Raw genomic sequence first — 57671 nt, forward strand, 5'->3', positions numbered from 1 at the left:
GGAAACTTCAAGGGTGTATTCAACGGCGATCGGATCTTCAACATCCAGTACACCGCTGATCTGGCGGCTGACAATGGCGCAATCGTCCACCAGCACGCCACCCTCTTTATCGATATAAACGCGCAACATCGAGTGACGACCCTGAGCCGAAAACTCGATACCCCAGCATTCATAGCCCAGGGCCACGACCACCGGGGCCAGCAAGGCCTGCAACTCTTCTAGCTTGCTCGACACCTGAACCCCCTAGTGCATGATATGTGCATGCTTTGCAAAATAAAAAAATGGGCATAACGCCCATCCTTGAAACGCCGTCGAACAGCGGCGCTGGAAGTATCCAGCTAACAAAAAGCCCCTTAAAAGGGGCTCCTGAAACTGGTTGCGGGGGCCGGATTTGAACCGACGACCTTCGGGTTATGAGCCCGACGAGCTACCAGACTGCTCCACCCCGCGACAAAGCTGGGGCGGAAGTATACGACCGATCCCTTTTAGGGTCAATGTAACCTTCCACCTGCAAGAAAGCCCGCAACAGCGGGCTCTCCTGACTAATTGGTACCGAGAAGGGGACTCGAACCCCTACACCCTATGGGCACAACCACCTCAAGGTTGCGTGTCTACCAATTCCACCACCTCGGCAATACTACGTTGAAACTCTTCTTACTTCTGCTCTTGAGCTGGAGGCACGTCAGTCGCTGGAGTAGCCGACTTTTGCTCTTGAAGCACCGGGACATCGTCAGAAGCCGGTTGTTGCTTAGGTACTTCCAACACTGCTGGATCTGGCAAACCTGCTTGAGTCAGCTGATGAGCTTTCTCTTTAGCAAAGTAACCTAACCCCAAGCTGGTTATGAAGAAACCGGCGGCAAGTATAGCAGTAAACTTACTAAGAAAGGTAGAGGAACCTTGGCTTCCGAACACAGTATTTGAAGCACCTGCTCCGAAAGACGCGCCAGCGTCCGCACCCTTACCCTGCTGCAGCAAAACCAGAGCAACTACGCCCAATGCACCCAGCAGATGAAAAACGACTACGACTGTTTCCAGCATTTTTTCAGTTTCCCGCGGCGCGACAGATCGCACCGAACTCATCTGCATTCAGGGAAGCTCCACCAATGAGCCCCCCATCGATATCCGGCATGCCGAACAGTTCGACCGCATTGGCCGCCTTCACGCTGCCGCCGTATAGAAGCCGCACACCTCGTGCCACTTCAGAATTCTCTGCCGCCAACTGCTCGCGAATGGCTTTGTGCACATCCTGAGCCTGTTGCGGCGTTGCAGTCAGTCCAGTACCAATGGCCCAGACAGGCTCGTAAGCAATGACTGCCTTGGCGAAAGCACCTACACCCAGCTCCTCGATGATGCTGCCCAGCTGACGCCCGACAACCTCAAGAGTTTTTCCGGCTTCACGCTGCTCCAGGGTCTCCCCTACACACAACACCGGAATCAAGCCACATGCCTGCGCCGCCGCGAACTTGCGATTCAGCATCCCGTCTCGCTCGCCCATGATCTGGCGGCGTTCGGAGTGCCCGACAAGCACAAGGGAACAACCTGCATCCACCAGTTGACTCGGCGCAATCTCACCGGTCAACGCACCTTGCATGGCTTCCACCGCAGAATTCTGCGCGCCGACCGAAATCGACTTGCCTTTCAAGCCATCAATCACTTGATTGATATGCAAGCAAGGCGGGAACACCGCGACATCAACACCGCTTGGCAAGGCCAGATGACGAAGGCCGTTGATCAGCTCAGCGACGCTGGCGCGGGTACCGTGCATCTTCCAGTTACCAGCTACCATAGGGCGACGCATGCTGTACCTCGTCGGTCAAAGTGGGCGCAGATGTTACCCAACACAATCATGGCTTGCAAGCCGAATCAGGCAGAAACTTCAGTTACCAGTTTTGCCAGTTCTTCGGCGTAGCCGCGAACCTGAGCCTCGTCTTCACCTTCGACCATTACACGCACCAGAGGCTCTGTCCCGGACTTGCGCAAAAGCACACGACCACGACCTGCCATCGCCTGAGTTACGCGCGCGCTGGCCTCCTTGACGGCAGGATGCTCCAGCGGGCTTTCGCCGCCACCGAAACGCACGTTGATCAAAACCTGTGGGCATTTGCGCAACGCTTGCCGGGTTTGTGCCAGACCTTCATTGCGCTTTTTGAGCGCCATCAACACTTGCAAGGCCGCGATGATCGCGTCGCCCGTGGTGGTGTGATTGAAGCAGACCACATGCCCGGAGTTTTCCCCGCCGATCAGCCAGTTGCGCTCCTGCAGTTCGGCGATCACGTAGCGATCACCGACATTGGCACGTACGAAAGGAATCGAAAGATCCGCCAAGGCCAGTTCAAGACCAAGATTGCTCATCAAGGTACCGACGACGCCGCCTTGCAACTTGCCGCGCTCATGCAGATCGCGGGCAATGATAAACAGCAAATCATCACCATCAACGATGGCGCCGGTGTGATCGACCATCAATACGCGGTCGCCATCACCATCAAAGGCGATACCCAGGTCGGCATGCTCGGCCAGCACCGCAGCCTGCAAAGGCCCCATGTGCGTGGAACCGCAGTTGTCGTTGATATTCAGCCCATTTGGCTGAGCAGACAGTACGACAACGTCAGCACCCAGTTCGCGGAACACACTTGGCGCAACTTTATAGGTCGCACCGTGCGCGCAGTCGATGACGATTTTCAGGCCGGAGAAGCTGGTACCGGTTGGCACGCTGCTTTTGCAAAATTCGATGTAGCGACCGGACGCATCGTTTATGCGCGAAACCTTGCCGATCTTGCTCGATTCAACCACGGTCATTGGCGTATCGAGCAGCTCTTCGATCATCAACTCCAACTCATCCGGCAGCTTGGTGCCTTTGCCGGAGAAAAACTTGATACCGTTGTCGTCATGAGGATTGTGCGAGGCGCTGATCACGATTCCGGCTTCAGCCTGGAAAGTGCGCGACAGATACGCAATTGCCGGTGTCGGCATCGGACCAAGCAGCATCACATCTGCACCCGCCGATGTCAGCCCGGCCTCAAGCGCAGACTCGAACATATAACCTGAGATCCGCGTGTCTTTGCCGACGAGCACCTTGCAGGCGCCCATCTTGCGGAATGCCATCCCCGCCGCCCAGCCGAGCTTGAGCATGAAGTCCGGAGTGATCGGGTATTCACCAACGCGACCGCGAATGCCGTCGGTACCAAAATATTTCTTGCTCATAACTGCTCCATCATTCTTATTCGGCTGATTCTACGGCCGCGATCATCCGCACCACATCAACTGTTTCCGCCACATCGTGAACCCGCAATATACGCGCGCCCTTGACCGATGCCAGCGCCGCCAGCGCCAGACCACCATGCAGACGCTCGCCCACGGGACGGTTCAATGCGTGACCAATCATACTCTTGCGGGAAACACCTACCAGCAGCGGTCGACCCAGCGCATGCAGGGCCTCCATATGTTTAAACAAACTAAGATTGTGCTGCAGGGTTTTGGCGAAACCGAAACCAGGGTCGAGAATGATGCGCTCGGCAGGAATACCCGCCAGCGCACATTGTTCCATGCGCTGGGCAAGGAATTCGCTAACCTCGCGAGTGACATCCTGATACTGCGGATTGTCCTGCATATCGCCAGGCTCACCCAGCATGTGCATAAGACAGACCGGCAAACCGGTTGCCGCCGCGGCGTCCAACGCCCCGTCGCGCCTGAGCGCGCGTACGTCATTGATCAATCCGGCACCCAGCCGCGCACTTTCGCGCATGACGGCGGGGGTCGACGTATCGACCGAGATAATGACATCCAGCTCGCGATTGATCAGCTCCACGATCGGCGCCACCCGCTCAAGCTCCTCCAGCGACGAAACCGCTCGTGCACCTGGCCGGGTCGACTCGCCACCGACATCGATCAGTGTCGCACCGGCCAGCACCATGGCTTCGGCGTGGCGCAAAGCTACGTCGAGCTGACTGTAGCGGCCACCATCGGAGAAGGAATCAGGAGTGACATTGAGAATACCCATGACATGCGTCTGGGCCAAATCAAGAACCCGGTTGCCGCAAGGCAACCGGGTCAGGGACTGAACAGAAGTCATTTCAAGCCTTAAACGTCAGCAGCCGGACCGCCAATCGGTTTCTCCGGACGCTCGTCCTGCACGACGGGCGGCGGAGGCGTACCGGTGCCACCCGACCAGTCGCGAGGCTCGCGTGGCGTACGACCAGCCATGATGTCGTCGATCTGTTCAGCATCGATCGTTTCGTACTTCATCAGCGCGTCCGCCATGGCGTCGAGCTTGTCACGGTTGTCCGTGAGGATCTGCTTGGCCGTGCCGTAGCACTGATCAATGATGCTACGCACCTCGGAGTCGATCAGCTTGGCTGTCTCACCCGAGAAGCTGGCAGCCTGACCGCCACCGCCGCGACCGAGGAATACTTCACCCTCTTCTTCGGCATACATCAACGGACCGAGCTTTTCCGACAGACCCCATTTGGTCACCATGTTCCTTGCAATCTGGCTGGCACGCATGATGTCGTTGGAGGCGCCGGTGGTGACACCGTCAAAACCAAGGGTCATCTCTTCAGCGATACGGCCACCGTACAGCGAGCAGATCTGACTGATCAGTGCGCGCTTGGACAGGCTGTAACGATCTTCTTCCGGCAGGAACATGGTCACACCCAGCGCACGACCGCGCGGGATGATCGAAACTTTGTACACCGGATCATGCTCTGGCACGACCCGACCCACGATGGCGTGGCCCGCTTCATGATAAGCAGTGTTCTGCTTTTCCTTCTCGGACATGACCATGGACTTGCGCTCTGCGCCCATCATGATCTTGTCTTTGGCCAGCTCGAACTCTTTCATCTCGACGATGCGCTTGCCGGTGCGCGCGGCAAACAGCGAAGCTTCGTTGACCAGGTTCGCCAGGTCAGCGCCGGAGAAGCCCGGAGTACCGCGAGCGATGACGGCCGGAGCAACGTCGTCGCCCATTGGCACTTTACGCATGTGAACCTTGAGGATCTGTTCGCGACCGCGAATGTCTGGCAAGCCAACCACAACCTGACGGTCGAAACGGCCCGGACGCAGCAGCGCTGGGTCGAGTACGTCTGGACGGTTGGTCGCGGCAATCACGATGATGCCGTCATTCATTTCGAAGCCGTCCATCTCAACCAGCAACTGGTTGAGGGTCTGCTCACGCTCGTCGTGACCGCCGCCCATGCCAGCGCCACGATGACGGCCGACAGCGTCGATTTCGTCGATGAAGATGATGCACGGTGCGTGCTTCTTGGCTTGCTCGAACATGTCGCGAACACGGCTTGCGCCGACGCCGACAAACATTTCGACAAAGTCGGAACCGGAAATGGTGAAGAACGGCACCTTGGCTTCGCCGGCGATCGCCTTGGCCAGCAAGGTTTTACCGGTACCCGGAGGACCGACCATCAATACGCCGCGAGGAATGCGACCGCCCAGGCGCTGGAACTTGCCCGGATCACGGAGGAATTCGACCAGCTCGCCGACTTCTTCCTTGGCTTCGTCGCAACCTGCAACGTCAGCCAAAGTGGTTTTGACCTGATCTTCGGAGAGCAGGCGCGCCTTGCTCTTGCCGAAGCTCATTGGCCCGCCCTTACCACCGGCACCGCCCTGCATCTGGCGCATGAAGAACATGAACACCGCGATGATCACCAGGATCGGAAAGCTGGCAACCAGGAGCTGAGTCCAGATGCTTTGCTGTTCAGGCTGTTTGCCTTCAACCACAACGTGGTTGTCGACCAGATCGCCGATCAGGCCATTATCCTGAATTGCCGGACGAATGGTCTTGAAGCTGTCGCCATCGGTGCGCTTGCCGGTAATGACATAGCCATCTACGGCTACGCGCTCGACCTTGCCATCCTTGACTTGCTGGATGAAGTCGGAATAGTTGAGGGTCTGCGGCTCGTTAGGGCTGGAGAAGTTGTTCATCACCGTCACCAGGACAGCCGCGATGATCAACCACAGGATCAGATTCTTTGCCATATCGTTCAATTAACTACCCTCTGAAGCAAGCTCCGCTACTGGCGCGCGCTTCGCATGATATTCACCGGCCTAACTTACTACATTACCTACAACTCTGGCAGGCGCCGTCTGTAACCCTTTGTGAAACACTTTCTACACAATATTCGCTTATGCAGGCAGAGCGAAATATGAAAAACCTATCGCCCTGCCGAAAAAACTCGTTTTACTCATTACCGCCGCGGTAACCCCAAGCCAGCATGTACTGCTCGCGAGAGCTGCCGCGAGAAGAGTCGGGCTTGATCATCTGAATCTTGTCGAATTTCTTTCGAGCATCCTTCAGGTAAGCATCGAAGCCTTCGCCCTGAAAAATCTTGATGACAAAATTACCACCCGGCTTGAGTATCCGATCCGCCAGATCCAGGGCCAGTTCACAAAGAAACATGGCTTTGGGCATGTCGACTTCGGGCGTACCACTCATATTGGGGGCCATATCGGAAATCACAAGGTCGACCTGCGAATTACCGACAGCCTCAAGAATCTGCGCGAGCACTTCGTCCTGGGTAAAGTCACCCTGGATGAAATTGACATCGGGAATGCTGTCCATCTCGAGGATGTCCGAGGCGATCAGACGCCCCTGCCCACCGATCAGCCGACTGGTAACCTGCGACCAGCCACCCGGCGCCGCGCCGAGATCGACCACGCTCATGCCCGGACGGATCAGTTTGTATTTCTCCTGGATCTCCAGAAGCTTGTAGCTTGCACGCGAGCGGTAGCCATCCTTCTGCGCCTGCTTCACATAAGGATCGTTGACATGTCTTTTCAGCCAACCAAGGCTTGTCTTGGAACGCGCCATTGGGCACCTCAATGATTAGGGTCGTGATTAGTTGGGCGGATCCACGAGCCGTCGGGTAAAATGGCCGCCATTTTACAGAATCCAGACGAAAGGGTCAGATTATGCCGCTCACTCCAGAGCAGAAGAAACAGTACAAATCCATTGGCCACCATCTGAAACCAGTACTGACTGTGGCTGACAACGGTTTGACTGAAGGTGTGCTAGCCGAACTCGAACGCGCATTGGCGGATCACGAGCTGATCAAGATCAAGCTCAACATCCTCGATCGCGAGTCGCGCCTGGCGCACATCGCCGAGCTGTGCAAAGTCGGCAAAGCGGACCTGGTTCAGGTCATCGGCAAGATGGCACTGGTCTACCGCAAGAACTTCAGTGCCAACAAGCAGCTGTCGAACGTTCATCGCTTCAAGTGATGACCAGAGTCAGGGGTGTGCTTCGCGCACCCTGCCACTCCATCCCGGCACCGGCTGCATCACCAGCACCAGCCCGGAAAACCCCAGCACCAGATAACTGAATACCTGCCAGCGCTGCGCATCCGGCCAGCCGACACGCACGGCGATATACATCGCGCACGCGTACAACGCCATCAACAGCACCTGCCCGCGAAAATCCCGCCAGAGACTGGAAAGGCCTTCAGCCTGTACCAGCACCAAAGCCTGAAACAATACGCATGCGGCGGCAAACCCTACCACCAGCACCTCAAATGCGTTGGCGACTTCGTCGATCAACAGCGGCGCCAGGCCAATCTGGCCCAACGCCGGCTGCAAACCAAGATGAATCAGCCAAAGACCGCCGACCCACAACATCTGGGTCAGTTGCCAAAGCATGGCGCCCGCATGGAGCGGGCGCCGTCTTTCAGATGTGGCGAACTTCAACAATCTCATACTCGATAACGCCACTTGGCGTTTTCACGGCAACCACGTCGCCTTCTTCCTTGCCGATCAAGGCACGGGCCAAAGGCGAGCCAACCGAAATCTTGCCGAGTTTGAAATCAGCCTCATCCTCACCCACGATGTGGTAAGTGACGCTTTCATCCGTTTCGACGTTGGCGATTTCGACAGTGGTACCGAAGATCACCTTGCCGGTGTGCGGGATGGTAGTGACGTCGATGATGACCTGGTTCTGAATCCGGCCTTCGATATCACGAATCCGCGCCTCGACCATGCCCTGCTGTTCGCGGGCAGCATGGTATTCGGCGTTTTCTTTCAAGTCGCCCAACTCGCGGGCCGTACCGATGTCCTGGCTGAGCTTCGGACGGACGACCTTGGTCAGGTGAGCGTGTTCTTCTTCCAGGGCTTTGGCGCCCTGGACAGTCATTGGATATTTGATCATGCCTTCAATCCTGCGTGTAGATCCTGCAAGCGGCGCACGGTCTTTTCCGGACCGAACTTCAGCGCTTCACAGATAGCTTCGCCAGCAGCAATGGTAGTGGTGCAGTAGATCTTGTGCTGCAAGGCGTTACGACGAATGGAGTAAGAGTCGGCGATCGACTGACGCCCCTCGGTGGTGTTGATGATCAGCGTGACTTCGTCATTCTTGATCATGTCGACCACGTGCGGACGGCCCTCGGTCACCTTGTTCACGCGGCGCACTTTCAGGCCTGCGGCTTCGATCAGCTTGGCAGTACCGGCAGTGGCAACCACTTCGAAGCCCAAGTTGATCAGATCACGGGCCACGCCTGCAACCAGTGGCTTGTCGTCATCGCGAACGCTGATGAATGCGGTGCCGCCGGTCGGCAGCACTTCGCTGGCACCCATCTGGGCTTTGGCGAACGCTTCACCGAAGGTGTCGCCGACACCCATCACTTCACCGGTGGACTTCATCTCTGGGCCGAGGATCGGGTCAACGCCAGGGAATTTGGCGAACGGGAACACCGCCTCTTTCACGCTGTAGAAGTTCGGGATGATTTCTTTGGTGAAGCCGATTTCTTTCAGGGTTTTACCCGCCATCACGCGGGCAGCGATCATGGCCAGGGAAACACCGATGCACTTGGAAACGAACGGCACGGTACGCGAGGCGCGCGGGTTGACTTCGATGACGTAGATGTCTTCGCCCTGCAAAGCCAGTTGCACGTTCATCAGGCCCACAACGCCCAACTCCAGAGCCATTTTCTTCACCTGTTCGCGCATCTCGTCCTGAATGTGCGCCGGCAGCGAGTACGGCGGCAGCGAGCACGCCGAGTCACCGGAGTGAACACCCGCCTGTTCGATGTGCTGCATGATCGCGCCGATCACGACGTCCTTGCCGTCGCAAACCGCATCCACGTCCATTTCGATGGCGCAGTTGAGGAAGTGATCGAGCAGCACCGGGCTGTCGTTGGACACTTGCACCGCGTCACGCAGGTAACGCTTGAGCTCATCTTCCTTGTAAACGATTTCCATCGCGCGGCCGCCCAGTACATAGGACGGGCGCACCACCAGCGGATAACCGATCTTGGCCGCAGCGCGAACCGCTTCGTCTTCGCTGCGCACGGTGGCGTTTGGCGGCTGACGCAGGTTCAGGCGCTCAACCATTTGCTGGAAACGCTCACGGTCTTCAGCGCGGTCAATGGCGTCAGGGCTGGTACCGATGATCGGCACGCCGGCCGCTTCCAGAGCGCGAGCCAGTTTCAACGGAGTCTGGCCGCCGTACTGGACGATCACGCCTTTCGGCTTCTCGACGCGGCAGATTTCCAGCACGTCTTCCAGGGTAACCGGCTCGAAGTACAAGCGGTCGGAAGTGTCGTAGTCGGTGGACACGGTTTCCGGGTTGCAGTTGACCATGATGGTTTCGTAGCCGTCTTCGCGCAGTGCGAGGGCCGCGTGTACGCAGCAGTAGTCGAACTCGATGCCCTGGCCGATACGGTTAGGACCGCCGCCCAGAATCATGATCTTGTCGCGGCCCGACGGCGCGGCTTCGCACTCTTCCTCATAGGTCGAGTAGAGGTAAGCGGTGTCGGTGGCGAACTCGGCGGCGCAGGTGTCAACGCGCTTGTAGACCGGGAACACTTCCAGCTTCTGGCGGTGAGTTCGCAGGTTCTTCTCGGTCACACCCAGCAGCTTGGCCAGACGCTGGTCGGAAAAACCTTTGCGCTTGAGCTTGAACATCAGGTCGCGGTCGATAGAGGACAGACCGAGCGTCTTGACCTTCTCTTCGTCCTTGATCAGGTCTTCCATCTGCACCAGGAACCATGGATCGATCATGGTCATGCCGAAAATGTCTTCAACGCTCATGCCGGCGCGCATTGCGTCCGCCACGTACCAGATGCGCTCGGCGCCCGGCACGGTCAGTTCGCGCTTGAGCACGCTCATGCTTTCCGGGTTGCTCAGGTCAACCTTCTCGTCCAGACCGCACACGCCGACTTCCAGACCGCGCAGGGCTTTCTGCAGGGATTCCTGGAAGGTCCGGCCGATGGCCATGACTTCACCCACCGACTTCATTTGCGTGGTCAGGCGCGCGTCAGCCTTGGCGAATTTCTCGAAGGCAAAGCGTGGCAGCTTGGTGACGACATAGTCGATCGACGGTTCGAAGGACGCCGGGGTCTTGCCGCCAGTGATGTCGTTCGACAGCTCATCGAGGGTGTAGCCCACTGCGAGTTTGGCGGCGACTTTGGCGATCGGGAAACCGGTGGCTTTCGAGGCCAGAGCCGAGGAACGCGAAACACGCGGGTTCATTTCGATCACGACCATGCGGCCAGTGTTCGGGCAGATACCGAACTGCACGTTGGAACCGCCGGTCTCGACGCCGATCTCGCGCAGTACCGCCAGGGAGGCGTTACGCAAGATCTGGTATTCCTTGTCGGTCAGCGTCTGTGCCGGAGCAACAGTGATCGAGTCGCCGGTGTGCACGCCCATCGGGTCGAAGTTTTCGATCGAGCAGACGATGATGCAGTTGTCCTTTTTGTCGCGGACAACTTCCATTTCATATTCTTTCCAGCCGATCAGCGATTCGTCGATCAGCAGCTCTTTGGTCGGCGACAGGTCCAGACCACGGGCGCAGATTTCTTCGAATTCTTCACGGTTGTACGCGATACCGCCACCGGTGCCACCCATGGTGAAGGACGGGCGGATGATGCACGGGAAACCCAGAGTTTCGAGAACCGCGTTGGCCTCTTCCATGCTGTGGGCGATGCCGGAACGCGGGCACGCCAGGCCGATGGATTTCATCGCCTTGTCGAAGCGCGAACGGTCTTCAGCCTTGTCGATGGTGTCGGCGTTGGCGCCGATCATTTCCACGCCAAATTTCTCGAGAACGCCTTCGCGCTCCAGATCCAGCGCGCAGTTCAGTGCAGTCTGGCCACCCATGGTCGGCAGCAGCGCGTCCGGACGCTCTTTTTCGATGATCTTGGCAACGGTCTGCCATTTGATCGGCTCGATGTAGGTCGCGTCGGCCATCGACGGGTCGGTCATAATGGTGGCCGGGTTGGAGTTCACCAGGATGACGCGGTAACCCTCTTCGCGCAGGGCTTTGCAGGCCTGGGCGCCGGAGTAGTCGAATTCGCAGGCCTGGCCGATAACGATCGGGCCAGCGCCGAGAATCAGGATGCTTTTAATGTCTGTACGTTTTGGCATGGTTTGTCACTCAAATCCGCAGGTCAGTCGGCAAGCCGTCTTGATCGATTTCTGAAGTCCCGAAGGGGCCGCCGGTATCGGGGCCGCCTTCGAGTGCTTCTCTCTACAGTCTCAAGGCGAACGCTTAGCGTCGCTTGGCCATCTCGTTGATGAAGCGGTCGAACAGTGGCGCGACATCGTTCGGGCCCGGGCTCGCTTCAGGGTGACCCTGGAAGCTGAACGCGCTTTTGTCGGTGCGTTCGATGCCTTGCAGGGTGCCGTCGAACAGCGATTTGTGAATCGCACGGACGTTGGCGGGCAGGGTTTCTTCGTCAACCGCGAAACCGTGGTTCTGACTGGTGATCATCACGACACCGGTGTCCAGATCCTGCACCGGGTGGTTGGCGCCGTGGTGGCCGTGCCCCATTTTCACAGTCTTGGCGCCGGAGGCCAGAGCCAGCAACTGGTGGCCGAGGCAGATGCCGAACACCGGAGTTTCGGTTTCCAGCACTTCCTTGATTGCCTGGATCGCGTAGTCGCACGGCTCCGGATCGCCAGGGCCGTTGGACAGGAACACGCCGTCCGGCTTGAGAGCCAGCACATCAGCGGCTGGAGTCTGCGCAGGCACCACGGTCACGCGGCAGCCGCGCTCGACCAGCATGCGCAGGATGTTGAGCTTGACGCCATAGTCGAAGGCAACCACGTGATACGGGAGTTCGGACGCGTCGATGGTCGCGTGGCTGTCGGTTTTCAGATCCCAGACGGTCGAGCGCCATTCATACTGAGTCTTGGTGCTGACGACTTTCGCCAGATCCATGCCCTTCAGGCCCGGGAAGCCTTGCGCCGCGGCGATGGCCGCTTCTTCGGAGATGTTGTCGCCGGCCATGATGCAGCCGTTCTGAGCACCTTTCTCACGCAGGATGCGGGTCAGGCGACGGGTGTCGATACCGGCGATTGCCACAACATTGTTGGCTTTCAGGTAATCGGACAGGGACATCGTGTTACGCCAGTTGCTCGCTACCAGCGGCAGGTCACGGATGACCAGACCGGCAGACCAGACGCGATCGGACTCGGCATCTTCCGGCGTGGTGCCGGTGTTGCCGATGTGCGGGTAAGTCAGGGTCACGATCTGTTGGGCGTAGGAAGGATCGGTAAGGATTTCCTGATAGCCGGTCATTGCGGTGTTGAACACCACCTCACCAACGGTCTGACCGTCGGCTCCAATGGCTTCGCCGCGAAAAATGCTGCCATCAGCAAGGGCGAGTATGGCTGGCTTAGTCAAGAAGACCTCCCGTAAATAACGCATGAAAGGGCAATCGCAGGTTGTAAAAAAGCGGAGTGACGTATGGACACGTCACCCCGCTTCTTCACTGAAATTATTCTGCGCGCTTTTAGTGGACACACTAAAGCTGTAGCTTACAGAAAAGGGCGTTTTTGGTCCACCGCTAAAGAGCCTTAAAGGCCGGAGAATGCGACAGGTCGTCGCCAAGCGGTAAAACCCGGTGCAAACAGGGCGTTTGCACCGGGGTTCAGCAACGTCTCAACGCAGGTCGAGCACGTCCTGCATGTCATAAAGGCCCGGCTCGCGACCATCCAGCCACAGCGCCGCACGCACCGCGCCCTTGGCGAAAGTCATACGGCTCGAAGCCTTGTGGGTGATCTCGACACGCTCGCCATCGGCGGCAAACAGCACGGTGTGATCGCCAACGATGTCGCCGGCACGCACGGTGGCGAAACCAATGGTTTCCCGCTCACGTGCACCGGTCTGGCCTTCGCGACCGTAGACCGCGACTTTCTTCAGATCACGACCCAGCGCATCGGCAATCACTTCGCCCATGCGCACGGCCGTGCCTGACGGTGCATCGACCTTGTGACGGTGGTGGGCTTCCATGATTTCGATATCGACGTCATCGCCCAGCACTCGCGCAGCGGTGTCGAGCAATTTCAGGCAGAGGTTGACGCCGACGCTGAAGTTGGCGGCAAAGACGATCGGAATGTCCTTGCCCGCCTCGGCCAGCAACTGCTTCTCTTCAACACTGAAACCGGTCGTGCCGATGATCATCGCCTTGCCGTGTTTACGGCAGAAGGCGAGATTCTTCAGGGTCACGGTCGGGTGGGTGAAGTCGATGAGCACATCGAACTCTTCAACCACACGATCCAGATCACCGGACAGCGGCACGCCGATACGGCCCAGCGCTGCCAGCTCACCGGCATCGGCGCCGACCAACGTGCTGTCGGGACGATCGACCGCTGCCGTCAGGCCAGCGCCTGGCGTTTGCTGCACTGCTTCAATCAGGGTCTTGCCCATGCGCCCGGCGGCGCCCATCACTGCAATACGTCGCATGCCGACTCCTTACAAATCGCCGAAGAAACGCTTCACACCGTCGAACCAACCGGTGGTTTTTGGCGAATGGCTGTTGTCATCGGCCAGGGAGCTGCGGAATTCTTCCAACAGTTCACGCTGACGACGATTGAGATTAACCGGCGTCTCGACCGCTACACGGCACATCAAATCGCCCGCGCCGCCGCCACGCACCGGGGCAACACCCTTGCCGCGCACGCGGAACTGCTTGCCAGTTTGCGTGCCTTCGGGGATTTTCAGTTTGACGCGACCGTCGAGGGTCGGAATCTCCAGCTCGCCACCCAGCGCTGCGTCGACGAAGCTGATCGGCACTTCGCAGAACAGATGCTTGCCGTCACGCTGGAAGATGTCGTGTTCGCGCACATTGATCACAACGTACAGGTCGCCAGTCGGCCCGCCCTGGGTCCCCGCCTCGCCTTCGCCGGACAGACGGATGCGGTCGCCGGTATCCACACCCGCCGGCACTTTCACCGACAGGGTTTTGTACTCTTCGACGCGACCGTCGCCGTGGCACGATTCGCACGGATCGGAAATGATCTTGCCCTGGCCATGGCAGCGCGGGCAGGTCTGTTGAACCGAGAAGAAACCCTGCTGCATGCGCACCTGGCCGATGCCGCCGCACGTCGGGCACGTCGAAGGCGAAGAGCCTTTCTTGGCACCGGAACCGTCGCAAGGCTGGCAGTTGACCAGTGTCGGAACGCGGATATTCACCGACGTGCCGCGCACCGCTTCTTCCAGATTCAGCTCCAGGGTGTAGCGCAGATCGCTGCCACGCTGAGCGCCGCCACGGGAACCGCCGCGACCACCACCGAAGAAATCACTGAAGACATCACCAAAGATGTCCGAGAAGTTCTGGCCGCCGAAACCGGCACCGCCGCCGCCCATGCTCGGGTCAACGCCGGCATGACCATACTGGTCGTATGCCGCACGCTTGCTGGCGTCGGACAAGACTTCATAGGCCTCGTTGGCCTCTTTGAACATCTCTTCCGAGGCTTTGTCGCCGGGATTACGGTCAGGGTGGTGCTTCATTGCCAGGCGGCGATAGGCCTTTTTCAGGTCCGCTTCGCTCGTGCCCCGCTCGACACCCAATACTTCGTAATAATCACGCTTTGCCATAAGTTCTTTGCACTCTTAAGGACGTTCGGCAAACCCCTCCTGAGCCTCGCCAAACTCGTTGAGCCCCCATGAAGGCCCGGACCCAACTCACGTCAATTCAACGATCCTGGTCTAGATTGATGCGGTAATTTCAGCGCGAAAAGCAGGAGCATTTTCGGCCATACCGCCAGCACGCGAGCGCTGTCGCATGCTGTAAAAATTCGCGTATTCCAGATACGCCAACGCGGGAGCAAGCTCCCGCGCGGCGACATCCTACCAGTCACCGCCGCAAGGCAGTCAACCGGGCGACCAACAACTTACTTGTGGTCTTTGACTTCTTCGAACTCTGCATCGACAACGTCGTCAGCCTTTTCGGCCGACTCGCCTTGCGGGGCTGCGCCATCAGCTGGCTGAGCCTGTTCGGCGTACATCTTCTGAGCAACCGGTGCGGAGACCTTCGACAGCTCTTCGACCTTCGCTTCGATGGCAGCCTTGTCGTCGCCTTTGACAGCGGCTTCCAGGGCAACCACAGCAGCTTCGATCGCGGTTTTCTCTTCGGCGGTGACTTTGTCGCCCGCGTCAGCAACCATTTTGCGAGTCGAGTGAACCAGTGCATCACCCTGGTTACGGGCAGCGGCCAGCTCTTCAAACTTGCGGTCTTCCTCGGCATTCGCCTCGGCGTCACGCACCATGCGCTCGATTTCTTCGTCGGACAGACCGGAGTTGGCCTTGATCACGATCGACTGAGTCTTGCCGGTCGCCTTGTCTTTCGCGCCGACGTGCAGGATGCCGTTGGCGTCGATGTCGAAGGTCACTTCGATCTGCGGCACACCACGTGGAGCAGGTGGAATGTCGGCCAGGTCGAACTTGCCCAGGGATTTGTTCTGAGCGGCTTGCTTGCGCTCACCCTGCAGGACGTGAATGGTCACGGCGCCCTGGTTGTCGTCGGCGGTCGAGAACACTTGCGATTTCTTGGTAGGAATCGTGGTGTTTTTCTCGATCAGCGCAGTCATCACGCCACCCATGGTTTCGATACCCAGGGTCAGCGGGCTGACGTCGAGCAGCAGAACGTCTTTCACGTCACCGGCCAGAACAGCGCCTTGAATCGCGGCACCCATGGCAACAGCTTCGTCAGGGTTGACGTCTTTACGTGCTTCTTTACCGAAGAAATCGGTCACCAGCTTCTGCACCAGCGGCATACGGGTCTGACCACCGACCAGGATCACGTCGTTGATCGCGCTGACGTCGATACCGGCGTCTTTCATGGCAATGCGGCAAGGTTCGATGGTGCGCTGAACCAGGTCTTCAACCAGTGCTTCGAGCTTGGCACGCGAGATTTTCACGTTCAGGTGCTTAGGACCGGTGGCATCTGCAGTGATGTACGGCAGGTTGACGTCGGTCGACTGAGCGGACGACAGCTCGATCTTGGCTTTCTCAGCGGCTTCTTTCAGACGCTGCATGGCCAGCGGATCACCTTTGAGGTTCATGCCGCTTTCTTTCTTGAATTCGTCAACGAGGTAGTCGATCAGACGAATGTCAAAGTCCTCACCGCCGAGGAAGGTGTCACCGTTGGTGGCCAACACTTCGAACTGGTGCTCGCCATCGACTTCGGCGATCTCGATCACGGACACGTCGAAGGTACCGCCACCCAGGTCATAAACGATCACGGTGTGATCGCCCTTGGCCTTGTCCATACCGTAAGCCAGAGCGGCTGCGGTTGGTTCGTTGATGATACGTTTTACGTCCAGACCGGCGATGCGGCCGGCGTCTTTGGTGGCCTGACGCTGGCTGTCGTTGAAGTAGGCCGGAACGGTGATCACCGCTTCGGTCACTGCCTCGCCGAGGTAGTCTTCGGCGGTCTTCTTCATCTTCTTCAGAATTTCAGCCGAGATTTGTGGCGGTGCCATTTTCTGGCCGTTCACTTCTACCCAGGCGTCATTGTTGTCAGCCTTGACGATCTTGTAAGGGACCATCTGGATGTCTTTCTGCACAACTTCTTCGTCGAAGCGACGACCGATCAGACGCTTTACCGCGTACAGAGTGTTGTGCGGGTTGGTCACAGCCTGACGCTTGGCCGACTGACCTACCAGGATTTCGCCATCGTTGGCGTAAGCGATGATCGACGGCGTGGTGCGCGCGCCTTCAGCGTTTTCAATAACTTTTGCCTTGCCGTTTTCCAGCACGGAGACGCAGGAGTTGGTAGTCCCCAGGTCGATACCGATAATTTTGCCCATGTTCACTCTCCCGAAACTTTGGATTTGGATGCCGCAGCAGTGGTGGCTGACTGCGGTAGCACTTAAACGCTTGACTTCTAAATGGGGGCCTTGCGGCTAATTTCAAGCCTGCTCGTCAATAGAAGGCGAAACTGGCGCAGGCGCCTTGCTGACCACGACCATTGCCGGGCGCAGCAGACGACCATTGAGCTGATAGCCCTTCTGGAACACCTTCAGAACGCTGTTCGGTTCGACGTCAGCACTTTCCTGCATGGCCATCGCCTGATGAAGAACGGCGTTGAACGGTTCGCCATGGGGATCGATCGCTTCAAGCTGATAACGCTTGAGGGTGTCGTTGAACATTTTCAGTGTCAGCTCGATGCCTTCGCGCATTGGACGAATGCTTTCGTCGTCCGGGTTCGACAGCTCGAGACCGCGCTCCAGGCTGTCGACGATCGGCAGCAGGTCGCCGGCAAATTTCTCAAGGGCAAACTTGTGCGCCTTCTCGACGTCCTGCTCGGCACGACGACGGACGTTCTGCAGATCGGCAGCAACACGCAGAGACTGATCCTGCGCGGCGGCCAATTGCTCTTCGAGCACTTGCACACGGGTCGCCAGGTCATCACCCGAACTCTCGGGCGCCTGATTGGCTTCTGGGTTTTGCGTATCTACTGTCTGTTCGTCAGCCATAGAATTCTCCTTTCAATATCGTCCGCGAGGTTGGACTCGCGCTTCTGCCCCGATATATGGGGCCGCAAAAACAGGCTTCAAGGGCTCTCATGCATTAACCCTACAAAAAAGTGCTGCTTTGTCATTCCACAACGCACTAAGCCTTCCGTCGCACCGCGCAAATCGAGCTAAGCGAAGGCATTGTCAGGCCGAAACAAAACACTGTATAAATAACCAGACCTAAAACCTGGGAGCGGCCTTTATGCTGGTGCACCTGTCCGTACACAACTACGCCATCGTTGAACATCTCGATCTCGAACTCGATCGCGGGATGAGCGTGATCACAGGGGAAACCGGCGCCGGCAAGTCGATCATGCTCGACGCGCTGGGCCTGACTCTCGGTGATCGCGCCGACAGCGGCGTGGTCCGCCCCGGCGCCGACAAGGCCGACATCCTTGCCACCTTCGATCTGGTCGATATTCCCGAAGCCAGCGCCTGGCTGGCCGAACGCGACCTGGATATCGACGGCCCGTGCATCCTGCGCCGCGTCATCACCTCGGAAGGACGCTCTCGCGGCTATATCAACGGCACGCCCTGCCCACTTGGCGATCTCAAAGCACTCGGCGAACTGCTGATCGATATTCATAGCCAGCACGAACATCAATCGCTGCTGAAGACCGACACACATCGACGCTTGCTCGACGAGTACGCCGGCGCGACCGATCTGGCTCGCCAGGTACAGCTTGCCGCGCAGCGCTGGCGCCAGACCCGCCAGGAACTGGAGCGCCTTTCCAATTCCGGCGATGAACAACGCGCCCGCCACCAACTGCTCAGCTATCAACTCGAAGAACTGGAAAACCTCGGTCTCGGCGAGAACGAACTGGAACAGCTGGAGCAGGAACACAAGAACCTGACCAACGCCGAAACCTTGCTCGGCATTTGCCGGCAAGTGGTCGAACAGTGCAGCGAAAGCGATTCCGGCAACGTGCTGAATGCGCTGACCGCAAGCCTCAATCGGCTTTCCAGCGTGAACAACTCGGTCGGCGCATTGGGCGAAGCGAGCAGCCTGCTCACCAGCGCACAGATTCAGGTGGAAGAGGCAGTAGGCGAGCTCAATCGCTTCCTCGACAACTTCGATGCCGACCCCGCTCGCCTGCAATACCTGGAAGAGCGCCTCGACGCGATTTACACCCTGGCGCGCAAACACCGAATTCAGCCGACCGAAGTCGGCGAGATGCAGCAAAAGCTGCTGGATGAAATCGAAACACTGAACGCCAATGACGAATCCATCGAGCGTCTGGGCGATGAGCTGGCTTCCTACGCCCGCCACTATCAAGAGAAAGCGCGCGAGCTCAGCGACCTGCGCCATCAGGCGGCCGGCAGCCTCGCCAGCGCGGTGGAGCAGGAAATTCAGCGTTTGGGCATGCCCGGTGGCCGCTTCACCATCGAATTAAAAGCCAATGGCAGCGACGAATTGTTGCCGAATGGGCTGGAACAGGTCGAATTGCTGGTCAGCGCCAACCCCGGTCAACCGCTCAAGGCACTGGCCAAGGTCGCATCCGGCGGCGAGCTGTCGCGGATCAGCCTGGCGATCCAGGTCATCACAGCGCAGACTTCCCGCGTTCCGACGCTGGTGTTTGACGAAGTGGACGTGGGTATCGGCGGCCCGACGGCTGAAATCGTCGGCCAGTTACTCCGTCGCCTCGGTGAGCGCGGCCAGGTGTTGACCGTGACGCACTTGCCGCAAGTGGCAGCGCAGGGGCATCAGCACCTGTTCGTGCACAAGGTCCGGGATGAAGAGGCAACGCACACCGCTGTCGCGAAGCTGAGCAAGAACGAACGCATAGAAGAAGTCGCGCGCATGCTCGGCGGCATCGACCTGACCAAGGAATCCCTGGCCCACGCGAAAAAAATGGTGGTAACCGCCAAGGCTTGACGGACAGCAGAAAGCACGAAGGCGACCCTTGGGTCGCCTTCGCTCGTTTCGCGAACGTGAAATTTGCGCGACTGCTTACTTTTTCTTGCGTACGTAAAGCACCAGGTTGTGATCGACCATCTCGAAGCCATGCTTCTCGACGATAGATTTCTGAAGTTTTTCGATTTCTTCGTCGAAGAATTCGATGACTTCACCCGACTCCACGTTGACCATATGGTCGTGGTGGCCACCGTCGGCCAATTCAAATACCGCGTGGCCGCCGTCGAAGTTGTGGCGGACCACGAGGCCGGCCGCTTCGAACTGGGTCAGTACACGGTAAACCGTGGCCAGACCGACGTCCTCACCAGCTTCCATCAACGCCTTGTAGACGTCCTCGGCACTCATGTGGCGCTGCTCGGTAGAGTCGAGCATTTGCAGGATCTTGACCCGTGGCAGGGTCACTTTGAGGCCGGCTTTGCGTAGTTCGCTATTTTCAACCATGGTCAGCTTTCTCGCGATGCTGCTTCGCAGCTTCTCTTAATGCGGGTATGATCGGCGTTTACGTTGTCCCAGCCAAGATAGTGGAAGTCGCCCACCGATGCAAAACACCAAGCTCTTGCTAACCAGTTTCACCTTTGTGGGACTGCTCGCACTCGCCGGTTGTTCATTCCCCGGGGTTTACAAAATCGACATCCAGCAGGGCAATGTCGTCACGCAGGACATGATAGACCAGTTACGCCCGGGAATGACCCGGCCGCAAGTACGGTTTATCATGGGCAACCCTCTGCTTGCCGACACGTTCCATGCCGATCGCTGGGATTATCTGTACAGCCTGCAACCGGGTGGCGGTGAACGCCAACAGGAACGCATCAGCGTTATCTTCAATTCCAACGACCAGCTTGTCAGCCTGTCCGGTGACTTCATGCCGGGCGTGAGCCGTGACGAAGCCATTCTCGGCAAGGACAGTGGCACGAACGTGACCTCTCCAGCTGAAAACGTCGAGAAGCCAGAAGCGGAAAAGCCGGCCAAGCCAGGCTCCCTGCTGGATCAGATCCAGAAGGACGTCGATGGCGTGGAGACCGTACCGGTTCCAACTCCAGAACCGCTGGACACCTCGCCGCAGTAAATGGTGGGGCAATAAAAAACCCGGACATACCGGGTTTTTTATTGCCTGCCGTTTGAGCCTGATCAAAGATTTCGAGCTTTGGCCTCCGCCGCCTTGGCCGCACGCAAGCGTCGAACCTCTTTGGGATCCGCCAGCAACGGCCGGTAAATTTCGATCCGGTCCCCCGCCTGAACGGCGCGTGAATCCGCATCGGCAACCACTTTGCCAAATATCCCCAGCGGGCATTCCGCCGGATTCAGTTCAGGAAACTCTGCCGCAATTCCCGATGCCTGCACCGCCGCCCGAACGGTAACACCCTCAGCCACAGTGATCGCCCGCAATACTTGCCGATCGACCGCCGCATACACGACCTCTATCTCGATCACAGGCTCAACCATGCATCTGCTTGGCGCGCTGGCAAAAGGCATCTACCAGCGTGTTGGCCGCCTGATTGAACAGCGGCCCCAACGTAGCCCTGACCAGCGGCCCGGCGTAATCGAACGACAGATCCAGGCTGATCTTGCAGGCCTTTTCATTCAAGGCCTTGAACACCCAGACACCGTGCAGCTGATTGAACGGCCCCTCTTCAAGGTCCATCTCGATCGACTGCCCTGGTACCAATGTATTGCGCGTGACGAAATGCTGACTGAGGCCGCCCTTGGCCACGCCGACACTGGCGCGCATATGCTCTGGGGAGCTCTCCAGCACTTCGGCCGACGAGCACCACGGCAGAAACTCCGGGTAACGCGCGACGTCGTTGACCAGGTCGTAGAGAAACTGCGCCGGGTACGGCAGGAGCGCGGATCGTTGGATATGTGTCGTCATGTAAGCGTTACTTCCAGAGCTGAGCGGCAAAGACTACAAGAATGCCGATAGGCGCGACGTAGCGCATCAAGAACAGGGACAAGGCAAACAAAGCGGGGCTGCGGATAGACAATTCATCACGCACCGCTTCACGCCCCATCACCCATCCGGCGAACAACACGAAACACAAGCCACCGAGGGGCAACATGATCCGCGAGGTGAAGAAGTCGATCACACCGAAGAAGTCGAGACCGCTCTGCGCACCCCACTGGTAGAGGCTGAATACCCCGCCTTCGTTCACGAAAAACTTGGCCTCCTTCCAGATATTAAAGGAGAACACCGTGCCCAGGCCAACGAACCAGCAGGTGAACGCCAGCCAGAAAGTCACCCACACGCGACTGATTTTCGTGCGCTCGACCAGATAAGCCACCATCGGCTCGAGCAGGGAAATCGCCGAACTCCAGGCGGCCACCGCCACCAGTACAAAAAACACGACCCCCATCAACTGACCAAAAACCACATTACCAAAGGCAAATGGCAGGCTGACGAACATCAGGCCCGGGCCTTCGCTCGGGTTCAGGCCAGCGGCGAATACGATCGGAAACAGCGCCAGACCGGCTACCAGAGAAACAAAAGTATCGAGCAGCGCAACACCGACCACAGTACTCGACAGCGAGGTGTTTTTCGGCATATAGGCGCCGTAGATCATAATCGAACCGACGCCGACGCTCAGCGAAAAGAACGCGTGCCCCATCGCCGGCAACAACCCGTCGAGGACTTTTTCCGGGTGGAAGTCGAACATGAAATGCACGCCTTCCATGAAATGCCCGGTGGTCATGCTGTAACCCAGCAGCACCAGAATCATCACGAACAGCAACGGCATCATGATCCGCAGGCTTCGCTCAAGCCCGGCGACCACGCCTTTGGCAATCACGAATGCCGACAGCAGCATGAAAATCGTATGCCAAAGTGTCAGGCGCCAGGGATTGGAAATGACATTGCCGAAATAGGCACCGACTTGGTCCGCCGTCGCGCCCTGGAAATCGCCACGGCCCATGTCGACGATATAGTCCAGCGACCAGCCGCCGACCACGCTATAGAAAGACAGGATCAACAAGGCCGTGATCATCCCGGCAAACGCGCCCCACGACCATTTGGCGCTATGCCCCGCCTCCAGCGCCAGCACCTTCAAGGCGTTTGCCGGACTTTGCCGGGCGCGCCGGCCGATCAGGGTTTCGGCGAGCATGACCGGGACACCGATGAGCGCGATGCACGCCAGAAACATCAGCACAAAGGCACCGCCGCCGTAGACCCCGACCATGTAGGGGAATTTCCAGATACTACCCAGTCCCACGGCCGAACCGGTCGCGGCGAGTATGAATACCCAGCGGCTAGCCCAACTGCCGTGGACAGAAACCTTGTCTGTCGACATCGTTTATCACGCCCAAGCGTTAGAAAAAGAGGCCGCATTGTCCGGGATTCACTCAACCTGCTCAAGCGCGCAGCAACACCGTAGCCGACAGCCCAACAACTCCATATAATGCCGCCCCTATGGCTAAACAGAAGAAACACCCAACAGGGACCATCGCGCAGAACAAAAAGGCGCGACACGATTACTTCATCGAGCACAAGTTCGAGGCTGGTCTGGTCCTGGCCGGCTGGGAAGTAAAAAGTCTGCGGGCGAGCAAGCTGCAACTGGTCGACAGTTACGTGCTGCTCAAGGATGGCGAGGCCTGGTTGCTCGGCAGCCACATCACGCCGTTGATGACCGCCAGCACCCACGTCATCGCCGACCCGGTGCGCACGCGCAAACTGCTGCTCAACCGCCGCGAGCTGGAGAAACTCGCCGCCGCCGTGCAGCAAAAGGGTTACGCCTGCGTCTGCCTGTCCTGGTACTGGAGCAAGCACATGGTCAAGTGCGAGATCGCTCTGGGCAAGGGCAAGAAGGAATACGACAAGCGTGACACCGAGCGTGAGCGCGATGCCGGCCGCGAATTGCAGCGCGCGGTGCGCAACAAGGGCAAGGAAGACTGATCTTCCCCCTTTAGCGCCAATTCGCGAGCAGGCTCGCTCCCACCTTGGAATGTATTTCAAATGTGGGAGCGAGCCTGCTCGCGAAAGCTATTTCAGCATCAACACAAACACACCTGATCACATCCCCTTGCGCCGCTCCGCCCGAGCCATGCGCTGAACTTCCTGCCGCACCTCTTCCAGCACCTCCTGCACATACAGAATGTGCCGACTGGAGACTTCCCGCGCTTGCTCCGCGCGCCCTTCGATAATCGCCAGATACAATTCCCGGTGCTGTGAAATCAGCATGTCGCGGGTTTCCGTGCGCTGCTTGTACATGCCGCCAATGTTGGTCACGACGTTGCGCTTGAGCAGATCGAACAACCCACGGATGGTGTGCAGCAAGACCGCGTTGTGGCTGGCCTCGGCAATCGCTAGATGAAATTTCGCATCCGCAGCGCCCTCTTCCGCCCGACTGACTTCGTCGTGGCGCGAGTAGCAATCCTGTAGCTCATCGAACGCTGCGGTCAGCCGCTCGCGATCCACATCGGTGGCGCGCAATGCTGCGTAATAGGCGCACGAAGCCTCCAGGGTATGGCGAAACTCCAGCAAATCGCGCTGCGCTTCGGGATTGCTCTCAAGCAACTGCAGCAGCGGATCACTGAACGTCGAGCCGAGGCCCTCCACCACATAATTGCCGCCACCCTGACGACTGACCAGCAAGCCTTTGGCTGCCAGTTTCTGAATCGCTTCGCGCAACGACGGGCGTGATACGCCAAATTGTTCGGCCAGCGTGCGCTCCGCCGGAAGCCGCTCACCCGACTTCAGCGTGCCCTCCAGGATCATCCCCTCGAGGCGCTCGACAATATCGTCAGACAAACGGCGCTGACGTATCTGATCAAAGCCCATAACTCATTTCTCCACGATCCCGACGGCTCGCCGGGCTGTCTATTCTGGCCTATCCGCGCGCCGCCGACACCTGCCAGACGATAACGCCCTAAACCGGATCAGATGCAATCTGCACCGCTCATGCGACGAAAGTTTCAGGGCGACAAATTGACACACCGACACCAAGGCTTTTACCCTAGCCAACAGCGATTGTAAATTGGTCTTACCAATTATCCAAATACGCTGACAGTGCCTGACCAACAACAATTAGGGGCCACCCCACTATGCAAACCTGGCAACAGCTCTACAGCCCGCTCGGCAGTCTCGGCGTCTCCGCCCTCGCGGCCGTCATTCCTATCGTGTTCTTTTTCCTCGCCCTGGCGGTGTTCCGCCTCAAAGGCCACGTGGCCGGCAGCATCACCCTCGCCCTGTCGATTGCCGTGGCGATTTTTGCTTTTCAGATGCCTGTGGACATGGCTTTTGCCGCTGCCGGCTATGGCTTCGCCTACGGTCTGTGGCCAATTGCCTGGATCATTGTCGCCGCGGTATTCCTCTATAAACTGACGGTCAAAAGCGGTCAGTTCGAGGTCATCCGCAGCTCGGTGCTGTCGATCACTGACGACCAGCGCTTGCAGGTGCTGCTGATCGGCTTCTGCTTCGGCGCATTCCTGGAAGGTGCCGCCGGTTTCGGCGCGCCGGTGGCGATTACTGCCGCGCTCCTTGTAGGACTGGGCTTCAACCCGCTGTACGCCGCCGGCCTGTGCCTGATCGCCAACACCGCGCCGGTTGCCTTCGGTGCACTGGGAATTCCGATCATCGTCGCAGGCCAGGTCACCGGCATCGACGCCTTCAAGATCGGCGCGATGACCGGTCGCCAATTGCCATTGCTGTCGCTGTTCGTGCCGTTCTGGCTGGTGTTCATGATGGATGGCCTGCGCGGCGTGCGCGAAACTTGGCCGGCAGCACTGGTGGCGGGCCTGAGCTTCGCCATCACTCAGTACCTCACCTCGAACTTCATCGGCCCGGAACTGCCCGACATCACCTCGGCACTGGCCAGCCTGATTTCCCTCACCCTGTTCCTGAAAGTCTGGCAGCCAAGACGCGCCGCCGGCCAACACATCGTGGGCGCGGTGTCCGCCTCGGTGGTCAGCGCCAGCGTCGGCGGTTTCGGCCAGAAGCGCACAACCGTGGTTTCGCCTTACAGCCTCGGGGAAATTTTCAAGGCCTGGTCGCCGTTCCTGATTCTCACCGTGCTGGTGACGATCTGGACGCTGAAGCCTTTCAAGGCGATGTTCGCTGCGGGCGGTTCGATGTACAGCTGGGTGTTCAACTTCGCGATTCCGCACCTTGACCAACTGGTGATCAAGACTGCACCGATCGTGGCCAATCCGACCGCCATCCCAGCGGTGTTCAAACTCGATCCGATTTCCGCGACCGGCACGGCGATTTTCTTCTCCGCGCTGATTTCAATGCTGGTGCTGAAGATCAGCTTCAAAACTGGTCTTACCACTTTTAAAGAGACCTTCTACGAGTTGCGCTGGCCTATTCTGTCGATTGGCATGGTGCTGGCGTTCGCCTTCGTCACGAACTATTCCGGCATGTCTTCGACCATGGCCCTGGTGCTGGCCGGCACTGGCGCAGCGTTCCCGTTCTTTTCGCCGTTTCTCGGCTGGCTCGGTGTATTCCTCACCGGCTCCGATACTTCGTCCAACGCATTGTTCAGTTCGCTGCAAGCGACCACTGCGCACCAGATCGGCGTCAGTGACACGCTGCTGGTCGCCGCGAACACCAGCGGCGGCGTCACCGGCAAGATGATTTCGCCGCAATCGATCGCCGTGGCCTGCGCCGCGACCGGCCTGGTGGGCAAGGAATCGGATCTGTTCCGCTTCACGCTCAAGCACAGCCTATTCTTTGCAACGATCGTCGGTTTGATCACGCTGGCTCAGGCCTACTGGTTCACCGGCATGCTGGTGCACTGATCCTGCAAAACATACGGAAATAACCGACGCCGGTTCGTGAAACCGGCGTCAGCAATTCACCACCGGGTCTGTAAGGCTGCTGAAAGCAAGGCTCTCTATATTCAGCAGCCGCAGCAGACGGATAACCGGGACCACCCGGAGACACGCCTGATGAGCGAGCTTTTTTACAACGCCGTGCCGAACGCGACCCGCGTGGCACCGCCCCTGCCCGAACCTCGGCAATACCCCAGCGAGAAACCGTCGCGGGTCTACCTGTTCGGCACGTGTGTGGTCGACCTGTTCTACCCCGAGGCCGGGATGGACGCGATCCATTTGCTGGAGCGCGAAGGGATTCGGGTCGAGTACCCGCAGGGGCAGAGTTGCTGCGGCCAGCCCGCCTACACCTCGGGTTACACCGAGCAGGCACGGACGGTAGCGCGTTCGCAACTGGCGCTGTTCGCCGGGGATTATCCGGTCGTGGTGCCGTCGGGTTCCTGCGCCGGCATGCTGCGCGAGCATTACGCCGACTTGTTCAAGGACGAGCCGCAGACGTTGAAACAGGTCCGGGCCCTCGCGGCTCGCACCTATGAACTGGCCGAATTCCTGCTGTTTGTCTGCAAGGTGCAGCTCAAGGACAGCGGTGAACCGGTCAAAGTCGCGCTGCACACCTCGTGTTCGGCGCGTCGCGAGATGAACACCCACCTGCACGGGCGCGAGTTGCTGGCGCAGTTGAGCAATGTGGAACGGGTCAACCATGACCACGAAAGCGAATGCTGTGGCTTTGGCGGGACATTCAGCGTCCGTATGCCAGACATTTCCGGGGCGATGGTGGCTGACAAGACCCGCGCGCTGAAGGAATCCGGCGCGCACAAGGTACTGAGTGCCGACTGTGGCTGTTTGATAAACATCAACGGTGCGCTGGAAAAACAGAAGGAAGCGTTGCGCGGCCAACACCTGGCCAGCTTCCTCTGGCAGCGGACCGGAGGTGCGAAATGAGCACCTCAGTGATAATTCCTACGGTTGCCGTAGAAGAAGACTTTCGCACCCGGGCGCACAAAGCCTTGGGTGATCAGCAGTTGCGAAACAACTTCCGCACTGCGATGGATTCACTGATGACCAAGCGGGCAGCGGCTTTCAGCGATGCCCACGAAAGAGAACACTTGCGCGCACTGGGCAACTCGATCAAGGCCCGCGCGCTCTCCAAGTTGCCCGACCTGCTCGAGCAACTGGAACAGAACCTGACCCGCAACGGTGTGACAGTGCACTGGGCGGAAACGGTGGACGAGGCCAATGGCATCGTCCTCTCGATCATCCGCGCTCACGAGGCGCGGCAAGTGATCAAGGGCAAATCGATGGTCAGCGAAGAGATGGAGATGAACCATTTCCTCGAGGCTCGGGACATTGAATGTCTGGAGTCCGACATGGGGGAGTACATCGTCCAGCTCGACCACGAGAAGCCTTCACACATCATTATGCCGGCGATCCACAAGAATGCCGGTCAGGTCGCGTCCTTGTTCCACGACAAACTTGGCGTGGAATACACCAAGGACGTTGACCAACTCATTCAGATCGGTCGCAGGGTCCTGCGGCAGAAATTCTTCGAAGCGGACATCGGCGTCTCCGGCGTCAACTTCGCCGTGGCCGAAACCGGCACCCTGCTGCTGGTGGAAAACGAAGGCAACGGCCGCATGACCACCACCGTGCCGCCCGTGCACATCGCCGTCACCGGCATCGAAAAAGTCGTGGAAAACCTGCGTGACGTGGTGCCGCTGCTGTCCCTCCTCACCCGCTCGGCGCTGGGCATTCCGATCACCACCTACGTCAATATGATTTCCGGCCCGCGCAAAGACCACGAACTCGATGGGCCGCAGGAAGTGCATTTGGTGTTGCTCGACAACGGACGCAGCCAGGCTTTCGCCGACAGCGAATTGCGCCAGACGCTGAATTGCATCCGCTGCGGCGCCTGCATGAATCATTGTCCGGTCTACACCCGCGTCGGTGGCCACACGTATGGCGAAGGCTATCCAGGCCCGATCGGCAAAATCATCACCCCGCACATGGTCGGCCTGGCGAAAGTGCCCGATCACCCGAGCGCGTCTTCGCTGTGCGGTGCCTGCGGTGAAGTTTGTCCGGTAAAAATTCCCATCCCGGCCATCCTGCGGCGTCTGCGCGAAGAGAACGTCAAGGCTCCCGACAGCCCACATCAAGTGATGCGCGGCCAGGGCAGTAAATATTCGCGCAAGGAACGCTTCATCTGGAACGCCTGGGCGAAGCTCAACAGCTCGCCAACGCTGTATCGGCTGTTCGCCTTTTTCGCCACACGCCTGCGTGCGCTGACGCCAAGTAACGTTGGCCCATGGACGCAAAACCACAGCGCACCGAAACCCGCCGCGCGCTCGTTGCATGACATGGCCCGCGAGCATCTGGCCAAACAGGGAGAGCGTCGATGAGCGCCAAACAAAATATCCTCGGCAAACTACGGAAAAGCCTGACAGGCACCACGCCGATTGCCGACGACTTCGACGTCGATCTGGTGACCCAGCCCTACACCTACAGCGCCGAACAACGCATCCCGCAATTGCGCAAACTGATGGAAGCGGTGCACACCGAAATCCACCTGACCTCAGGCGCAGAATGGCCGATGCTGCTTGCCCAATTGTTGCGAGATCGTCAGTTGCCGAGTCTGTTGATCGCACCGACCACGCCTCATGGGCAACGCATCGCACAGCACTGGGCGAACAATCCCGGTCTGCCGGCGCTGAAATCCTACGACCGCCCGATGGAAGAATGGAAAGCCGAACTGTTCAACGACACCCCGGCCAGCCTCACCGGCACCCTCGGCGCCATCGCCGCCACCGGCAGCCTGATTATCTGGCCCACCCGCGAAGAACCGCGTTTGATGAGCCTGGTGCCACCGGTGCATTTCGCCCTGCTCAAGGCCAGCGAAATCCGCGACAACTTCTATCAGGTGCAGCAGGAATTTGAATGGGCGCAAGGCATGCCGACCAACGCGCTGCTGGTCTCCGGCCCGTCGAAAACCGCCGATATCGAACAGGTTCTTGCCTATGGCGCTCACGGCCCGAAAGATCTGGTGGTCCTGATTCTGGAGGATCAATGAGTCTTCCTGTCGCTTTCCTGCGCGATGCCGAGCAACTGATCCCGGCCAACCGGCGCTTTGACGATCCGCTGTCGACCCTGGCCTTCGGTACCGACGCCAGTTTCTATCGTCTCATTCCGAAACTGGTGATCCGCGTCGAGTCCGAAGATGAAGTGGTGGCACTGCTGAAACTGGCCCAGCGCGACAACGTGCCGGTGACCTTCCGCGCTGCTGGCACCAGCCTGTCCGGGCAGGCGATCAGCGACTCCGTGTTGATTGTGCTGGGGGATAACTGGAACGCCCGCGAGATTCGCGGCCAAGGCATGCAAATCCGCCTGCAACCGGGGGTAATCGGCGCGCAGGCCAACGCCTGGCTGGCACCGTTCGGCCGCAAGATCGGCCCCGACCCGGCTTCAATCAACGCCTGCAAAATTGGCGGCATTGTCGCCAACAACGCCAGCGGCATGTGCTGCGGCACCGCGCAAAACACTTACCACACGCTGGCCGGGATTCGTCTGGTGCTGGCCGATGGCACGCGACTCGATACCGAAGACCCCGCCAGCGTCGCGGCCTTTCGCGCCAGCCACGGCGATCTGCTCGAACGTCTGGCGACATTGGGCCGCGAGACCCGCGCCAATGCCGAACTGGCCGCGCGAATTCGCCACAAATACCGTCTGAAAAATACCACCGGCCTGTCGCTCAATGCCTTGGTGGATTTCGACGAGCCGGTGGATATCTTGAGCCACCTGCTGGTCGGCTCCGAAGGCACGCTCGGCTTTATCAGCGCGGTGACTTACAACACCGTGATCGATCATCCGAACAAGGCGTCGGCGCTGATCGTTTTCCCGGATGTGGAAACCTGCTGCAACGCGGTCACCGTGCTGAAAACCCAACCAGTCTCGGCGGTGGAGTTGCTGGATCGACGCAGTTTGCGCTCGGTGCAGGACAAACCGGGGATGCCCGCTTTCGTACAACAACTGTCGAATAATGCGTGCGCGCTGCTCATCGAATCCCGCGCTGCGTCATCGACCTTGTTACAGGAACAACTGGCGCAAGTCATGGCGTCGCTCAGCGGATTCCCGGTGGAGAAGCAAGTGGACTTCACTGAGGACCCTGTGGAAAACGCCCGACTCTGGGCCATCCGCAAGGACACCTTCCCCGCCGTCGGCGCCGTGCGTAAAACCGGCACGACGGTGATCATCGAAGACGTCACTTTTCCCGTTGAACAACTGGCCATCGGCGTCAATCGCCTGATTGAGCTGTTCGACAAACATGCCTACGACGAAGCGATCCTTTTCGGACACGCGCTGGAAGGCAATCTGCACTTCGTCTTCACCCAAGGCTTCAACAGCCCGGAAGAAGTCGCACGCTATCAAGCGTTCATGGACGACGTCGCACAGTTGGTTGCGGTTGAATTCGGCGGTTCCTTGAAAGCCGAACACGGCACGGGGCGCAACATGGCGCCGTTCGTGGAACTTGAATGGGGCAGCGACGCTTACCAGTTGATGTGGCAGCTCAAACGCTTGCTCGACCCGAGCGGCATTCTCAACCCGGACGTGGTGCTCAGTGAGGATAAGCAAATCCACCTCAAACACCTGAAACCGCTGCCTGCGGCCGACGAGATTGTGGATAAGTGCATCGAATGCGGTTTCTGCGAACCGGTGTGCCCGTCAAAGGGCCTGACCCTGAGCCCGCGCCAGCGCATCGTGATCTGGCGCGATATTCAGTCGAAAAAACGCGCTGGCATCGACACCACTGAACTGGAAAACGCCTTCGACTATCAAGGCATCGACACCTGCGCCGCGACCGGTTTGTGTGCACAACGTTGCCCTGTAGGCATCAACACCGGCGAGCTGGTTAAAAAGCTGCGCGGCCGACACGCCACGCACCAGAAAACCGCAGACTGGATTGAAGGAAATTTCGCCAAGACCCTGCAAGGCGCGCGCCTCGCCCTGCATGTCGCCAACGGTGCACGAATGATGCTCGGGGCACCGCGCCTGACGAAGCTGTCGGCGACCCTGACGCGCTTGTCCAAAGGCCAGGTGCCGCAGTGGACCAACGCCATGCCCCAACCGGAAAAGGCCATTCGTTTCAGTCCGAGCCTGTCGGACGAGCGTCCGCGCGTGGTTTATCTGGCCGCTTGCGTGTCGCGGGTCATGGGCCCGGCGGCGGGCGACAAAGAACAAATGTCGCTGTACGACAAAACCCGTGGCCTGCTGGAAAAGGCCGGTTACCAGGTAGTCTTTCCCGACAACCAGGACAACCTCTGCTGCGGTCAGCCGTTCGCCTCCAAGGGTTACGCCGAGCAAGCCGAGCACAAGCGCCAGGAACTGATCAGCGCCCTGCTCCACGCCAGTCGCGGCGGGCTCGATCCGATCTACTGCGACACCAGCCCGTGTACGTTGCGGCTGGTTCAGGACATCGGCGAAACGCGACTGGATCTGTACGATCCGGTGCGCTTCATTCGTACGCATCTGATGGATCGCCTCGATTTCACACCACAGGACGCGCCGATTGCCGTGCACGTGACGTGCAGCACTCAGCATTTGGGCGAAAGCCAGGCGTTGATCGATCTGGCGCGCAGATGCAGCAAAACCGTGGTGATTCCAGAGGGGATTCATTGCTGCGGATTTGCCGGCGACAAGGGCTTTACCACCCCGGAGCTGAACAGCCATTCACTGCGCACGCTCAAAGAGGCAGTGCAGCATTGCAGCGAAGGGGTTTCCACCAGCCGCACGTGCGAAATCGGCCTGACCCAGCACGGCGGGATCGACTATCACGGCCTGGTCTATCTAGTGGATCGGGTGACACGCGCGAAAACGGCCTGAAGAAAAAATAGAACCCTTGAGCGAGACGGTAGTCCACAGATCAGGCCCCGACCAATCGGGGCTTTTCCTCCATTCGGTGGCTCGCCCTGCGGTCAGCGAAGCCTGGATCCCTCAGTTCAAGGAGATACACATGAAGCGTTCTGTACTGTTAGGTCTGTTCGTTACTGCCTCGATGATGGCCTCCACTTCGTTCGCCGCTGACAAGCCTGCTGACTTGTGTGATGCCAACATACAAACCATCAACAACGCCAAGACTGACCTCCAGTCGTCGCCGGAACTCGCCGGTCGGGTCGAAGCCAGCGTAAGCAGGGCACAGGCCTTGAAGGCACAAGGCAAGATCGACGATTGCGTGGCGGAAACCCAGCAGACCATCCTGGAAATCCGCAAAACTTCCGACGGAACGAACAAGTGATCAGTAACCCGGCCAACCTGCGGGTTGGCCTCGTCGGCTGATTGGCGTACACTGTGCACGCTTGTTGCCCGAACAGATTTACCGGGCAATGAGTTCGGGGCCGTTTAGGATTCGACGCCGGTTGCGAAACTTTAGGTGCATGCCGACTTGGTAACAGAAGTCGTAAATCCACTGTTGCAACTACTTATAGTTGCCAATGACGAAAACTACGGCCAGGAATTCGCTCTCGCTGCGTAAGCAGCCTTAGCCCTGAGCTTCTGGTACCTTCGGGTCCAGCAATCACCAGGGGATGTCTGTAAACCCAAAGTGATTGTCATATAGAACAGAATCGCCGTGCAGTACGTTGTGGACGAAGCGGCTAAAACTTACACAACTCGCCCAAAGCACCCTGCCCGTCGGGTCGCTGAGGGTTAACTTAATAGACACGGCTACGCATGTAGTACCGACAGCGGAGTACTGGCGGACGGGGGTTCAAATCCCCCCGGCTCCACCACTTCATCATCTAAAGACGTCCACGGACGTCTTTTTTTGTGCCTGAAATCCAGCAAACACGCGGCTTCCAGCGCTTTTGCGGTTTTTTGAGATTTTTTGAGTTCCAGCCATTCGGGTATTCCAAACGGTATTCCAGGCCATCCGGTGCTAATCTTTGGAATACCAAATCAGAGCCTGAGGAAAAATCTCATGCCTGCTCAAACCCTCCGCCTCTCCGATCGGCAGCTCAAGGGAGTCAAACCCGCGTCCAAGGATTATGTCCTCACCGACGGTGACGGCTTACAGCTCCGTGTACGCAGCAATGGCTCTCTGCTGTGGAATTTCAATTACCGTGAACCGGTGACCAAGAACCGTATCAACATGGGCTTGGGCACCTACCCCGAACTGTCACTGGCAAACGCCCGAAAGATGGCGGTCGAAGCACGCGAGCTGCTCGCCCAAGGCATCGATCCGAAGGTGCAGCGCGATACGCTGAGCGAGGCCAAGCGCGCAGAAACGGAACACACCTTCGAGAACGTGGCCACCGCCTGGTTCGAGCTTAAGAAAGACTCGGTCACGCCGGCCTACGCCGAGGACATTTGGCGGTCGCTCACGCTGCATTTATTTCCAGACCTGAAAACAACGTAACGCTATACACGACACCCTCTCGAGAAATGGTATGACTACAGAGCTGACGGAAGAAGAGATGCGTCGGGCGCTATTCGGTGAGCCAGAGCCCCCCGCATCAATAATCGACAACCACGGGCAAGACACTGCAACGGAAATCGTGGTCGCGGAGCCGACAAAGGTAGTGAAGAAAAAGAAACTATCAAAAGCCTTTACTCCCAGGTTGAGAGTCACACTAAGGGTGGGGAATGAATTCGAAGGCAAGATGCACGAGATCATACATGAAGCCGATACGCTCAGTTCCCTGGTTGCAGAGCAAGAAGCTACAAAGATAGCCAAGAAAAAATTCAGGTTTGGGGAAGTTATTTCGGTTAAGTCAATGTAAGCGGGCACGTTAACTTCTTAAGCCCTTTAATCTCAGCGGCACCCGGTCGACTAGTCCGTGTGAAGTGAGACCTTAAACTCGACTACGTAGCCAGTCACAGGCTTCAAAGCTAACTGTCAATCCAACGCTTCAAGGCATAACTAAACACCAGCCATCACCTACAGGCCTCGATTTGCGACGGGCAGAAACCGGCCGAATTCGATAAGTCAGTGTCTCCGAAAAAAGGGGCGATTCAGCATTAGTATCATGGTCATACTAAAATTAAGAAGACCTCATAATTCCATCTCGTAAACTAGAAGCGTGCGCGGCAATGAAAGGTGGGGGGAGCGCATTTCCTATCATTAACGCGATTGACTCTTTTCCATGCGAAATATCGAATCGATAGTCAATCGGGAAGCCTTGGAGAACTGCTGCCTCACGTAAAGTGATAGTGCGGTTCAGTGACGGGTGTAAAAATCTACCTTTCGATGGGTTGAAGCAACCACTCGTGATAGTTGGTGAGACCTCGTCCCAAGACATGCGCCCGTAAACATCAAAAAAGCCGTTGGCCTTTTTATGGCATTCTAATTGGAACTCGATAGGCAGATCTTTACGGCTTCCTCCATTCTTTGGAATCCTCTTGATGATATCCATCACCTTTTCCGAGCGGCGCTCTGGAATGGCGTGCAGCAGATCTTTAGTATTCGACCTGGCGCCGATGCCTGATATGGCTTGTCGAACCGTCACACGTTGCGAGTTTTTCTCGGCAATAGCCGGCTGATGCACTCGTGACGCCAGAAGAATCAGCCGTTTGCGGCGCTGTGGAACGCTATAGTCGGCGGCGTCCAGAACTTGAACAACGTAGGAATAGCCAAGCTCTGCAATCGAACTGCAGAGGTCGTTAAAGCGAGAGTCTGCAGCAAGCGCTGGGACGTTCTCCATCATGATGCTTTTTGGAAGCATTTCTTTAACGAAGCGCAGGAAATCGTTCACCAAATCATTGCGAGCGTCGAAGACCGAAGCTCCTTTGTTTTTTGTTCGTAATCGAGAGAAACCTTGGCATGGCGGGCATCCAGCTAGTAGATCGAGCTGCCCTTTTTCAAGACCTGTAGCTGACATGACCTCAGAGACGTCAAGCTTGCGTATATCCTCGGAGAACAGCTTTACCTCCGGATGATTCAGTGAGTACGTCGCTTGAGCTTTACCATCTATTTCCACCGCTCCGAGCACATGAAAGCCCGCTTGATGCAAGCCAACGCTCAAACCTCCGCAACCGCTGAATAGGTCAAGCGCAGTGAGTCTCCGATTTTCAGTGGTAGCTAGCGTCATAAATTCACAGTATTACGTGGTTCAAGGTCAAGGTAAGGACGGTTGAGAGGCCTACGCAGCAGCGTCTAGCCAACGTCTCAAGGTGGTTCGTATTACCGTCAGGTCGGCATTATCATCCGGCAGCTGCCCTAATAGATACCTTGCAACGCCAATTGAGCCCTCAGGGGACTGATTAATGCCAATTTTTTTGCGAAGTACGCGCTTGAACTCGTCGGAGCTGCTGAGTCCTCGTCGCTCATCATCATTCAGTATTATCGCGTCAGGGCATTTTTGGGGCAAGAACGCCAAACGCTCACGGATCCAGCGTAGATAATCCAGATGTTTTTGTATTTTATCCGCCGCCTTTCCTGACGCGTCATTCCCTCCATTGAGTGCAAAATTTGGTTTGGAGCCTACTTCCTCTTTTATTATTCCCTCTAGTTGCGCATAGTCATTCGGTGAGAGGGCATCTGGATCCGTAAAAGTTGCAACTTTCTGCTGGTCACCATCGAGTAAAACGTAACAGTCAGTTTCTGCTGTCATATGCGTCGGAATCTGATTTGCAAGAATTCCTTGAGCACCTCCTGGTGCTACAACAATTTCGAGAGCACTTCGTTCGCCAGCATCGAACCCCTCTACGGCACGCTCTACGGTCGCCTTAGCTAAGATATCTTCTACATATATGCGCTTTTTATTCGGCGCGGGCTTTCCTAAACGGTTGAGAGCTATAAAAGGAGAGCACTCATTTAATATGCGAGACTTACCCTCTCCATTGTCCTCGAAAACCTTAATAGCAGTATTGGGCAATCCTTGAAGGAATTCCATTGAGTGCGTGGAAATTACTATCTGTAGATGCTTTTTCTTTATCTGCGTTAAAAGAAAGAGTAACAACTCACGTTGAGCCCCAGGATGGAGAGATGTCTCAGGCTCATCGAGCAAAACCAAAGCATACTTCGGTGCCTTAATAATGCTTACTACCAAACTTACTATCGCGACTTCTCCGCTACCTGCAAATGCCTCGGAGTATTTAAATCCTCGGTCGAATATGACGCTCACATCCCCACCTTTCTGCTCTGGATACAGCGAATGCTTGATGTATTGAGCAGAGATGTATGTGCGACCGAGGATCTGCGAAACATGTTTCAGCTCTTCTGGTAAGAGCTGGCGGTTTTCAAATACACGCTCTGGCCCACCACCAAGCAACCAACTTGAAGCTTGCCGATCCACAACGCTTTTCAGCCTTTTAGCGCCGGTTCGCATCTCCGCGTGTTTAGCTGCGAGCTGATCACTATCTTTACCAAAATTAAACGTTCTATCGAAGGCGCCAATAACAACCTTCATGTTTTTGTAAACCACAGTGCGCTCGACAGCGTTCCATCGGTCTTTGTCTTTTCGAGCATATAGCTCTTTAGGAATTACCTGCATGCTGTCGCCTTTGGTTGCTTTTGTAGGCTCCCAATACTCATAGTCCCTTAGGCGGCTATACACCCTTGCTTTACGTGTTTCTACCGATCCATTGAAAGAGGTATTCCAATGTCCATATATATATCTTGGTGGGTCTTTAACTATGGTTTTAATAGGGTCGAGTGCAGTTGCGAACCAAAACTTTGCAGTACTTTCTCCTTCTGGCATGCCGTGCAGAGCATGTAATATTGAGCTTTTGCCAATTCCGTTAGCACCTACTAGTGCTGTAAAAGGGAAAGAAAAGTCAATTCTTGCATTGCGCTCTAGGCCCTTGAAGTTTGGAAATCTTGCATGTGTTATATAGTTGAGAAGAGGCACTCCAGGAGAAAATTTTTTAAGCTCAGCTACAATTTTTTTTATGGAGTCTTCCGTCATTGGAGGCTTTCTCTCGAACCTGTGTATTTTTAATTTCTAGTAATTTTAGTGATCAGCATTTCTTGTGTCAATTGGTGAGGCTGCTTTCGCCCTCTTACCAATACCCTCCTAAATTGCGTAGAATACGCCACCCAATTTAAGAGGTTTTTTAAATACCCGATTAAGATACTGTGATGTCGTATATGCGAGCTTCTCCCACTCCGGCAGAAAAACGCGCCTCATCGAATTTTGTTGGACTCAAATACCATGCCTGTGCGACCTTTCGCCGAGCGCTAAGGATCGCTGCTGCAACAGCTTGGATTTTCGACCCCGTTAAGCCTATTTCTATGTTTGCCCCAGCTGTACCGTATATATCAAGATAGCGGGCATCTAGATACTCCATCATCTCTTTTAGATCGTGACCTGGAACTCTTGTGACTTTAGAGTTTTGGAAGTTCTGGCAAACGAACTCAGCCGCATAGTTGGCGACTCTTGCTCGCGGTTCGTCACCCGTTGGAGCTATAACCTCGACATAATCAAATTCACGCTGATCGAGAAGGGATGAAAGTCGTTCGTGTTTAGCGGAAGCAAATGCTAAAAGAGCTCTACTTCTGGATAAGTCGACATCTTCGTCTAGCAGTTTCACATCTTTATACGGTCCTTCTTCACCTTTTAATACTTGGCCGAGACTTTCGAGTAATGCGATTGGGTCTTTAGCTTTCTCGGCGGTAAAGATACTTTCTAGATCGGCTTGTAGCGGATAATGCTGTTCAGCGGACATATGGCAGACTAGTACCCTTCCCTTTTCCTGAAGTTCACGCCTTATCGCGGAAAAAATTAATGGTTTTGATAGCCCAGATATATCGATCAGCGCTAGACCAGAAAACCGTGGTAAAGCTAGCATAGCTGTTCGGTATTCAGTTTCGGAAACTTCTAGTCCGGCGGCCTCCCAAGCGCTTTTTATCGCGGCCGCGTGGCCTGCATGGTCGTATCGAATCGTATGTACAAGTCCACTTTTAACATTTGCCGCTAACAACTCATTTGATGCGAGGGTACGATCCTCGAAACCCAGCCCCACCAAAGTCCCGCCTATCTCCATCCCGGAAAGAGCCGATACATCGATCGCTGCTACATTCACATCTATCGGCTTGGCCGCAAATCCGCCTGATGGCGGCATATTTGGTTCATTTTGGCCCAATTCGACTCCCTCTTGAAAAAGGCTAGCTTGATAATTCGATTCTGCTGGGGTTGACTCGACGACAGGTTGAATAGAAACAGGCGATGTAGTCGCTCTGTCTAGCCCACTGTCTACTTCATTCTTAATTTGATTACGTAATAGAATGTCTTTATCAGGGTTTTCGAGCCAGTCCCCAAGATCTTCTCCGGAAAGTTCAAAACGGTCTCTATCAGCAAGGCCAATAAAGGCAGCCAAACCATAAATTTTTCTATAGCTAAGCTTAAATTGCTGCATCGGATTTGAATCTTTCGTTTTGGAACGAGGGGCGCCGCCGGCATAAACGAATACGCCAGCGTCTATTAACTCCCTAAGTTGATCGATTTGCTGTCTAAGGCTTTCTTGATTATCCGTGGTGACTCGAACATATAACGATGAGTACTGGCGTAATCTTGGTGTCGCCTGGTTGTTCTTAACTGCTTCTCTATAAGATCGCGTCAACAGATCATGCGCCGCTTGCGCAAATGCCAAAGCATGATTTTTATAATAGCCGCCACGTCTATTGAGGTCGTACAGACGCCGCGAGCTTATGGCTTGGAAGCAATCTGCTTGTAAGGCCTCCGATATAGGAAGTGTCATTCGCGTTCTATTAGTTGATGCACGTTTGATAATCTCTTCATAGAGCTTAATGACATCCCCTATGTCTCCTACACATACGCTTGTTAAACACGAAAGTCCTCGATATGCTTGTTTTTTCTCTTTGGAAGTAGAACTTGACGAGGCAATCTCTTTGGCGACCTGTTCGAGTGGAACGTCACCTAATAAGTCTCTAGGGCTATACTTAGGATGTGATATATGAAAGTTCGCCCGCTGCTGCAATATTTTCTCGACAAAATCTTCTCCGCGGCCTTTGCCGCTAGAATTAATTGTGTCGTAAACGTCTGCACCAAGATCAAATACCGCTAAATCTCGATCTACCCTGATAGGATGAATGCGACCTGGAGAACGAAGACCTAGCTCGATCGTTTGCCATTCTGAAGTAAATTTAAACGCGCACGCCGGACTTTGAAATAGCAATGCTGACAATATCTCGTCAATGCGCTCCAGCTCAAGATAGCGTGTTGACACGTCATCTAATAAGAAGAATATAGAAGAGTTGGCTGTTACTGTAGCGCAACTTTTAAACTGCTCCGCCAAGTGCTGGAAAACATCTGCTGGTGACTGTTTCACCAAAAAGTCAGTGCTACCCCTAGATGTCATTACTGCGATTCGTTCAAGCCGCCGTTCCAAGTCATCAATTGAAGATGCCTCTTTTAATGAATCAGCACCCTCTAAAAAGTCAGCTACAGCGGATGATAGCTTGGTATGTGCATTCGGCAGGACGATTTGTGCACTTAAGTCACGCAGGTGCATCAATGCCCTTGCTGCTTGGAGTGCGTAGTATACAAAAAGTCTTGTCAGCCGATGCTCTAATTTGGCTGTTGACTGTCTAAGATCCAGTAGGCGCTGAGCCGATACAAAAAGCCCAAAAAATCCATCTTCCTTGATTCTTTCTATGGCTTTTGTTGCGTCTTCATTCTTCCCAACGGATGCTCGGGCATGAATGTCCAATGCCCTGAGAAGCATTGTTTTACCGCAACCACGCATACCCGTTATTATCTGAGGCCCCGGTTTGGTAACCTCTGATAACCATCGCCCTTCTGGATCAACCAATAGTTGCGGAACATCCCACGATACAAGAGTTTGCGCATTATAGTGATCGCCGAATCCTTTCAGTTTGAATGGTGCGCTCCATGGCTTCCATGGTTGTGCAGCGCGAGAGAAGGCATCTTCTATCTGACTTATCAGATCATTCGGATTAGGTTGGCGTAAATTTTGAGCGTCGGACAGTAAGCTGTGGATTATCCCTTGAAGTGCTAACGCAGTACGATAATCACGATCTTCTAATTCCGTAGGATTAACCAATAGTTTATGTAATAGGCCGTCGACATGCTCTGCAATAAAGAGCAAGTCCCCGTGACGACCATTACCACTTTTGCTCGCGTCCGATATACTTCCAAGGTCTATCGCTTTTACTCTAATGGAGTCGTCTATTGCATTCTGCCTACGTGCTGTAGGAGCGAGTTCTTCGACAATTAAATTTTCTGCGTGAAGATCGTTATGGTTTAGCTCGTTAGTCTCGAATTCCGCCCTGATCCGTAGTAGGTCTATCGCGATCTGACAAATCGTTGCCGCGGTGGGTATTTTGGCTCCATCCAAGTAATCTCGAAGCAGGTCGCCATTAACAAAATCCAATACTGTTACGTGACATAGTAGTTTTGTGCCATCGGAAAAAACTATTTCCTCGTCAAATCTATCATCAATCCCAACTACGTGTTCGGCAGCTTCAGCGAGACGCGCATGAAGCTGCGTTTCCTCATCAAAAGAAGTTTTGTTGAAAAAAGTATAAAAATCTACCGGTGCGATTTTAAGTACAAATTTTCGTTTGAATGGACCTCTTTCTGCGACGAATGCTGCACCGTAGAACCCTCTTCCAAGGTCGCGAGTCACCACGTAATCACGGATCTGAGATGGACGAGAGCTCAGAGGGAAGCCATATGGGCGGTTACAATGCTTGCATAGGTCTTCCAGCTTTTTTTCTGAGTAATCTTTCTCAGGGCAAAAGAAACAACAATACTTACTCATCCAGCGCTACTCCTTCACCGCTGATACCAAAAGGCATCGATGATGTTTTGCAAATCCCTAATCTCAGCTCTTGGATTATGGCTTGCGTATTTTATTGGTCAGCAATACGGATTGTTGCCAACGCTTGTCCTTTTTTAACCCACTCGCCGGGTCTTTTTATCAAAATAACGCCAGAGGGATCTGGGAAGAGATTTTCTTTATTCTCGACGCGTGCTTGAAAGGCAATTAGAGCTTTTCTAATTCGATCTAATGAAATGGTGAAAAAACCATCCTCTTCTGCCGTAATCTGTTGGGCATGTAAGAAGCGAGTCTCAGCTATTTTTGTTTTGAACGACTTAACTGATCCGCCTTGAGCTTTGATATTATCAAAGAAGCGCGTTTCGAGTTCGGAGCTTCCGACGTTCGCTATTTTTTCGTGGAGGGAGGAAGGCGCTGCCGACATAGCTAACAACTTACATTGTTCAACATGTTCTGACAGCCAAATAGAACTTGAACCTTGAAACACTTCTGACAAGGCCAACAATGCTTCACTTCGGCCTATATAAGGTTGATAGGGGAATCGTGCATCAGTCAATACAGGAAAAGCTTTAATATTACATAACTGAGCAGCGTTAATGAAAAGATTGGCGTTCTCTTTCGCTGTAGTCCATGACGACCCAAAATTTCCGTGAGGCGCAACCCTGACGTCTAAGCCTGCTCTTACAACTCCTACTGCGATTTTTTTTGCAAGCAGACTTGCAACGACCAATGTCGGAACTTGTAGCGCTCCATAGAGTTTTCGTAGCGAAAACAATCTAGCATCGAGTGGAGCGTACCTGCCGGCATCCAAAAAATGGGCATAGCCATTCTTGTCCATTACATCGTGCAGTTCTTCGGTCGTGAGCTCAGTCTTATAACCACTGATTTGTGCCAAGCAGTCGACACCTCCCGCTGGGCGCCCTGGCACCGCTAATTTCGGCACGAGAAGACCTGCTGCTCGTAAGTACAGGGGGCATAGAAGGGTACTGAGGGATGACGGGCCTCCGGTTGACGCGACATCAGCGGTCTGTTGGAGGCGAGAGCAGAACGTTAATCCGGAACTGGATAGCGTTTTGGCTAGCTGTGCTGCGACCTCAACGTCCGAAAAAGCATCGTGTTTGATTTCCAGCAGAAATCGTGTGATCTCATCGTCGGTGGACCTAATGTTTATCATCAGTGCCCTACATCCATGTTCAGTTTCGGTGATCGTAACGAAGGACACGGGACTAGATATTCTGCGAAGCCGTGTCTACGGGTATCCGGATACTGCCGTTTTGTAGGGTCAACGACAATGCCTAGATCTTAGTAAAGGGCAAAAAATTCTCTTTTTTACCTTCATTGATGTAGTGGGAAGATGTCCCGAGGCCGAATTTGTACCGATGTCTTTACAGTCCGTCTGAAGGCTGTCAACAGTGTTGGCAAGTCTTTCTAACCGGCAGTTTGTCGATGATCCTTCTGGTTATCGCCGTGACGGGATTTGTCGGGACCATTCTAATCAGCGCTTTCCCGAAAACCATCATGTACTGCGCTTGGCCTGCGTTCCACTCTTGATGGCCGTCATTGCATTTTCCTTGATCGTCCTTGACGGCGGAATCTTGGCAGCTTTAGTACTGCTTGGACTGAGGGACCTGATTGCGACGGCGCAACCTATGGGGCGGTGGTCGTGGTTGGCCAAGGCTTTGCCCAACAATGCTGAAACTGGTGGCGGTCCGATGGTGGCAGTCATTAGCTATCCATTGCGTTGAGTTCTACCCTCAGCGGACTGCTTTTCGACGGGATCGGCTATCGCATAAGATTTCTCAAAAGTTTTATCCTGCTGGTACTCGCCGCAGTGACGACCTTTTGCACATAGCAAAACCGGTTTAATAGAAAATTTGAGCAACGTGGGCAACTGCATGCAACTTGTCAGAGGCATTTGATCGAAAGCCCGCCATTGGCCGGTTTCTACCATTCACCACCTGCAGCCTCTTATCAAGACTAACCTGCGTTCTAAGAGCGGCAGGAAGATCGCCCCAGACCGTAGATGAGAAGCAAGGCCGAAAATCGATTGCCAGCGACGTGCCAGAGCATAGATATGCTCGTTGGGTATTCCAACTGGTATTCCAATGAGAATAAATAAATATATTTAGCGATAATAAACAAGAGGATAGGAGTTCAGTTCAGATTACCCCGGCCCACCAACTCTCAACAACAAAGCCCGCCAAGTGCGGACTTCGTCACATCCGCCCCTCGGAAAACCGCAACACCCGATTCCCTAACCACACCCCTCATACCCATCGACAACCGGCGGGCCACCAAGCACCACCCAACACCGCCCCAAAAAACCCCAAAGATAGCCAAACCACATCCACCCATTTACCATCCCGCGGCTGGCTGGATGCCTCGCAGAGAAAACCGGTTCGCACGTGGAATACTCAACCTGCACAAGGAAGGCGACAAAACATGAGTTTCATCGAAACAATTCAATCCAAGGAAGTCGATATCTACATATCGCTTTTCTTCACCATCCTCGGCCTGGTGCTGGGGGCGATTCTGGACCGGATATTGAAGGGTGATTCACCACAATCCGCCAATCAGCCGGGCCATTCTGTAAACCTGACCTTCAACACGGTGGTAAATCCACCGCCGGGCGTGAACGCCGCTAGTACAAGCCAGGATATGACTCCGTTCATCTGCATGCTGATGGTGGTTGCCGGGCTCATTTATCTGTTTTTCAGGGTTGAAATACTCAACCTGCTTTCCTGGATCACGCTGTTCACTATTTCACTGTGGGCTGGAGGAACGCTGCATAGCCTTTACCGGGGCTTCTTCGCGGGCAGTCAGTGGGTCGTTGCGCTGTTTTGTTCCTTGGCATTCTGTGTGGCCGCCACCTTCCTCACCGACGAAGCCTTTACGCCGACTCTGGCGCCGCAGGACTTTCAATACAGCCAGCAGATCATCAACGAGCAGGGCCTGACCGGCATAAAACAGCACTTTGGCGTGCAAGGCATGCAGTGGTTTTTTCCGCACTTGGCAGGCGTAATGCTGTTTATCTATGCCAGCCTTCGCATGATGCTTTTTTCAACCTACTTCATCGTTGCGGGTGCTCATGCCAATAACAATGGCACTCACGAACCCTGGCTTTCCAGAAAAACCCGCAAGTACGCCAATCTGCGAAAAAACATCATCTTCATGCCGATATTGCTGGTTCTTGCGTACCTGCTCGCCTCGGGTCTTGCGTTCGACTGGTTCATCCACACGATGCCAAATCAGGTCAATGCGTTGATGAATACGGTGCTGTATGGGCGCTGATAATTCATTACCTGCTGAAGAAAGACTGTCGAGACGCCTGTTAAACAGGTTAAATCGAGATGAATTTTTCTTCACTGCGCCCTGCCCGGCCAGCCTGTAAAGTCCACTCGCTCATTCAAGAAACTACGGTTCGCCCGCGCTCCTAGCGGGCTTTTTTTCGTCTGCGATCCAGCGCACCTTGCCGCCCCCTACCAATTGCGCGACTCTGCCAGCAGATCCGTCGCCAAGGAGCGCTCGATGCCGTTGTTATCCCTGCCCTGCCCGCGCCTGACATTGGCCATCCTCGCTCCCGATCAGGCCGAACTCGAGAGTGCGTTCTACCAGCGCAACCGGCGCCATCTCGCGCCTTGGTCGCCGATCCGCACGACCGATTACTTTTCCACCGATAACATCCGCCGCCGCCTTGAGATTCAGGCCAGCGCCTTCGAAGCGGGCCTGGCGATGCATTTCGCGTTGTTGACGCCGGACGGGCAGCAGATGATTGGCGCGTGCAATTTCAGCGGGATTATTCGCGGGGCGTTTCAGGCGTGTTATCTGGGTTATCACATTGACGAAGCCCATCAGGGCCAAGGCTTGATGCAGGAGGCGCTGGAGGCCGGGATTGGTTACATGTTCGATACGCAGAATCTGCACCGGATCATGGCCAATTACATTCCCGGCAATGAGCGCAGCGCGCGCTTGCTTGAGCGTTTGGGCTTTGAGCACGAGGGGTATGCGAAGGCGTATCTGAGCATTGCCGGGCGCTGGCAGGACCATGTGCTGACGGCGCTGGTCAATTCTGGATTCGAGGCGCCGGAGAAACGTTGGTCGCGGCGCCTCGGCTGAGGTAGTACCAAATCCACCCGACAAAAACCTTTCAGCTCTCGGATTTGCGGCCGATACAGACCTGCTAACACCCCTGCTGGCTCAAAAAAACAACAATCTTCCAGCCTAACTGACGACCAAGAAACCCAACGTTTCTGGAGGATTTGCATGAATAGCTGGTTCGGTAACATCAGCGTAAACCTGAAACTCGGCCTGGGCTTCGGCCTCGTGCTGGCCCTGACCTGCATTCTGGCGCTGACTGGCTGGACCAGCCTCGGCGGCCTGATCGACCGCAGCAACTGGATGAGCGACATCACTCAGCTCAACGCCGGCCTGACCAAACTGCGCGTGGTGCGCCTGCAATACATGCTGACCAACGGCGACGAAACCGCCGCGCAGAATGTGCAGACCACCCTTGAAAGCTTCGCCGCTCAGCAGCAGGCGCTGATCAGCAAATTCAAAAGCCCGGAAAACGTCAAACTGCTCAAGCAACAGGCAGCGACCATTGCCGAGTACCAGACGTCGCTGAACAAAATGCGCAACGCCTACCGCACCGGCAACAGCGCTCGCGACACCATGAGCGCCAACGCCCAGACCGCGTACAACCTGATCGAATCGATCAGCCAGCGCGTGCAGCAACAGGACTTGAGCGATCAGCGCTTCGAACAGTTCCAGGCCATCACTGCCGCCAAGGAAGCGTTCATCCTCGCGCGCTATGAAGTGCGTGGTTACACCGCCACCACCAACGCCGAAACCGAACAGAGAGCCGTCGGTCAGATCGACGCGTCCATTGCCAGCCTCAAGTCCTTGAACGTGCATTTCGCTGCGACTCAACAGGATGCCTTGCGCCAATTGGAAACCGCGCTGACCAGCTACCGCAGCGCGTTGATGGCGTACAAAAACGCCAACACCGATGCCGTGCAGGCGCGTAAGGAAATGACTGATCAGGGCACCACCATCGTCGCCCTGAGCGAGCAGCTGTACCAGATCCAGCTTGATCGCCGTGACGTCGAAAGCGCCCAGGCACGCACCTTCCAGTTGATCAGCACCTTGCTGGCGCTGCTGGTGGGCGTGATCGCTGCCGTGATCATCACCCGTCAGATCACCCGCCCACTGCAAGAAACCCTGGCCGTGGTCGAGCGCATCGCCAGCGGCGACCTGACCCAGAATGTCACTGTCACCCGTCGCGACGAACTCGGCGTGCTGCAACAAGGCATCGCCCGCATGGGCGTGACCCTGCGTGAGCTGATCAGCGGCATTCGCGATGGCGTCACCCAGATCGCCAGCGCTGCCGAAGAACTGTCGGCCGTGACCGAGCAGACCAGCGCCGGTGTGAACAGCCAGAAAATCGAGACCGATCAGGTCGCCACTGCCATGCACGAAATGACCGCCACCGTGCAGGAAGTTGCGCGCAACGCCGAAGAAGCTTCGCAAGCCGCCGCCGCTGCGGACGGCGAAGCCCGTGAAGGCGACAAGGTTGTGAATGAGGCCATCGCGCAGATTGAGCGTCTGGCCAGCGAAGTGGTGCGTTCGACCGAAGCGATGAGCGTGCTGCAACAGGAAAGCGACAAGATTGGCAGCGTCATGGACGTGATCAAGGCGGTTGCCGAACAGACCAACTTGCTCGCGCTCAACGCTGCGATCGAAGCGGCGCGTGCCGGTGAAGCCGGGCGTGGTTTCGCCGTGGTTGCAGACGAAGTCCGTGGCCTGGCTCAGCGTACGCAGAAATCTACCGAAGAAATCGAAGGTCTGGTCGCCGGTCTGCAGAACGGCACCCAGCAAGTTTCGGCGGTGATGAACAACAGCCGCGCGCTGACCGACAGCAGCGTCGCGCTGACGCGCAAGGCCGGTGTATCGCTGGAAAACATCACCCGCACCGTGTCGAACATCCAGTCGATGAACCAGCAGATCGCCGCCGCTGCCGAACAGCAGAGCGCCGTGGCCGAAGAGATCAGCCGCAGCATCATCAACGTGCGCGACGTGTCGGAACAGACCGCAGCGGCCAGTGACGAGACCGCAGCGTCGAGCGTTGAGCTGGCGCGTCTGGGCGGCCAGTTGCAGCAGATGGTGAGCCACTTCCGCGTTTGATGTTCGTTCAGCACTGAAACACAAAAAAACAGTCGCGGGCTCGCCCGCGATTGCGTTGACCCTCCAACAAGTCGTCGTTTCGCACACGCATCAAGCCGTCCTCCTACCGCCTCGCTTTGCCATCTGTCTTTATGATCGTCTCCTACCTAACAACAGGAGATTTGCCAGACATGGACGTTTCGAGAGCATCACCCCTGCCGCGGCTGATAGATTTCACAGGCGGTTCGCAAGACGCCAGAAACGATTTCGAAATGGCGATGCACGACCTGAAAATAACGTCGGTTTTCGACATCATGCGCAGGGACAAAGTGCAGTTTGTCCGCGAGTGCGTCCTCTACACCGCGGATGATGCCGCGCGTATCTATGACCGCGCCCGCGATCATGCATGGCAAATCGACCGTCTGTATCGGGAGCAGGAGATTTCATCCCACAGTGCGAAGGGTCGTGGCCGACGCAGTCCCGCTGTCAGCACAACGGCCACCTACCAGAACCTGTTCAAGGAGAACTGGAAGCAATTCTGTAACGAAGACGATATCGCCGCCATCGACTCACCCGTTGCCTATCTGAACGCCCTTTATATGTTTGCCGGACAACTGGAGAGCACCTCCACGCATTCAGACATAATCACGCTGGATCAAAGGCGTCCGGATATCCGGGCCCTGATGATGGATCATCAGAGCGCTTTCGTGCCCCAGCCAATGCTTAACATCATCAATGATGTCCTGAGCAAACACATCGAAACGCACCCGAACAATCGCGCTGAAAAGACCAGTGTCTACCAGGCGTTAGCCAGCGAACATTACCCTTTCTCGCTGCCCTATGACGTCCATCACCAACAGTGCCTGGCCGCATTAGGCCCGGACAAGCCCGCGCTGGGGTCGCTTAACTACATGATCAGTCCGACTCTGCACTGTTGGCAGGGGAAAAATATGGCAGGAAAGTCGCGGTTGCATGCGCAAACAATGCTCAGTGACTTGAGTCCGGAACAACAGAGAATACTGACCAGCCCACTCGCTACCGATGACGACTATGCCTCGTTGAAAAAATCATACGGCGTCACTTTGCTCGATAGTCTCAAAGAAGTAAGAATTTTCAAAGCCAACGTCGGCCTTACCACTGACCAACTTGATCAACTGCTGGCCCGTGGTAAATACCATCCCGCTCCATCGCTTGATGAATCGAGTCCTGCTGTTATCTACGCCACTGCGTACATCAACGGGAATACTTCAACTCCCCACCTGACGATCATTAAAGGCGAAGACAGGAAACTGCTGTTAAGCGGCGCGTCCAAAAATCGCCTGGATCGTCTGCAAAGAATGATCCGTCTGCAACGTTGGACCGGCCTTCATTTCGCCGAACTGGACACCTTGATCGTCAGTGCCATGCGCTCGGAGAGCAACGTTTCGCGGGCGCTCAACAAGAACACCTTGCGCACCTTGGGCGTGTTTCGATATCTGGCGCGGCGTTACACCATCACTGCGCAAGAATTCGCTGCATTTTTACACGATATGCCGACCCAGGCCTGCGGTGAACAAATGCCCTTGTTCAAGCAGGTCTTCAACCGTAGCGGGCTATTCATCAGCCCGCTGCAGCTTGCTCCCTCCAGGTTGCTGGACAAAGCAGATGTCGAATCGCAGCAGACCCTCAGCCAACTCGGTGCAGGCCTTGCTTTGACGCAGGACGAACTGTCGACGTTGATGCGGCAGACCCAGACTTACATTCCGCAACTTAGCCAGGACTTGCCAGCGATCTCGTCACTCTATCGGCAAACCAGAATTGCGAAAATGTTCGGTTTGTCCACGATGGAATGCACAGCATTGGCCAAGCTTTTGGGGGCCGACGATTTCTGTGAGCTGCTGGTTCGCGGAACGCTGTCGGCGACGCCCGAAGCAAACCTCGACATTCTGGATGTATTGATGGCAATTGACTGGGCTGTCGAGTGGTTCAAACACACCCGGCGCGACGTTACATCCGTGCAAAAGGTGCTGGTTCCGCTTCCGGATGACTGGCCTTTCGATAAGACCTTGCAGGATCGCCTGCGCGCAATCCATAGCCAAGCCAACCCTGACCCCGAGCAAAAAGAACGGATGCTGGAGAATTTTTTCCTTGAGATGACAGAACTGCCTGCATCGTACCTCCCCTGCGCTTCGAAACTGGCGGCAACGACAACTGAGCAGATTTGGCAGAACCTAAAGGCTCCCTACTCCAATGCCATGCCGGACTGGCTGGCCAGGATGTTTTGCGCGGCCGTTGCCTGCCGTGACCTGCACCTTAGCGATGGCACACTCGCACTGTTGCTGGAGAACCCTGCCTGGCTGGCGCCCGACAACCAGGTCAAGCTGACCCTGCAAAACCTGTATTTGTTCGATAGCTTTCGGCGTTTGGCCCACGCCAAGGGGAATTCGGAAAAGCACTTGCTGCACTACCTTCAGCTCGCCAATCAAGTAGAAAACCGCCCCAAAATCTCCGAGTTCAACCAAATGCTGGCAGCGTTGCTCGATTGGGGCGTGGATGAAGTATCGGCGTTGATAGAAGCCTCGGGAGGTGTGGAAGTGACGACGATGGAGGGTGTGGACTGGATCATGCGTTGCCAGACTTGTTGCCAGAGCACGGGTTTATCGGCAGCAAATTTGATCAAGGCCAGCGCGTTGACCTGCGAAAGCCCTGCCACGGATTGGCATGCAGTGAGCGCAGCGTTGATTGCAGCCCGCCACTGAGATTCTCACTCGATATTCAAGGACCGAATATGATTGCTGCACTCAAGAAGCAACTGGAAGAAACCCGGCGCGATGCCATGCTCGCTTACTTCCTGCATCACGTAATACCTGTTAACGATGCCACCCGAAATATCCGCATCAAGAACACTCAGGATCTCTACGATTACTGGTTACTGGATGTGCTCGTCAGTCAGGACGTACCCACGACAGCGGTGGCTTGTGCAATCGCCAGCCTGCAGCAGTACATCAACAGGATTCTGATGAATCTGGAGCCTGGCTATGACAACGTGACATCGATGGCTGAGCGCACTCGAACATGGCACGAGGCGTTGAGCCAGTATTCAACATGGTCTGCTTTTCAGCGCCTGCTCTGCTTTCCTTCGTCGTATCTTGACCCGGAACTGAGAACCTTCAAGAGCGATAACTTTCGCCAACTGGAAAGCGACCTCAGCCAGAACCGGATTCAAACCGACGCAGTGCAGGTCTCGATACTTGCCTACCTCACGCGACTCGAAGTCATCACCAACCTGAACATCCTCAACGGTTACATCGACAGCGAGGATTTTGCCGAAAGTATTTATTACCTTCTTGGTAAGTCCCGCTCGGAAAACAGCTATTTCTGGTGCTCATTGAATATGGCTGCACGGCCAATTATCACGCCACCTGTGGGCACAGCCACCGTTCAAGCGAAACAGGACCAACCCGCTCCGCACGCATGGTCGCAATGGCAGAAAGCCGACATTCCAATTTCCGAGAAGGCAATTGAACACACGATCCGCCCGGTATGGTTCAACAACCGTCTATTTATCATCTGGGCAGAGCTGATCCTTCAGGATTGGAGAAGTGTCCAGGCATCGCAAACCGACACCGCCGCAGCAACAAACGGTCATTCACTACTACGTCTGAACTTTAGCTTCCGCAGGCATGATGGCCATTGGAGTGCCGTACAAACCCCCATACAAGATCATATTGAAGCGCGCAGCGCCGCGGGTGCGTCAGTGGAGTCGCTTAAAGAACGGGTCGGCACCATAGCAATCAATCACAAGAGTAAAAATCAGGACTTTCTGTTCATTTCCCTGCATGTCAACGCGCCAGCCGACGGTAACCAGACACCCATTTTCCGCAAAGAAGCGTATATGGACAAAAATCTGTCCATCGACCTGGAAGACCGCCGGATTGGAACCACGTCAGGGGCAAACCGGGAGCCTTTTCCAGCCGATCAAATTGAAAAGTTTATCAAGAAGACAGAGCCGTCAGTTTTTCAACATACGACGCATACGCCTCTGAGATTCAAGCTCATACACAGCGAGATCTATCATTCGCCCTCGATAACGCCACACATCAGAAGACTGCAAAGCCTGATCTCTCAGCCCCAGGAACAGTTAGAAGACGAAAGCCTGACGCTCACCTTCCACCCCAGCGAGATTGCCGAAGATCTATCGGGAGGGACGACACGAACACTGCGTTTCAAATTTGGCAGGGCGGACATGGCGCTAGTGTTTACCCATGAACTGCCAAGCACTCCATTTATGCCTTTGCTGAGTGGTTCGACCCTGACACATCCTGACCTCGTCCCGACACAGTCATATGCGCTGGAAGTCAGCCCGCCCGGATTCACCACCGGCACCCGAGCGGCCAATCTGAACTATGCACTTAAAGATCAAATCAATTCGCAGAACTTTACGCTTGGTAGCAGCGGGGAGCTTGATACAAAACTCATTTCCACCGATGCTTTGAATGAGTTGATCAACTTAGCCGAAAATCCCGCCCGCAATACTGCGCTGCAAGTAAAAATACTCAGCGCCGACCGTCAAGGCGTGATTGACGGCTCCAAGCCTGATTCGTTCTCCCTGACCGATAAACTGAAAGTGGAGTTCGTCGTCGCCGAATCCTCGACTGCCACGTCCACACACTTCACAAGACAAAAAAAAACCATCGAGCTGTCGCCGTTGCCGCAAAGCAGTTTTGACTGCACCTGGAAAGCGCCGGATTTAGCCTCGACAAAAACATTCATTCATTATGGATTTAAGGTAACTCCCGGCAACAGTTCCGCTTTGTTCATTGGCAGATCCATAGAAGTCGACGATATCACTGAGAAGAAAGCGCCACCGGTAATCAAAACCACGTCAAATCCCGACCTTGCGCAATTCATCGACTTCTCCGCCTCTTCAATCGCCAGCAGTGACGACAAACAGAATCAACGTCAGTCGATAAGATTGACGACGGCATTTGCCGCCGAATTGATAAGGCGTACCGAAAACAGCCTCGACGAACTTTTTTCCATTGAGACTCAACGCCTGCTGGAGCCTGCCCTGAAAGGCGAGCCAGCACAGAAACTCGACTTTCATGGGCCGTTTGGCCGCTATTTCACAGAGTTGTTTCTTTACCTGCCATGGCTGGTCGCCCATCGCCTGAACGTTGAAGAGCAGTACGACGCGGCGCAGCAATGGCTAAGTCATGTTTTTTCGCCTCAAGAAAGGACGACCGGTTACTGGGGCGCGATTCCACTCCTTGATACCGATGCTCCCATCGCCTATCTGGATCAAACTCCGCACGATCCGCACCAGATCGCTCTCATCCAGCCTGTACATTTTCGCAAGGCGCTGTATTTCCTGTATGTCGACATCCTGATCAATCGAGGCGACGCAGCGTTTCGCGAACAAACGCCCGGCAGTCTCGCCCAGGCCAAGCTTTGGTACATGCAAACCCTCGCGCTGCTCGGTCAGCGTCCAGCCATCGAGTTGATCGATCAATGGACGCCGATATCGCTGCGAAAACTCAGTGAGGCCAGCAATAAGAAGCTGCGCCGCCTTGAACCGCTTGTGGACATCGCATCCAGCACCGCCATTGCGCTGGCTGAAGACAGCAGCACCATGTTTTGCTGCGCTGTTGATAATCCGCGTTTGCGAATGCCCTTCCATCCGCATTTGCTAAAGCGTTGGGATATCCTCGAGAGTCGTTTGCATAACCTGCGGCATTACCTCGACATCGCAGGACGACCTCTGCACATACCGCCCCATGCTCCGGCCAGCAACCCACGCGACGTGCTCCTGGCGCGCGCCTATACCAACGCGTTCGCTGGCACGAACACCCGGCAAGAGGTAAACATCCCGCACTATCGCTTCAGTGCCATGTATGGCCAGGCGCTGAATGCAGTGGAAGCCGTCATTCAGTCCGGGAACCTGTTGCTCTCCCTGATTGAACGCAGGGAGCAGGCTCATCTGCAGGAAATGCAGCAAGAGCAGCTGTGGCGTCTGGCAACAATCACGGTTGAACTGCACACCCAGGCGTTACAAGCCGACAGCGCGAACCGGGAAGCATTGCAGGCGGGTAAAGCCATCGTGCAAAAACGTCTGGAACATTATCGTCAATTGCTCGACCAGGACGTCAGCGCCAACGAATCGGCCGCAGGTGAACTGCATCTGCAAAGTGGCACCTTCGAAAAACTGGCTTCGTCCTCTCAAGCGGTTGCGGGAGGCATCATGTTGCTGCCCAACATCATCGGTGCAAGCTTTGGTGGCAGTCGTCTTGAAGGCGTCGCCCACGCCGCCAGCGCTCTCATGCAGGGGTGTGCCTCGAACGCCCGAACACAAGCCGGGCAACTGGATCGATCCGCCCAGTTTCAGCGTCGCCGGGAAGACTGGCTGCTCGCTCACGAGCAAGCAGAACTCGAAATTTCTCAGATCGACAAACAACTGCAATATCTGAGTCAGGTTCAAACAGGCACCCGCCTGCAATTGCGTCAGGCTGAAACGACCCTCAGTCAGGCCCGTGCCGTACACGAGCTTCTCGGTAAACGCTTCAGCCAGGCGCAAATGTATCAATGGCTGAACAGCCAGTTCAGCGCAATGTACTTTCAAGTCTACGACGCCACGCTCGCCCTGTGCCGGGAGACAGAGGCTTGCTGGCGATACGAAACGGCTGATTTCGACACGTATTTTTTTCAGCGTAATGCCTGGAACGCCTCCTGCCGCGGCCTGGGCGCTGGAGAACAGTTGAAAGTGAACTTGCTGCAAATGCAGGCTGCCTACGTGCAGCGTCATCAACGCGATCTGGAGATTCGCAAGACCTTGTCGCTGCGCACGCTCAGGCAGCAGGACGTCAGCAGCATCACAAACAGGACGTGGGACGAGATCAGGACTGAGCTGCAATCGGGGAAATGTGAGTTCGAAATGACCCATGTCATGTTTGAAAACGACTACGAGGGTCAGCAGCATTATTTACGCCGAATCAAGACTATCAGTATCTCCTTGCCGGCAGTGCTCGGACCTCATGACAACGTCCGCGCCATCCTGACCCAGACTTCGAGCGAAGTGCATCTGGACAGAGCCAGTCCACCGAAAAGCCTCAAGGACCTGCGCGTCAGCCAGCGGATTGCGTTGTCCGGCGGTATCGACGACAGCGGCGTGTTCACGTTGAATTTCAACGATGATCGCTATCTTCCTTTTGAATACACCGGCGCGATTTCCAGATGGTCGCTGACCTTCCCCAATCCGCTAGCGCAAAAACAACTACTGGATTCGCTGAACGACATCATTGTGCATGTCTGCTACACGGCGCGGGCGGGTGCGGCATCATGATCACGCAAAAGTCCCTGGCGATTGCCGCCCCGACACTCCCCAAGGGTGGGGGAGCCATTCAAAGTATTGGCAAAGGTCTGGCAGACCTCGGCGCTCACGGTACCGCTCGCTATGAAATCGCCTTGCCGATTTCTCCCGGACGCGGTTTTTCGCCTGCCCTCTCGCTGAACTACGCTAGCAACGCCGGCAACAGCATATTCGGCATCGGCTGGGACATTTCCTTACCCAGCGTTGCGCGTCGTACTACCAATGGCGTACCGGCCTACGAGCAAGACGATGAAATCGTCGGGCCGGGAGGCGACCTCTGGATACCCGAACGTGATGAGAAGGGTCAATCCATCAGTCTTCCGGTCAACACCTACAAGTACTTGAAGCTGGAGACGACGTACAGCGTCGTACGCCATTTTCCACGCATTGAAACCACGTTCGAACGCATTGAACACTGGTGCTCAGAACAGGACAAAGCTGGATTCTGGCTGGTTCACGGCACTGATGGCAGCCTTCACTTGTATGGAAAAAGTGCCGCATCGCGAAGGTCCGACCCGCAACAATCAGACCGGGTGGCCGAATGGTTACTGGAAGAAAGCATGAATGCTCATGGCGAGCACATTCTCTACCAATACGACCTCCGGCATGGCCAACGCTATTTAAGGCGTATCCGCTATGGCAACTTCAAGGCCCAGGCAAATCTGTATGCATGGACGGCCACAGGCGTTGCCGATGTGCAGTGGCATTTCGAACTGCTGCTCGATTACGGCGCATTCAGTACGAGCTTGACGGAGAAACCGCACGTTGGAGAAGAGGAGTGGCCGCAACGCAGCGATCCATTTTCGAGCTATGCCTTCGGCTTCGAGTCAGCGACCAGGCACCTGTGCCGACAGATCTTGATGTTTCACCATTTCCCCGAGGAAACCGGCGGCGCTCCGGTACTCGTCCGGCGTCTGCTGCTCGAATATCGCCAGTCCGCCCTTGGCTACCATCAACTCAGCGCCGCCCATGACCAGGCGTTCAACGATGCAGGCCGGATCGACAGTCGCCCACCTGTCGAATTCGGCTACAGCGAATTCAAATGCCCTGACGCCTCGCAAGACTGGCAACCGTTCAAGCAGATGCAGGGCCTCAACGACGGGCAGCATTATCAACTGATGGATCTGTATGGCGAGGGCATGCCGGGCATTCTCCATTGCGCCGGGGAAGACCGGTACTTCCGCGAACCTCGTCGCGCCCAGGGCACGACGCATGGAGTGGCTTACGATCAGTGGTGTTCTTTGCCGCGATTACCAGCAAGCTTCTCGACCGACCGCAGGCAAATATCACTGTGCGACCTGACCGGTGATGGACGACTGGACTGGCTGATCGTACAACCCGGACTGAACGGCTTCCTTTCGTTGCAAGCTGGCCGCGACTGGTCCGGTTTCGTCCCGTTCGACGCATTTCCCACAGAGTTTTCAAGTCCTCAGGGGCAGTTGGCCGACTTGATGGGCGAAGGCCTCAATGATTTCGCGCTGATCGGACCGCGAAGCGTGCGCGTGTATGCCAACCAAAAAGCTCAGGGTTTTGCTCCGCCGCAAGACATCGCCCATTGCGAAGACGGTGAAGGGCTGCCCGTTATCAGTAATTCCCCGGCAGAGCTCGTCGCCTTCAGCGATGTACTCGGCAGCGGTCAACAACATCTGCTACGTATCCGACACAACGAGGTCAAGTGCTGGCCAAACCTTGGACGCGGGCGATTCGGCAAAGCAATCGTACTGGGCTCGCTGAATCTGCCGGCCGAAACATTCGACGCGTCGCGGCTACGCCTGGCGGACCTTGATGGCTCCGGCGCCGCCGACCTGATCTACCTGAAGGAGGACGAGATACAGGTATTCATGAACCGAGGCGGTAATAGCTACGCGTCGCCGGTCTCCCTACCCTGGCCCAACGGCACACGGTACGACGCGCTCTGCCAGGTCAGCGTGGCCGACTTGCAAGGCATCGGATGTTCGAGCCTGATTTTCACTGTCAATCAAGGTCAGCTCCGCCACTGGCGCTATGACTTTGTCGCGCAAAAACCTTACTTGTTAACGAGCACTAACAACAACATGGGCGTTGCCGAGCAAGTTGTATATCGCAGTTCGGCACAAGAGTGGCTGGACGAAAAAGAGCAACTGCTTGGCGAGCAGCAGATCCCCGTCTGCCACGTGCCCTTTGCCATGCACCTCGTCTCACAGCAGAGTCGTGTGGATGAGGTCAGCGGCAACCAGCTGACTCAGTCCCTTAGCTATCGACAAGGCTATTACGACGGCATCGAACGGCAGTTCCGAGGCTTCGGCCTGCTCTTGCAGACTAACCGTGAACGCGATGGAAAAGCCGACGCGTCCTCCCTTGCAACGCCTTGCCTGCTCAAGAAGTGGTTTCACATTGGGCAGTCACTTGACCCGTCACCTCGCGGGTACGACCGCTCGGACAAGAAGGCCCTGATGCCGGGCAAGACGCGACTCACGCGCCATGCCAGCGCTGACGGTGACAAACCCATCGAGACAGGGGCTGCCGGCAGCCAAGCTGAACTCGCCGGCGCCCTCAATGGCCGTCTGTTACGAACCGAGCTGTTCGGGCTCGACCCCACGTTCAATAAGCAAACCCTCTACAGCGTCGAGCAAAACCGCTACGCAGTTCGAGTGCTGAAAAATGCAACGCCGGTAGAACGGCACGCGAGGCTGCTGCCGCTATTGTGCGAATCCGTTTCATACCAATACGAAGGGTTTATGGACGACCCACAAGTCCAGCATGCCTTCAACCTGCGGCACGATGCTTTCGGCAACATCACGCACAGCGTAATTGTCCAATTCGCGAGGCGCCTGACAACCACAGATACTCCACCGTTCAGCGACGCTGACGAAGAACAGTGGTGGCGCGACGCTCATGATCCGGCTCAGCAGTTCTTTTATTTGAGCGAGACATGCGTCGAGTTCATTCATCTGCAAGGGACTCAAGAATGGCGTCTGGGATTGCCCTACCGACAGCGGACGAATGCACTGCGATTGCCCC

Annotated in this window: 42 protein-coding genes, 2 tRNA genes, 1 other RNA gene and 2 pseudogenes (2 of these 47 cut by a window edge); 21 read left to right on the top strand and 26 right to left on the bottom strand. The window is 56.0% G+C overall.

The genetic code is table 11. The annotated features are described in order from the left end of the window. The 9 genes from rimP to rlmE form a co-directional block, all read right to left on the bottom strand. Positions 1–234, bottom strand: the 5' portion of a protein-coding gene (rimP, locus tag HU727_RS20975; RefSeq protein ID WP_007993601.1) for a ribosome maturation factor RimP. 225 nt of this gene lie to the left of the window's left edge; 234 of the gene's 459 nt are visible here — the first part of the coding sequence; the start codon lies at positions 232–234; its stop codon lies beyond the left edge, outside the window. 139 nt (positions 235–373) lie between these two features. After that, a tRNA-Met gene (locus HU727_RS20980) sits at positions 374–450 on the bottom strand. A gap of 97 nt (positions 451–547) precedes the next feature. Next, positions 548–633 (bottom strand) — tRNA-Leu (locus HU727_RS20985). A gap of 21 nt (positions 634–654) precedes the next feature. Further along, positions 655–1038 (bottom strand): preprotein translocase subunit SecG, encoded by a 384-nt coding sequence (gene secG, locus HU727_RS20990; protein ID WP_016771756.1) that lies wholly within the window; start codon positions 1036–1038, stop codon positions 655–657. Between the two features lie 4 nt (positions 1039–1042). After that, positions 1043–1798, bottom strand: coding sequence for a triose-phosphate isomerase (gene tpiA, locus HU727_RS20995; protein ID WP_186533620.1), 756 nt, complete (start codon positions 1796–1798; stop codon positions 1043–1045). A gap of 65 nt (positions 1799–1863) precedes the next feature. Then, positions 1864–3201 (bottom strand): phosphoglucosamine mutase, encoded by a 1338-nt coding sequence (gene glmM / locus HU727_RS21000; protein WP_186533619.1) that lies wholly within the window; start codon positions 3199–3201, stop codon positions 1864–1866. Between the two features lie 16 nt (positions 3202–3217). Then, positions 3218–4069, bottom strand: coding sequence for a dihydropteroate synthase (gene folP, locus HU727_RS21005; protein WP_186533618.1), 852 nt, complete (start codon positions 4067–4069; stop codon positions 3218–3220). 8 nt (positions 4070–4077) lie between these two features. Beyond that, a complete protein-coding gene (gene ftsH / locus HU727_RS21010; protein WP_186533656.1) occupies positions 4078–5985 on the bottom strand; it encodes an ATP-dependent zinc metalloprotease FtsH in 1908 nt (635 codons plus the stop codon). Between the two features lie 202 nt (positions 5986–6187). Next, positions 6188–6817 (bottom strand): 23S rRNA (uridine(2552)-2'-O)-methyltransferase RlmE, encoded by a 630-nt coding sequence (gene rlmE / locus HU727_RS21015; protein WP_186533617.1) that lies wholly within the window; start codon positions 6815–6817, stop codon positions 6188–6190. 101 nt (positions 6818–6918) lie between these two features. Between rlmE and HU727_RS21020 the strand changes: the two genes are divergently transcribed. Beyond that, complete coding sequence (locus tag HU727_RS21020) at positions 6919–7227, top strand: YhbY family RNA-binding protein (protein ID WP_016771761.1); 309 nt, start codon at positions 6919–6921, stop codon at positions 7225–7227. A 9-nt stretch (positions 7228–7236) separates the two neighbouring features. Here the strand turns inward: HU727_RS21020 and HU727_RS21025 are convergent, their stop codons facing one another. The 8 genes from HU727_RS21025 to grpE form a co-directional block, all read right to left on the bottom strand. Continuing rightward, on the bottom strand, positions 7237–7641 hold the full coding sequence (locus tag HU727_RS21025; protein WP_186533616.1) for an MFS transporter: 405 nt from the start codon (positions 7639–7641) through the stop codon (positions 7237–7239). A 28-nt stretch (positions 7642–7669) separates the two neighbouring features. Further along, entirely contained in the window at positions 7670–8146 is a 477-nt protein-coding gene (greA, locus tag HU727_RS21030; protein WP_003221530.1) for a transcription elongation factor GreA, read from the bottom strand. Continuing rightward, positions 8143–11364, bottom strand: a complete 3222-nt coding sequence (gene carB / locus HU727_RS21035; RefSeq protein ID WP_186533615.1) for a carbamoyl-phosphate synthase large subunit — start codon at positions 11362–11364, stop codon at positions 8143–8145. Before carB ends, greA begins: the two co-directional genes overlap by 4 nt. Before the next feature lie 124 nt (positions 11365–11488). Then, the gene (gene carA / locus HU727_RS21040; RefSeq protein ID WP_186533614.1) at positions 11489–12625 is read right to left on the bottom strand and encodes a glutamine-hydrolyzing carbamoyl-phosphate synthase small subunit; all 1137 of its coding nucleotides are present in this window, start codon (positions 12623–12625) and stop codon (positions 11489–11491) included. Between the two features lie 258 nt (positions 12626–12883). Then, entirely contained in the window at positions 12884–13687 is an 804-nt protein-coding gene (dapB, locus tag HU727_RS21045) for a 4-hydroxy-tetrahydrodipicolinate reductase (RefSeq protein WP_016771766.1), read from the bottom strand. A gap of 9 nt (positions 13688–13696) precedes the next feature. Next, positions 13697–14821: a molecular chaperone DnaJ gene (dnaJ, locus tag HU727_RS21050; RefSeq protein ID WP_186533613.1), complete on the bottom strand. Its 1125-nt coding sequence runs from the start codon at positions 14819–14821 to the stop codon at positions 13697–13699. Between the two features lie 296 nt (positions 14822–15117). Then, the gene (dnaK, locus tag HU727_RS21055) at positions 15118–17034 is read right to left on the bottom strand and encodes a molecular chaperone DnaK (RefSeq protein WP_024011565.1); all 1917 of its coding nucleotides are present in this window, start codon (positions 17032–17034) and stop codon (positions 15118–15120) included. Positions 17035–17136: 102 nt separating this feature from the next. Next, positions 17137–17703 carry a nucleotide exchange factor GrpE gene (grpE, locus tag HU727_RS21060; protein ID WP_186533612.1) on the bottom strand — a complete coding sequence of 189 codons (567 nt, stop codon included), beginning with the start codon at positions 17701–17703 and terminating at the stop codon, positions 17137–17139. 241 nt (positions 17704–17944) lie between these two features. Here grpE and recN point away from each other — a divergent pair, with 241 nt between their 5' ends. Next, positions 17945–19618: a DNA repair protein RecN gene (recN, locus tag HU727_RS21065; RefSeq protein ID WP_186533611.1), complete on the top strand. Its 1674-nt coding sequence runs from the start codon at positions 17945–17947 to the stop codon at positions 19616–19618. 75 nt (positions 19619–19693) lie between these two features. Here recN and fur read toward each other — a convergent pair whose 3' ends face one another. Next, positions 19694–20098, bottom strand: coding sequence for a ferric iron uptake transcriptional regulator (gene fur, locus HU727_RS21070; RefSeq protein WP_016771770.1), 405 nt, complete (start codon positions 20096–20098; stop codon positions 19694–19696). 97 nt (positions 20099–20195) lie between these two features. Here fur and HU727_RS21075 point away from each other — a divergent pair, with 97 nt between their 5' ends. Further along, entirely contained in the window at positions 20196–20723 is a 528-nt protein-coding gene (locus HU727_RS21075; protein WP_186533610.1) for an outer membrane protein assembly factor BamE, read from the top strand. A gap of 62 nt (positions 20724–20785) precedes the next feature. Here the strand turns inward: HU727_RS21075 and HU727_RS21080 are convergent, their stop codons facing one another. Genes HU727_RS21080 through HU727_RS21090 form a run of 3 tightly spaced genes read right to left on the bottom strand, consistent with a single transcriptional unit; the run spans position 20786 to position 22938 of the window. Continuing rightward, positions 20786–21100, bottom strand: a complete 315-nt coding sequence (locus HU727_RS21080) for an RnfH family protein (protein ID WP_186533609.1) — start codon at positions 21098–21100, stop codon at positions 20786–20788. After that, positions 21093–21527, bottom strand: coding sequence for a type II toxin-antitoxin system RatA family toxin (locus HU727_RS21085; protein WP_186533608.1), 435 nt, complete (start codon positions 21525–21527; stop codon positions 21093–21095). Before HU727_RS21085 ends, HU727_RS21080 begins: the two co-directional genes overlap by 8 nt. Before the next feature lie 7 nt (positions 21528–21534). Beyond that, on the bottom strand, positions 21535–22938 hold the full coding sequence (locus HU727_RS21090; protein WP_186533607.1) for a sodium-dependent transporter: 1404 nt from the start codon (positions 22936–22938) through the stop codon (positions 21535–21537). Positions 22939–23057: 119 nt separating this feature from the next. Here HU727_RS21090 and smpB point away from each other — a divergent pair, with 119 nt between their 5' ends. Further along, complete coding sequence (gene smpB / locus HU727_RS21095; RefSeq protein ID WP_007915208.1) at positions 23058–23540, top strand: SsrA-binding protein SmpB; 483 nt, start codon at positions 23058–23060, stop codon at positions 23538–23540. 117 nt (positions 23541–23657) lie between these two features. Here the strand turns inward: smpB and HU727_RS21100 are convergent, their stop codons facing one another. Continuing rightward, positions 23658–24425 (bottom strand): FCD domain-containing protein, encoded by a 768-nt coding sequence (locus HU727_RS21100; protein ID WP_186533606.1) that lies wholly within the window; start codon positions 24423–24425, stop codon positions 23658–23660. Between the two features lie 263 nt (positions 24426–24688). Between HU727_RS21100 and HU727_RS21105 the strand changes: the two genes are divergently transcribed. The 9 genes and pseudogenes from HU727_RS21105 (at position 24689) to HU727_RS21145 (ending at position 34182) form a co-directional block, all read left to right on the top strand. Continuing rightward, positions 24689–26383: a lactate permease LctP family transporter gene (locus HU727_RS21105; RefSeq protein ID WP_186533605.1), complete on the top strand. Its 1695-nt coding sequence runs from the start codon at positions 24689–24691 to the stop codon at positions 26381–26383. Positions 26384–26533: 150 nt separating this feature from the next. After that, a complete protein-coding gene (locus HU727_RS21110; RefSeq protein WP_186533604.1) occupies positions 26534–27358 on the top strand; it encodes a (Fe-S)-binding protein in 825 nt (274 codons plus the stop codon). Continuing rightward, a complete protein-coding gene (locus HU727_RS21115) occupies positions 27355–28812 on the top strand; it encodes a LutB/LldF family L-lactate oxidation iron-sulfur protein (RefSeq protein WP_186533603.1) in 1458 nt (485 codons plus the stop codon). The genes HU727_RS21110 and HU727_RS21115 overlap by 4 nt, the downstream gene beginning before the upstream one ends. Continuing rightward, positions 28809–29480 carry a LutC/YkgG family protein gene (locus HU727_RS21120; protein WP_186533602.1) on the top strand — a complete coding sequence of 224 codons (672 nt, stop codon included), beginning with the start codon at positions 28809–28811 and terminating at the stop codon, positions 29478–29480. The genes HU727_RS21115 and HU727_RS21120 overlap by 4 nt, the downstream gene beginning before the upstream one ends. Next, positions 29477–32287 (top strand): FAD-binding and (Fe-S)-binding domain-containing protein, encoded by a 2811-nt coding sequence (locus HU727_RS21125; protein WP_186533601.1) that lies wholly within the window; start codon positions 29477–29479, stop codon positions 32285–32287. The genes HU727_RS21120 and HU727_RS21125 overlap by 4 nt, the downstream gene beginning before the upstream one ends. A gap of 130 nt (positions 32288–32417) precedes the next feature. After that, the gene (locus HU727_RS21130) at positions 32418–32699 is read left to right on the top strand and encodes a PA2433 domain-containing protein (protein ID WP_186533600.1); all 282 of its coding nucleotides are present in this window, start codon (positions 32418–32420) and stop codon (positions 32697–32699) included. A 96-nt stretch (positions 32700–32795) separates the two neighbouring features. Continuing rightward, positions 32796–33192, top strand: a transfer-messenger RNA (tmRNA) gene (ssrA, locus tag HU727_RS21135). Between the two features lie 188 nt (positions 33193–33380). Continuing rightward, positions 33381–33815: pseudogene (locus HU727_RS21140) on the top strand (integrase arm-type DNA-binding domain-containing protein); the annotation flags it as partial. A gap of 34 nt (positions 33816–33849) precedes the next feature. Then, positions 33850–34182 carry a hypothetical protein gene (locus tag HU727_RS21145; protein WP_186533599.1) on the top strand — a complete coding sequence of 111 codons (333 nt, stop codon included), beginning with the start codon at positions 33850–33852 and terminating at the stop codon, positions 34180–34182. 261 nt (positions 34183–34443) lie between these two features. Here HU727_RS21145 and HU727_RS21150 read toward each other — a convergent pair whose 3' ends face one another. The 4 genes from HU727_RS21150 to HU727_RS21165 all read right to left on the bottom strand — a co-directional run bounded on the left by HU727_RS21150 (position 34444) and on the right by HU727_RS21165 (position 42059). Further along, complete coding sequence (locus HU727_RS21150) at positions 34444–35490, bottom strand: DNA cytosine methyltransferase (protein WP_186533598.1); 1047 nt, start codon at positions 35488–35490, stop codon at positions 34444–34446. A gap of 51 nt (positions 35491–35541) precedes the next feature. Continuing rightward, complete coding sequence (locus tag HU727_RS21155; RefSeq protein ID WP_186533597.1) at positions 35542–37308, bottom strand: ATP-dependent nuclease; 1767 nt, start codon at positions 37306–37308, stop codon at positions 35542–35544. Between the two features lie 160 nt (positions 37309–37468). Then, on the bottom strand, positions 37469–41146 hold the full coding sequence (locus tag HU727_RS21160) for an ORC-CDC6 family AAA ATPase (RefSeq protein ID WP_186533596.1): 3678 nt from the start codon (positions 41144–41146) through the stop codon (positions 37469–37471). Between the two features lie 91 nt (positions 41147–41237). Beyond that, complete coding sequence (locus HU727_RS21165) at positions 41238–42059, bottom strand: hypothetical protein (RefSeq protein WP_186533595.1); 822 nt, start codon at positions 42057–42059, stop codon at positions 41238–41240. A gap of 517 nt (positions 42060–42576) precedes the next feature. Here HU727_RS21165 and HU727_RS21170 point away from each other — a divergent pair. The 8 genes and pseudogenes from HU727_RS21170 to HU727_RS21200 form a co-directional block, all read left to right on the top strand. Continuing rightward, positions 42577–42909, top strand: a complete 333-nt coding sequence (locus tag HU727_RS21170; RefSeq protein ID WP_186533594.1) for an MFS transporter — start codon at positions 42577–42579, stop codon at positions 42907–42909. A gap of 697 nt (positions 42910–43606) precedes the next feature. Beyond that, positions 43607–44455, top strand: a complete 849-nt coding sequence (locus HU727_RS21175) for a hypothetical protein (RefSeq protein ID WP_186533593.1) — start codon at positions 43607–43609, stop codon at positions 44453–44455. Positions 44456–44692: 237 nt separating this feature from the next. Continuing rightward, positions 44693–45280: a ribosomal protein S5-alanine N-acetyltransferase gene (gene rimJ, locus HU727_RS21180; RefSeq protein WP_186533592.1), complete on the top strand. Its 588-nt coding sequence runs from the start codon at positions 44693–44695 to the stop codon at positions 45278–45280. Between the two features lie 282 nt (positions 45281–45562). Beyond that, positions 45563–46489 (top strand): annotated as a pseudogene (locus HU727_RS26185) (methyl-accepting chemotaxis protein); the annotation flags it as partial. 144 nt (positions 46490–46633) lie between these two features. After that, complete coding sequence (locus tag HU727_RS26190; protein WP_376779089.1) at positions 46634–47347, top strand: methyl-accepting chemotaxis protein; 714 nt, start codon at positions 46634–46636, stop codon at positions 47345–47347. Between the two features lie 170 nt (positions 47348–47517). Continuing rightward, complete coding sequence (locus tag HU727_RS21190; protein WP_186533590.1) at positions 47518–50064, top strand: Tc toxin subunit A; 2547 nt, start codon at positions 47518–47520, stop codon at positions 50062–50064. Positions 50065–50093: 29 nt separating this feature from the next. Next, entirely contained in the window at positions 50094–54644 is a 4551-nt protein-coding gene (locus HU727_RS21195) for a Tc toxin subunit A-related protein (RefSeq protein ID WP_186533589.1), read from the top strand. Beyond that, positions 54641–57671 carry the 5' portion of a SpvB/TcaC N-terminal domain-containing protein gene (locus HU727_RS21200; RefSeq protein WP_186533588.1) on the top strand. It continues 1448 nt past the right edge of the window, so the window shows 3031 of its 4479 coding nt (coding positions 1–3031); it begins with the start codon at positions 54641–54643; the stop codon falls past the right edge of the window. Before HU727_RS21195 ends, HU727_RS21200 begins: the two co-directional genes overlap by 4 nt.

The organism is Pseudomonas khorasanensis (assembly GCF_014268505.2).
Lineage (GTDB): Bacteria > Pseudomonadota > Gammaproteobacteria > Pseudomonadales > Pseudomonadaceae > Aquipseudomonas > Aquipseudomonas khorasanensis.

Excerpts from the sequence above, each read along its gene's own strand:
- secG (WP_016771756.1), bottom strand. The coding sequence starts at position 1,038 with ATGCTGGAAACAGTCGTAGTCGTTTTTCATCTGCTGGGTGCATTGGGC.
- tpiA (WP_186533620.1), bottom strand. The coding sequence starts at position 1,798 with ATGCGTCGCCCTATGGTAGCTGGTAACTGGAAGATGCACGGTACCCGC.
- glmM (WP_186533619.1), bottom strand. The coding sequence starts at position 3,201 with ATGAGCAAGAAATATTTTGGTACCGACGGCATTCGCGGTCGCGTTGGT.
- folP (WP_186533618.1), bottom strand. The coding sequence starts at position 4,069 with ATGACTTCTGTTCAGTCCCTGACCCGGTTGCCTTGCGGCAACCGGGTT.
- ftsH (WP_186533656.1), bottom strand. The coding sequence starts at position 5,985 with ATGGCAAAGAATCTGATCCTGTGGTTGATCATCGCGGCTGTCCTGGTG.
- rlmE (WP_186533617.1), bottom strand. The coding sequence starts at position 6,817 with ATGGCGCGTTCCAAGACAAGCCTTGGTTGGCTGAAAAGACATGTCAAC.
- HU727_RS21020 (WP_016771761.1), top strand. The coding sequence starts at position 6,919 with ATGCCGCTCACTCCAGAGCAGAAGAAACAGTACAAATCCATTGGCCAC.
- HU727_RS21025 (WP_186533616.1), bottom strand. The coding sequence starts at position 7,641 with ATGCTTTGGCAACTGACCCAGATGTTGTGGGTCGGCGGTCTTTGGCTG.
- greA (WP_003221530.1), bottom strand. The coding sequence starts at position 8,146 with ATGATCAAATATCCAATGACTGTCCAGGGCGCCAAAGCCCTGGAAGAA.
- carB (WP_186533615.1), bottom strand. The coding sequence starts at position 11,364 with ATGCCAAAACGTACAGACATTAAAAGCATCCTGATTCTCGGCGCTGGC.
- dapB (WP_016771766.1), bottom strand. The coding sequence starts at position 13,687 with ATGCGACGTATTGCAGTGATGGGCGCCGCCGGGCGCATGGGCAAGACC.
- dnaJ (WP_186533613.1), bottom strand. The coding sequence starts at position 14,821 with ATGGCAAAGCGTGATTATTACGAAGTATTGGGTGTCGAGCGGGGCACG.
- dnaK (WP_024011565.1), bottom strand. The coding sequence starts at position 17,034 with ATGGGCAAAATTATCGGTATCGACCTGGGGACTACCAACTCCTGCGTC.
- grpE (WP_186533612.1), bottom strand. The coding sequence starts at position 17,703 with ATGGCTGACGAACAGACAGTAGATACGCAAAACCCAGAAGCCAATCAG.
- recN (WP_186533611.1), top strand. The coding sequence starts at position 17,945 with ATGCTGGTGCACCTGTCCGTACACAACTACGCCATCGTTGAACATCTC.
- fur (WP_016771770.1), bottom strand. The coding sequence starts at position 20,098 with ATGGTTGAAAATAGCGAACTACGCAAAGCCGGCCTCAAAGTGACCCTG.
- HU727_RS21075 (WP_186533610.1), top strand. The coding sequence starts at position 20,196 with ATGCAAAACACCAAGCTCTTGCTAACCAGTTTCACCTTTGTGGGACTG.
- HU727_RS21080 (WP_186533609.1), bottom strand. The coding sequence starts at position 21,100 with ATGGTTGAGCCTGTGATCGAGATAGAGGTCGTGTATGCGGCGGTCGAT.
- HU727_RS21085 (WP_186533608.1), bottom strand. The coding sequence starts at position 21,527 with ATGACGACACATATCCAACGATCCGCGCTCCTGCCGTACCCGGCGCAG.
- HU727_RS21090 (WP_186533607.1), bottom strand. The coding sequence starts at position 22,938 with ATGTCGACAGACAAGGTTTCTGTCCACGGCAGTTGGGCTAGCCGCTGG.
- smpB (WP_007915208.1), top strand. The coding sequence starts at position 23,058 with ATGGCTAAACAGAAGAAACACCCAACAGGGACCATCGCGCAGAACAAA.
- HU727_RS21100 (WP_186533606.1), bottom strand. The coding sequence starts at position 24,425 with ATGGGCTTTGATCAGATACGTCAGCGCCGTTTGTCTGACGATATTGTC.
- HU727_RS21105 (WP_186533605.1), top strand. The coding sequence starts at position 24,689 with ATGCAAACCTGGCAACAGCTCTACAGCCCGCTCGGCAGTCTCGGCGTC.
- HU727_RS21110 (WP_186533604.1), top strand. The coding sequence starts at position 26,534 with ATGAGCGAGCTTTTTTACAACGCCGTGCCGAACGCGACCCGCGTGGCA.
- HU727_RS21115 (WP_186533603.1), top strand. The coding sequence starts at position 27,355 with ATGAGCACCTCAGTGATAATTCCTACGGTTGCCGTAGAAGAAGACTTT.
- HU727_RS21120 (WP_186533602.1), top strand. The coding sequence starts at position 28,809 with ATGAGCGCCAAACAAAATATCCTCGGCAAACTACGGAAAAGCCTGACA.
- HU727_RS21125 (WP_186533601.1), top strand. The coding sequence starts at position 29,477 with ATGAGTCTTCCTGTCGCTTTCCTGCGCGATGCCGAGCAACTGATCCCG.
- HU727_RS21130 (WP_186533600.1), top strand. The coding sequence starts at position 32,418 with ATGAAGCGTTCTGTACTGTTAGGTCTGTTCGTTACTGCCTCGATGATG.
- HU727_RS21145 (WP_186533599.1), top strand. The coding sequence starts at position 33,850 with ATGACTACAGAGCTGACGGAAGAAGAGATGCGTCGGGCGCTATTCGGT.
- HU727_RS21150 (WP_186533598.1), bottom strand. The coding sequence starts at position 35,490 with ATGACGCTAGCTACCACTGAAAATCGGAGACTCACTGCGCTTGACCTA.
- HU727_RS21155 (WP_186533597.1), bottom strand. The coding sequence starts at position 37,308 with ATGACGGAAGACTCCATAAAAAAAATTGTAGCTGAGCTTAAAAAATTT.
- HU727_RS21160 (WP_186533596.1), bottom strand. The coding sequence starts at position 41,146 with ATGAGTAAGTATTGTTGTTTCTTTTGCCCTGAGAAAGATTACTCAGAA.
- HU727_RS21175 (WP_186533593.1), top strand. The coding sequence starts at position 43,607 with ATGAGTTTCATCGAAACAATTCAATCCAAGGAAGTCGATATCTACATA.
- rimJ (WP_186533592.1), top strand. The coding sequence starts at position 44,693 with ATGCCGTTGTTATCCCTGCCCTGCCCGCGCCTGACATTGGCCATCCTC.
- HU727_RS26190 (WP_376779089.1), top strand. The coding sequence starts at position 46,634 with ATGCACGAAATGACCGCCACCGTGCAGGAAGTTGCGCGCAACGCCGAA.
- HU727_RS21190 (WP_186533590.1), top strand. The coding sequence starts at position 47,518 with ATGGACGTTTCGAGAGCATCACCCCTGCCGCGGCTGATAGATTTCACA.
- HU727_RS21195 (WP_186533589.1), top strand. The coding sequence starts at position 50,094 with ATGATTGCTGCACTCAAGAAGCAACTGGAAGAAACCCGGCGCGATGCC.